The sequence below is a fragment of the Shinella sp. 838 genome (assembly GCF_029623935.1).
Lineage (GTDB): Bacteria > Pseudomonadota > Alphaproteobacteria > Rhizobiales > Rhizobiaceae > Shinella.
Genome location: NZ_JARSBQ010000003.1, coordinates 1 through 54,812 on the forward strand (window position 1 = coordinate 1; position 54,812 = coordinate 54,812).

General features: G+C 63.6%; 57 protein-coding genes, 1 tRNA gene and 1 pseudogene (1 of these 59 running past the window's edge). 35 read left to right on the forward strand and 24 right to left on the reverse strand.

Annotated features, from left to right (window positions below; all coding sequences use genetic code 11):
- Window positions 1–139: 139 nt before the first annotated feature.
- Both P9A16_RS11460 and P9A16_RS11465 read right to left on the reverse strand, forming a co-directional pair.
- Window positions 140–436: pseudogene (locus P9A16_RS11460) on the reverse strand (transposase); the annotation flags it as partial.
- 222 nt (window positions 437–658) lie between these two features.
- Complete coding sequence (locus P9A16_RS11465; protein WP_278025699.1) at window positions 659–1,525, reverse strand: DUF3800 domain-containing protein; 867 nt, start codon at window positions 1,523–1,525, stop codon at window positions 659–661.
- A gap of 336 nt (window positions 1,526–1,861) precedes the next feature.
- On the opposite strand from P9A16_RS11465, the gene P9A16_RS11470 reads away from it, so the two are divergent.
- On the forward strand, window positions 1,862–2,395 hold the full coding sequence (locus P9A16_RS11470; RefSeq protein WP_336620605.1) for a thermonuclease family protein: 534 nt from the start codon (window positions 1,862–1,864) through the stop codon (window positions 2,393–2,395).
- 16 nt (window positions 2,396–2,411) lie between these two features.
- Here P9A16_RS11470 and P9A16_RS11475 read toward each other — a convergent pair whose 3' ends face one another.
- Window positions 2,412–2,546: a hypothetical protein gene (locus P9A16_RS11475; protein ID WP_278025701.1), complete on the reverse strand. Its 135-nt coding sequence runs from the start codon at window positions 2,544–2,546 to the stop codon at window positions 2,412–2,414.
- A gap of 374 nt (window positions 2,547–2,920) precedes the next feature.
- Between P9A16_RS11475 and P9A16_RS11480 the strand changes: the two genes are divergently transcribed.
- Together P9A16_RS11480 and P9A16_RS11485 are read left to right on the forward strand one after the other, a co-directional pair.
- Complete coding sequence (locus P9A16_RS11480) at window positions 2,921–3,151, forward strand: hypothetical protein (RefSeq protein ID WP_278025702.1); 231 nt, start codon at window positions 2,921–2,923, stop codon at window positions 3,149–3,151.
- Between the two features lie 313 nt (window positions 3,152–3,464).
- Window positions 3,465–3,839 (forward strand): hypothetical protein, encoded by a 375-nt coding sequence (locus P9A16_RS11485; protein ID WP_278025703.1) that lies wholly within the window; start codon window positions 3,465–3,467, stop codon window positions 3,837–3,839.
- An 87-nt stretch (window positions 3,840–3,926) separates the two neighbouring features.
- Here the strand turns inward: P9A16_RS11485 and P9A16_RS11490 are convergent.
- A tRNA-Ser gene (locus tag P9A16_RS11490) sits at window positions 3,927–4,016 on the reverse strand.
- Window positions 4,017–4,250: 234 nt separating this feature from the next.
- Here P9A16_RS11490 and P9A16_RS11495 point away from each other — a divergent pair.
- The 3 genes from P9A16_RS11495 to P9A16_RS11505 all read left to right on the forward strand — a co-directional run bounded on the left by P9A16_RS11495 (window position 4,251) and on the right by P9A16_RS11505 (window position 6,515).
- Window positions 4,251–4,571: a hypothetical protein gene (locus P9A16_RS11495; protein ID WP_023516384.1), complete on the forward strand. Its 321-nt coding sequence runs from the start codon at window positions 4,251–4,253 to the stop codon at window positions 4,569–4,571.
- Window positions 4,572–4,653: 82 nt separating this feature from the next.
- Entirely contained in the window at window positions 4,654–5,304 is a 651-nt protein-coding gene (msrA, locus tag P9A16_RS11500; protein ID WP_023516383.1) for a peptide-methionine (S)-S-oxide reductase MsrA, read from the forward strand.
- A 218-nt stretch (window positions 5,305–5,522) separates the two neighbouring features.
- Window positions 5,523–6,515 carry a BMP family lipoprotein gene (locus P9A16_RS11505; protein ID WP_023516382.1) on the forward strand — a complete coding sequence of 331 codons (993 nt, stop codon included), beginning with the start codon at window positions 5,523–5,525 and terminating at the stop codon, window positions 6,513–6,515.
- A gap of 63 nt (window positions 6,516–6,578) precedes the next feature.
- Here P9A16_RS11505 and P9A16_RS11510 read toward each other — a convergent pair whose 3' ends face one another.
- Window positions 6,579–6,812 carry a SlyX family protein gene (locus P9A16_RS11510; RefSeq protein ID WP_023516381.1) on the reverse strand — a complete coding sequence of 78 codons (234 nt, stop codon included), beginning with the start codon at window positions 6,810–6,812 and terminating at the stop codon, window positions 6,579–6,581.
- 155 nt (window positions 6,813–6,967) lie between these two features.
- Here P9A16_RS11510 and P9A16_RS11515 point away from each other — a divergent pair, with 155 nt between their 5' ends.
- From P9A16_RS11515 to deoA, 7 genes are read left to right on the forward strand one after another with little or no spacing between them, the layout of a single operon-like run.
- Window positions 6,968–8,503: an ABC transporter ATP-binding protein gene (locus tag P9A16_RS11515; RefSeq protein ID WP_024270976.1), complete on the forward strand. Its 1,536-nt coding sequence runs from the start codon at window positions 6,968–6,970 to the stop codon at window positions 8,501–8,503.
- Entirely contained in the window at window positions 8,500–9,633 is a 1,134-nt protein-coding gene (locus tag P9A16_RS11520) for an ABC transporter permease (RefSeq protein WP_023515045.1), read from the forward strand. Before P9A16_RS11515 ends, P9A16_RS11520 begins: the two co-directional genes overlap by 4 nt.
- A 3-nt stretch (window positions 9,634–9,636) precedes the next feature.
- The gene (locus tag P9A16_RS11525; protein WP_023515046.1) at window positions 9,637–10,608 is read left to right on the forward strand and encodes an ABC transporter permease; all 972 of its coding nucleotides are present in this window, start codon (window positions 9,637–9,639) and stop codon (window positions 10,606–10,608) included.
- Between the two features lie 3 nt (window positions 10,609–10,611).
- Window positions 10,612–11,004, forward strand: coding sequence for a cytidine deaminase (locus tag P9A16_RS11530; RefSeq protein WP_023515047.1), 393 nt, complete (start codon window positions 10,612–10,614; stop codon window positions 11,002–11,004).
- Window positions 11,001–11,813 (forward strand): purine-nucleoside phosphorylase, encoded by an 813-nt coding sequence (locus tag P9A16_RS11535; RefSeq protein ID WP_023515048.1) that lies wholly within the window; start codon window positions 11,001–11,003, stop codon window positions 11,811–11,813. The genes P9A16_RS11530 and P9A16_RS11535 overlap by 4 nt, the downstream gene beginning before the upstream one ends.
- On the forward strand, window positions 11,806–12,582 hold the full coding sequence (deoC, locus tag P9A16_RS11540; protein ID WP_023515049.1) for a deoxyribose-phosphate aldolase: 777 nt from the start codon (window positions 11,806–11,808) through the stop codon (window positions 12,580–12,582). Before P9A16_RS11535 ends, deoC begins: the two co-directional genes overlap by 8 nt.
- 1 nt (window position 12,583) lies before the next feature.
- The gene (deoA, locus tag P9A16_RS11545; RefSeq protein WP_023515050.1) at window positions 12,584–13,897 is read left to right on the forward strand and encodes a thymidine phosphorylase; all 1,314 of its coding nucleotides are present in this window, start codon (window positions 12,584–12,586) and stop codon (window positions 13,895–13,897) included.
- Here deoA and P9A16_RS11550 read toward each other — a convergent pair.
- The 7 genes from P9A16_RS11550 to P9A16_RS11580 form a co-directional block, all read right to left on the reverse strand.
- Window positions 13,887–14,423, reverse strand: a complete 537-nt coding sequence (locus P9A16_RS11550; protein WP_023515051.1) for a retropepsin-like aspartic protease family protein — start codon at window positions 14,421–14,423, stop codon at window positions 13,887–13,889. The two genes, deoA and P9A16_RS11550, sit on opposite strands and share 11 nt — an antisense overlap.
- 125 nt (window positions 14,424–14,548) lie before the next feature.
- On the reverse strand, window positions 14,549–15,178 hold the full coding sequence (upp, locus tag P9A16_RS11555; RefSeq protein WP_023515052.1) for a uracil phosphoribosyltransferase: 630 nt from the start codon (window positions 15,176–15,178) through the stop codon (window positions 14,549–14,551).
- Window positions 15,179–15,283: 105 nt separating this feature from the next.
- Window positions 15,284–16,240 (reverse strand): adenosine deaminase, encoded by a 957-nt coding sequence (locus P9A16_RS11560; protein ID WP_439604452.1) that lies wholly within the window; start codon window positions 16,238–16,240, stop codon window positions 15,284–15,286.
- 8 nt (window positions 16,241–16,248) lie between these two features.
- Window positions 16,249–17,478 carry a phosphopentomutase gene (locus P9A16_RS11565; protein WP_023515054.1) on the reverse strand — a complete coding sequence of 410 codons (1,230 nt, stop codon included), beginning with the start codon at window positions 17,476–17,478 and terminating at the stop codon, window positions 16,249–16,251.
- Between the two features lie 119 nt (window positions 17,479–17,597).
- Window positions 17,598–18,209, reverse strand: coding sequence for a TadE/TadG family type IV pilus assembly protein (locus tag P9A16_RS11570; protein ID WP_023515055.1), 612 nt, complete (start codon window positions 18,207–18,209; stop codon window positions 17,598–17,600).
- Window positions 18,209–18,799, reverse strand: coding sequence for a TadE/TadG family type IV pilus assembly protein (locus tag P9A16_RS11575; protein ID WP_037408207.1), 591 nt, complete (start codon window positions 18,797–18,799; stop codon window positions 18,209–18,211). The genes P9A16_RS11570 and P9A16_RS11575 overlap by 1 nt, the downstream gene beginning before the upstream one ends.
- Window positions 18,800–18,923: 124 nt before the next feature.
- Window positions 18,924–19,337, reverse strand: coding sequence for a pilus assembly protein N-terminal domain-containing protein (locus tag P9A16_RS11580; protein WP_156032038.1), 414 nt, complete (start codon window positions 19,335–19,337; stop codon window positions 18,924–18,926).
- A 322-nt stretch (window positions 19,338–19,659) separates the two neighbouring features.
- Here P9A16_RS11580 and P9A16_RS11585 point away from each other — a divergent pair, with 322 nt between their 5' ends.
- The 9 genes from P9A16_RS11585 to P9A16_RS11625 all read left to right on the forward strand — a co-directional run bounded on the left by P9A16_RS11585 (window position 19,660) and on the right by P9A16_RS11625 (window position 28,631).
- A complete protein-coding gene (locus tag P9A16_RS11585) occupies window positions 19,660–19,848 on the forward strand; it encodes a Flp family type IVb pilin (RefSeq protein ID WP_023517587.1) in 189 nt (62 codons plus the stop codon).
- 122 nt (window positions 19,849–19,970) lie between these two features.
- Complete coding sequence (locus P9A16_RS11590; RefSeq protein ID WP_024270978.1) at window positions 19,971–20,474, forward strand: A24 family peptidase; 504 nt, start codon at window positions 19,971–19,973, stop codon at window positions 20,472–20,474.
- 190 nt (window positions 20,475–20,664) lie between these two features.
- The gene (gene cpaB / locus P9A16_RS11595) at window positions 20,665–21,471 is read left to right on the forward strand and encodes a Flp pilus assembly protein CpaB (protein ID WP_024270979.1); all 807 of its coding nucleotides are present in this window, start codon (window positions 20,665–20,667) and stop codon (window positions 21,469–21,471) included.
- A 59-nt stretch (window positions 21,472–21,530) separates the two neighbouring features.
- A complete protein-coding gene (locus tag P9A16_RS11600; protein ID WP_081870667.1) occupies window positions 21,531–23,033 on the forward strand; it encodes a type II and III secretion system protein family protein in 1,503 nt (500 codons plus the stop codon).
- 11 nt (window positions 23,034–23,044) lie between these two features.
- On the forward strand, window positions 23,045–23,761 hold the full coding sequence (locus P9A16_RS11605; protein WP_023514252.1) for a CpaD family pilus assembly protein: 717 nt from the start codon (window positions 23,045–23,047) through the stop codon (window positions 23,759–23,761).
- A gap of 62 nt (window positions 23,762–23,823) precedes the next feature.
- Window positions 23,824–25,107: an AAA family ATPase gene (locus P9A16_RS11610; protein ID WP_037408222.1), complete on the forward strand. Its 1,284-nt coding sequence runs from the start codon at window positions 23,824–23,826 to the stop codon at window positions 25,105–25,107.
- Window positions 25,108–25,143: 36 nt separating this feature from the next.
- Entirely contained in the window at window positions 25,144–26,616 is a 1,473-nt protein-coding gene (locus tag P9A16_RS11615; RefSeq protein WP_023514250.1) for a CpaF family protein, read from the forward strand.
- A 9-nt stretch (window positions 26,617–26,625) separates the two neighbouring features.
- Window positions 26,626–27,636: a type II secretion system F family protein gene (locus P9A16_RS11620; RefSeq protein WP_024270980.1), complete on the forward strand. Its 1,011-nt coding sequence runs from the start codon at window positions 26,626–26,628 to the stop codon at window positions 27,634–27,636.
- Between the two features lie 11 nt (window positions 27,637–27,647).
- Window positions 27,648–28,631 (forward strand): type II secretion system F family protein, encoded by a 984-nt coding sequence (locus P9A16_RS11625; protein ID WP_023515694.1) that lies wholly within the window; start codon window positions 27,648–27,650, stop codon window positions 28,629–28,631.
- 143 nt (window positions 28,632–28,774) lie between these two features.
- On the opposite strand, the gene P9A16_RS11630 is transcribed toward P9A16_RS11625, so the two are convergent.
- Window positions 28,775–29,590: a tetratricopeptide repeat protein gene (locus P9A16_RS11630; RefSeq protein ID WP_023515695.1), complete on the reverse strand. Its 816-nt coding sequence runs from the start codon at window positions 29,588–29,590 to the stop codon at window positions 28,775–28,777.
- Window positions 29,591–29,725: 135 nt separating this feature from the next.
- On the opposite strand from P9A16_RS11630, the gene P9A16_RS11635 reads away from it, so the two are divergent.
- The 3 genes from P9A16_RS11635 to P9A16_RS11645 all read left to right on the forward strand — a co-directional run bounded on the left by P9A16_RS11635 (window position 29,726) and on the right by P9A16_RS11645 (window position 32,413).
- Window positions 29,726–31,117, forward strand: a complete 1,392-nt coding sequence (locus P9A16_RS11635; protein ID WP_278025704.1) for a leucyl aminopeptidase family protein — start codon at window positions 29,726–29,728, stop codon at window positions 31,115–31,117.
- A gap of 67 nt (window positions 31,118–31,184) precedes the next feature.
- Window positions 31,185–31,535, forward strand: coding sequence for a MarR family transcriptional regulator (locus P9A16_RS11640; protein ID WP_023515697.1), 351 nt, complete (start codon window positions 31,185–31,187; stop codon window positions 31,533–31,535).
- A 23-nt stretch (window positions 31,536–31,558) separates the two neighbouring features.
- Window positions 31,559–32,413 (forward strand): C40 family peptidase, encoded by an 855-nt coding sequence (locus tag P9A16_RS11645; RefSeq protein ID WP_023515698.1) that lies wholly within the window; start codon window positions 31,559–31,561, stop codon window positions 32,411–32,413.
- A gap of 27 nt (window positions 32,414–32,440) precedes the next feature.
- Here the strand turns inward: P9A16_RS11645 and P9A16_RS11650 are convergent, their stop codons facing one another.
- The 5 genes from P9A16_RS11650 to P9A16_RS11670 form a co-directional block, all read right to left on the reverse strand.
- Window positions 32,441–33,400, reverse strand: a complete 960-nt coding sequence (locus tag P9A16_RS11650; protein ID WP_023515699.1) for a 2-hydroxyacid dehydrogenase — start codon at window positions 33,398–33,400, stop codon at window positions 32,441–32,443.
- A gap of 73 nt (window positions 33,401–33,473) precedes the next feature.
- The gene (locus P9A16_RS11655) at window positions 33,474–35,108 is read right to left on the reverse strand and encodes an ABC transporter ATP-binding protein (RefSeq protein ID WP_278025705.1); all 1,635 of its coding nucleotides are present in this window, start codon (window positions 35,106–35,108) and stop codon (window positions 33,474–33,476) included.
- Window positions 35,105–36,244, reverse strand: a complete 1,140-nt coding sequence (locus P9A16_RS11660) for an ABC transporter permease (protein WP_023515701.1) — start codon at window positions 36,242–36,244, stop codon at window positions 35,105–35,107. Before P9A16_RS11660 ends, P9A16_RS11655 begins: the two co-directional genes overlap by 4 nt.
- Window positions 36,244–37,320 (reverse strand): microcin C ABC transporter permease YejB, encoded by a 1,077-nt coding sequence (locus P9A16_RS11665; protein WP_024270981.1) that lies wholly within the window; start codon window positions 37,318–37,320, stop codon window positions 36,244–36,246. Before P9A16_RS11665 ends, P9A16_RS11660 begins: the two co-directional genes overlap by 1 nt.
- Before the next feature lie 153 nt (window positions 37,321–37,473).
- Complete coding sequence (locus tag P9A16_RS11670) at window positions 37,474–39,324, reverse strand: extracellular solute-binding protein (RefSeq protein WP_024270982.1); 1,851 nt, start codon at window positions 39,322–39,324, stop codon at window positions 37,474–37,476.
- Between the two features lie 197 nt (window positions 39,325–39,521).
- Between P9A16_RS11670 and mepA the strand changes: the two genes are divergently transcribed.
- From mepA to P9A16_RS11700, 6 genes are all read left to right on the forward strand, one after another.
- Entirely contained in the window at window positions 39,522–40,577 is a 1,056-nt protein-coding gene (gene mepA, locus P9A16_RS11675) for a penicillin-insensitive murein endopeptidase (RefSeq protein ID WP_023514160.1), read from the forward strand.
- A gap of 103 nt (window positions 40,578–40,680) precedes the next feature.
- Entirely contained in the window at window positions 40,681–41,061 is a 381-nt protein-coding gene (locus tag P9A16_RS11680; RefSeq protein ID WP_023514161.1) for a methylglyoxal synthase, read from the forward strand.
- A 50-nt stretch (window positions 41,062–41,111) separates the two neighbouring features.
- On the forward strand, window positions 41,112–42,137 hold the full coding sequence (locus P9A16_RS11685; RefSeq protein ID WP_023514162.1) for a glucokinase: 1,026 nt from the start codon (window positions 41,112–41,114) through the stop codon (window positions 42,135–42,137).
- 120 nt (window positions 42,138–42,257) lie between these two features.
- Entirely contained in the window at window positions 42,258–44,054 is a 1,797-nt protein-coding gene (locus tag P9A16_RS11690; protein ID WP_023514163.1) for an ABC transporter ATP-binding protein, read from the forward strand.
- Between the two features lie 80 nt (window positions 44,055–44,134).
- On the forward strand, window positions 44,135–44,953 hold the full coding sequence (gene dapB, locus P9A16_RS11695) for a 4-hydroxy-tetrahydrodipicolinate reductase (RefSeq protein ID WP_023514164.1): 819 nt from the start codon (window positions 44,135–44,137) through the stop codon (window positions 44,951–44,953).
- Window positions 44,954–45,032: 79 nt separating this feature from the next.
- Window positions 45,033–45,668: a 2,3-bisphosphoglycerate-dependent phosphoglycerate mutase gene (locus P9A16_RS11700; RefSeq protein WP_023514165.1), complete on the forward strand. Its 636-nt coding sequence runs from the start codon at window positions 45,033–45,035 to the stop codon at window positions 45,666–45,668.
- Window positions 45,669–45,853: 185 nt separating this feature from the next.
- Here P9A16_RS11700 and P9A16_RS11705 read toward each other — a convergent pair whose 3' ends face one another.
- Both P9A16_RS11705 and P9A16_RS11710 read right to left on the reverse strand, forming a co-directional pair.
- Complete coding sequence (locus P9A16_RS11705; protein WP_050742758.1) at window positions 45,854–46,726, reverse strand: methylated-DNA--[protein]-cysteine S-methyltransferase; 873 nt, start codon at window positions 46,724–46,726, stop codon at window positions 45,854–45,856.
- Between the two features lie 125 nt (window positions 46,727–46,851).
- Window positions 46,852–47,352, reverse strand: coding sequence for a DUF2244 domain-containing protein (locus P9A16_RS11710; protein ID WP_023514167.1), 501 nt, complete (start codon window positions 47,350–47,352; stop codon window positions 46,852–46,854).
- A 75-nt stretch (window positions 47,353–47,427) separates the two neighbouring features.
- On the opposite strand from P9A16_RS11710, the gene nth reads away from it, so the two are divergent.
- A complete protein-coding gene (gene nth, locus P9A16_RS11715; RefSeq protein ID WP_023514168.1) occupies window positions 47,428–48,183 on the forward strand; it encodes an endonuclease III in 756 nt (251 codons plus the stop codon).
- Here the strand turns inward: nth and P9A16_RS11720 are convergent.
- Entirely contained in the window at window positions 48,173–48,745 is a 573-nt protein-coding gene (locus P9A16_RS11720) for a TetR/AcrR family transcriptional regulator (protein ID WP_023514169.1), read from the reverse strand. The two genes, nth and P9A16_RS11720, sit on opposite strands and share 11 nt — an antisense overlap.
- A 141-nt stretch (window positions 48,746–48,886) precedes the next feature.
- Between P9A16_RS11720 and P9A16_RS11725 the strand changes: the two genes are divergently transcribed.
- Entirely contained in the window at window positions 48,887–49,312 is a 426-nt protein-coding gene (locus tag P9A16_RS11725) for a VOC family protein (protein WP_023513070.1), read from the forward strand.
- Here the strand turns inward: P9A16_RS11725 and P9A16_RS11730 are convergent.
- Window positions 49,295–50,020, reverse strand: coding sequence for a sulfate transporter family protein (locus tag P9A16_RS11730; protein WP_023513071.1), 726 nt, complete (start codon window positions 50,018–50,020; stop codon window positions 49,295–49,297). The genes P9A16_RS11725 and P9A16_RS11730 overlap by 18 nt on opposite strands.
- A 154-nt stretch (window positions 50,021–50,174) precedes the next feature.
- On the opposite strand from P9A16_RS11730, the gene P9A16_RS11735 reads away from it, so the two are divergent.
- On the forward strand, window positions 50,175–52,226 hold the full coding sequence (locus P9A16_RS11735) for a HAMP domain-containing methyl-accepting chemotaxis protein (protein WP_023513072.1): 2,052 nt from the start codon (window positions 50,175–50,177) through the stop codon (window positions 52,224–52,226).
- 120 nt (window positions 52,227–52,346) lie between these two features.
- Here P9A16_RS11735 and P9A16_RS11740 read toward each other — a convergent pair whose 3' ends face one another.
- Window positions 52,347–53,048: a GntR family transcriptional regulator gene (locus tag P9A16_RS11740; RefSeq protein WP_023513073.1), complete on the reverse strand. Its 702-nt coding sequence runs from the start codon at window positions 53,046–53,048 to the stop codon at window positions 52,347–52,349.
- Between the two features lie 154 nt (window positions 53,049–53,202).
- Between P9A16_RS11740 and P9A16_RS11745 the strand changes: the two genes are divergently transcribed.
- Window positions 53,203–54,234 (forward strand): trans-3-hydroxy-L-proline dehydratase, encoded by a 1,032-nt coding sequence (locus P9A16_RS11745; RefSeq protein WP_023513074.1) that lies wholly within the window; start codon window positions 53,203–53,205, stop codon window positions 54,232–54,234.
- Window positions 54,235–54,239: 5 nt separating this feature from the next.
- Here the strand turns inward: P9A16_RS11745 and P9A16_RS11750 are convergent, their stop codons facing one another.
- Window positions 54,240–54,812 carry the 3' portion of a cupin domain-containing protein gene (locus tag P9A16_RS11750; RefSeq protein WP_023513075.1) on the reverse strand. Its footprint extends 48 nt past the window's final position, so 573 of the gene's 621 nt are visible here — the last part of the coding sequence; its start codon lies beyond the right edge, outside the window — the gene reads right to left on this strand; the stop codon is at window positions 54,240–54,242.

Consider the following 54,812-nt stretch of genomic DNA (forward strand, 5'->3'; position numbering starts at 1 on the left):
GCAGATAGGATGAAGCGAGCTGCAATCCCGAGGGAATTCGCGTCGAGCAGGCAGCGCACGCCCTCTCGCTCCTCAGTCCATAATTTGAGCTGCCACGTTGAGAGCGTTCAGCCGGTGATGCACCCTTTTCCTAGGCGCTCTAGGCGGCGTGGACAAATTTGAGCCAGTATCTGGCGGTGGCAAGATGGACCATGCCGAGGAAGCTGTTGGCGAGCTGGTCGTAGCGGGTGGCGATGGCGCGGTTGATCTTGAGATGGCCGAACATGCGCTCGATGCGATTGCGTTGCTTGTAGAGCGCCCGATCATGCTCGATTTTCACACGACGGTTTGACCGACCGGGAATGACGGCCTCGATTTTTCGTTCTGCGAGGTCTGCACGGATTACGTCTGCATCGTAGCCCTTGTCGGCGAGCAAAGCGTCAGGCGCGCGCTCGGGCTGGTGTTTGTGGACGGACACGATGTCGGCGAGTTGCTTGTCACGATGGGGCATGCGCGGCGCTGGACAGGGAAGCGCCGGCCGTGGTGCAAATCATGATTTGCGTGGAAAACGACTCGTACGGTCTCGTGAGTCATTAATGCCACTTGTTGTCAAGACTCCGGTGCCTTATATTGATTCTAGGCCCTGCCTCCGATGAAGCCTCTAGTTCCACTAAAGGTATTAGTAGTCGCTGGCGGGGCCGTTCCTTTTCTTCACCACATCCTCATCGACAAGGTGCACCCTTGGTTTAAATTTCCAGTGCCGATAAGGGTGCTCCCACCGGTCGATCGGACCGTTGTGCGTGCCAGTTGACTCTCCCACATTGAAGTTCGGGTAGAGTTCTCTAATTCGCTTGTTGACGTGCTTGTACAGCTTTTCCTTTGCAACGGTGCGCTTGCCCCGTCGGCGCTGCCCTTCCGGCTTTGCCAAATGAAGGTCGTTGAGACGAAAGTACATACTACCGAGAACTATATCGAGTCCTTGCAACACGCAGTGTGCTTTAGAATCAACATCAGCTATTTGATCTCGTACCACGGAAACTCGTGCGTCACGAAACAACTTCCGGGTTGACAGAGACGCTAGCTCGTCACGGAATTTTTCAACCTTTTCTCGCGAATGCGGTATCTGGTCCAGCAGCATCGTTACGAAGACCCTATCGATCTTATAGGGATTACAGTGCCCAAGTCCAAATGCGTGCTTCAACATTTGGTAGTATAAAAGGAAGTATTGGTTGTCTTTTTGCTCAGCAGTAAGGTCCTTCGCGATAAACCGATTATGGGTGAACATAATTCGTATCTTGATACGTTCAGCGGCTACGAGATCGAAGAATGTGTCAATAAATTCCTGATATTTTTGTCGGTAGTTTTCTGTGACCTTGGTCCATTTCAGTTCATCATATAAATTTAGGCCGATCTTCCTTTCTCGAAGGATGCGCTCTATAGCTTCTTGATCCTCAGCCTTTAAAATTGCACCTCCATAGAAATTTGAGTAGTACGTTCCTTTTTTTGCTGATTCATCGCAGTACAAAATGTAAGTGCGTTTTGCCATCGGTCGCTCAATTCGAATCGCTCATCCAGTACAGCTAACCTTCCGGGAAATTGGTTGCAAATGCGCTATTTCTGAGCGAAGCGGTCGGGCTTTTTCGTTATATGCACGGAAGCAGTCGTTCTGGAATGGATACGTATGGCTGGCGCAGGTTGCGTTAACCTCACAAGCTGAGGGCGAAGCATGATCGAATTCTTCAAATGGCAACCGGAGAGCGGCCTAGCGCCGTGGTTTGAAACGGACCCTTATCATCCTCGGCGCCTGGTGCCAGTCACCTCCGAGGGCCGCCGCGCACTCTGGATCCTCGTTGCCGGGATGGCGTCGGCTATTCCCCTTGCGATGCTGCTTGCCCTGTTTGATCCCCACCACCTGCTTGTCCTGGCCGTCATCCTGCTCGCCTGCCTCCTCTTGCCAGCATCGGCCCTTGCTGATCCTGCCGTCGTCGGCCGGGCCTCGGTGATCGATGGCGATACGATCGATATCGGCGGCGAGCGGGTGCGGCTCAACGGAGTGGATGCCCCGGAAAGCTGGCAGCGCTGTGAGAAAGAGGGCGGTCAGGAATACCGCTGTGGCAAGGAATCAGCCGCGGCGCTGGATGCTCTCCTCGCAGCTTCACGCCCGACCCGATGCGAGTTCATCGAGAGAGACCGGAATAAGCGGTTCGTCGGGATCTGCTTCCGGGCCGACGGGGTGAACGTGAACGCCTGGATGGTCGAACAAGGCCATGCAATGGATTGGCCCCGGTACAGTAACTATGCCTATGCCAGCCTGCAGAAGGCCGCTCACGACGCCAAGCGGGGCATATGGAGGGGATGGTATGTCCTGCCTTGTGACGCGCGGGCGGCACGCGGAAAGTACCAGCGACGGTGCTGATCCGATCCCCGGCTGATTAGAGATCGAGATAGACAGCGGCCGTCGTGGCGACAGCGAAGGCAACAATCGCCGCGGCACCAACCAGCGCGCCGAACTGGCGAACGGTCAACCGGTCCAGCCACACCTTCCGCTGGATGTCTTCCGCGAGCACCTTCAGCTTCTCGCGAGGGTTCCCCCACTTCACGCGTCGGAATTTATAGACGTTGTTGACCATGGCGATGCGACGAGGGCTCAGGTTAGAGGCAGGTGTCGCAGAGCGGGTTCTCCGGGTCCGAGGCTTGCCAGTGGAACATTGGGCGTTGGCAATGTAGGCACGTCGTGTCGCCCCTTTGGGTCTCCGCCCGCGTGGGTTCCTCGCGCTTGTTGCGCTCAATCCACGCCGCGCGCTCTTCCTCGGTAAAGCCGCTCATCCTATTATCCTCTGATTATCCTGCCCGAGGATGTATCGCGGACCTTACCGTGTCGAGAGACAGGCCGTGATTGTGGTTAAGCAGAAGGAACCGGTGAAGAGGGAGAAACTGCGGCATGGGTGGCACTGAAAAATCCGCGCATGAGGCCTGCAAGGAAGCCGTGATGCGGGAGCTGACCGCCGCCGGCTGCACGCCAGACAATCCGATCGACCTCTATCTTATTGGACCTACCCTTGTGGCGGCCGGCTTCACCGAGCAGCAGATTGTCAGCGCGCTCGATAGCCTCGCCTGTGACAAGCGGATGGAATATGCCGGCGGCAATCGTGTCAGGCTCACTGGACGCTGAGCAAGAGTTTTGCGACCAGTACGCGCGAGCACGCGAGGCCTAATCGCACGAAATGTATCACGGTGTTAATTTTGCTGCCCGGCCAGTAGACGCGCGTGCGCGAAGCTCAACCACCAGTGATCGAATTCCATTGCCGTATTCTCGGATGGCACGCGCACGTCGTGGGGTTTTACCAGCCACGCGCATCAGCAAGAATTCCACCGACAATTTCAAGCCGTAGAGGGTGAAATCGGCTATAGTCAGCGCGATACATAATCGGAACTAGTCCATACGCATTCAGAACAATGCGCTATCAATGGGATAGGTGAATTTAATGGCAAATCCTGCAATCGCCGCCGCAGTTCATGCCTTCCTCGGCCAAATCGCCTTGGGGCATGACAAGTACAATCGAGATCCCGGATACCGCGCCGATGTCGATGCTCGCATGGAAGAGGCCGTGAAGGCTCTGAAAACCTCTTGGCCGTTCATCGAGCCTCAAGCGGACACGAGGGCGATGGCACACCGATACTGGACCGCCATCCCAGGCAAGAGCGCATGGGGCGCTGACGATCCTTATCAGCATGAGGCCGTCGCAGGCATATCCGCGGCCATCAATGCGCTGAAGCGATTCACGCGCGCGTCGTTCGCGGAAGTGTTCGAAGGGGTTGTCCATCGACCAATCGGCCCGACCATCAAAATCGGGCGGTAACGGAAACGTGAAGTGGGGATAGGACTGGGGAAGAATTAAGCGTAACTAGAAATTCAAATGCATATTCAATGCATTATCGGAAATGACTGGCGGACAGAGAGGGATTCGAACCCTCGATAGAGTTTCCCCTATACACGCGTTCCAGGCGTGCGCCTTCAACCACTCGGCCACCTGTCCGTCCGCTCGCAGCCGATGGTCAATCCGGCGCGGACCGCTTTCCTGTTTCCATTTCGGCGGGACGGCGCGATATATACCGAGGTTTGCGGCGGGATCAACCGCTTTCTGACAGATTTTTGAAGGATGTTCGGCTTCGGGCGAAGGATTGCGAAATGCCGGCCGTCTTCCTATCTATAGGCACGAAGGAAGCGGAGCGGATTTAGGCTTGCGCAGGCGGTACATGGAGGGTGTGCGATGATACGGTTCATCCTGAAGGCCATCAGCCTTCTCGCGCTGGTCGTCGCCGTCATGGCGGGCACGATCGATGCGATCCAGTCGGTTTCGGCCTCCGAGCCGGTGTTGACGCCACTCGCCGTGGCCTGGAGCACGGCAAGCCCGGACACGATTGCACTCGTTGCCGACGGCATCATGCGCAACCTCCATCCTTATGTCTGGGATCCGGCGGCCATGTGGGTGCTCTCGCAGCCGGCCTTTGCCGTCCTGCTCGCCGTCTCGCTGTTCTTCTGGCTGATCGCCTACCGGCGTCCGCCCGTCGCGGGTCGCTTTACCGCCTGAAAGATGCCTTTTCACGCAACTCTCGCCAGGCAGGCCGCCGGGCACCGTTGCTGGAATCGCCCAACCGGCCAGGAGGCCAAAAATGTTCCTGATCGACATGTTCAACAAGAAGACCGTCATGCCCGCCCCCGGCGCAGCTCTGCCCGGGCGCGCCGAGCCCATTCCCACATCCGAGACCCACTTCGTGAGCGGGCGTCCGCTGAAGGGGCCTTATCCCGATGGTTTCAAGACCGTGCTGCTTGGCATGGGGTGCTTCTGGGGTGCCGAGCGGCTGCTGTGGAAGATCCCGGGCGTCCATGTGACGGCGGCAGGCTATTCCGGCGGTCTCACGCCCAACCCGACCTATCACGAGACGACGACGGGCCTGACCGGCCATACCGAGGTCGTGCGGGTGGTCTATGATCCGGCCGTGGTGAGCCTCGAGACGCTGCTGAAGGCGTTCTTCGAAGCCCATGACCCGACGCAGGGCATGCGGCAGGGCAACGATATCGGCACGACCTATCGCTCGGCGATCTATCTCGACGACCCGGCGGACCTTGCGATCGCGCGCCGTGCACGCGACGTCTACCAGGCGGCGCTGATCGCGGCCGGGCGCACGGACAAGATCACCACGGAGATCGCCGAGGCAGGGCCGTTCTACTTCGCCGAGGATGTGCACCAGCAATATCTTGCCAAGAACCCGGGCGGCTATTGCGGCCTGCGGGGCACGGGCGTCTCCTGCGCCATCGGCTGATTTCGTAAAACTTTCAGAAACATGCGAGCCGCTGCGAAAAGACTTTCGTGGCGGCTTCTATTTTTTACCAGTTGAAAAATTTCTGGTGAATTTTTCCTTGAGCCATGCAAGGATGCCGCCAGCCTGACCCAAGGGAACGGGTCGGTGGCTCCGTTGCGCGCCTTTCGGGCGCCCACGCGGAAGGTCCCTATAAGATCAATAGCGAACAGGGCTGCACAATGAAAAAAACCCTTCTCACTCTTCTTGCCACGGCCGCCATGTCGGCAAGCGCGCTTGCCGCGGACATCAAGCCGGCGATCATCTACGACCTCGGCGGCAAGTTCGACAAGTCGTTCAACGAGGCAGCCTATAACGGCGCGGAAAAGTTCAAGGCCGAGACCGGCATCGAATATCGCGACTTCGAAATCGCCAATGACGCGCAGCGTGAGCAGGCGCTCCGCCGCTTCGCCAGCGACGGCAACAACCCGATCGTCATGGCAGGCTTCTCCTGGGCGGCCCAGCTCGAGAAGGTCGCGGCCGAATATCCGGACACCAAGTTCGCCATCATCGACATGGTCGTGGACAAGCCAAACGTCCGCTCGGTCGTCTTCAAGGAAGAGGAAGGCGGCTGGCTCGCCGGCATCCTCGCCGGCATGGCGTCCAAGACGAAGACCGTCTCGTTCGTCGGCGGCATGGATATCCCGCTCATCCACAAGTTTGCTTGCGGTTACATCGGCGGCGCCAAGTCGCTCGGCCCGGACATGAAGGTGCTTGAAGCCTATACGGGCACGACGCCGGATGCCTGGAACGACCCGGTCAAGGGCGGTGAAATCGCCAAGTCCCAGTTCGACCAGGGCTCCGACGTGGTCTACCATGCGGCCGGCGGCACGGGCGTGGGCGTTCTCCAGGCGGCAGTCGATGCCGGCAAGCTCGGCATCGGCGTCGATTCCAACCAGAACGGCCTGCATCCGGGCAAGGTTCTGACCTCGATGGTCAAGCGTGTGGACGTGGCCGTCTATGACGCCTTCATCACCGCCAAGAACGACACGTTCAAGCCTGGCGTCAACGTGCTCGGCCTCAAGGAAAATGGCGTCGACGTCGCCATGGACGAGAACAATGCGCCGCTCATCACCCCGGAAATGAAGGCCGCCGTCGACAAGGCGCGCGCCGATATCATCGCCGGTACGGTGAAGCCGCACGACTACATGTCGGACGAGACCTGCCCCTACTAAGCGGCAGTGACGGCCCGTTTGCCGGAAGGCGGACGGGCCGATTCCGTCTCCCCGTCCTGGATCTCAATAATGCGGCGGGCGGGTGATGGCCGGGGCATCGAGAGAGCCCTCTTCCAGCACGAGGAACCGCTCCGTCAGCCGGTCGAGCTTCGACCGCAGCTGTTCGATCACGCGCCATTGTTCGGCGAGCTGGTCGGAAAGCTCCTCGATCGTTTTCGCCTGGTGGGCGATATGCTCTTCCAGGCGGGCGATGCGGTCATCTTCGGGAAGGTCGGGCGTGATCTCAGGCGGTGTCATGGGGCGGTCCTCGTCGCTCGCTGCCGGCGGCACGAGCTATAGCGAGGGCCGCATCAACCCGCAATCAGGCTGGACAAGCACGGCGGAAGCAACAAGACTAAGACCGATCGGCCGAAAGGCCCGTTGGCCTCAAATCCCCGTAAGAGTGGATCGTCATGAGCGAATTGGCAATCGAACTGCAGGGCATCGACAAGAGCTTCGGCCTCGTCCACGCCAACCGGAACATCAACCTGAAGGTCCGCAAGGGTACCATTCACGGCATTATCGGTGAAAACGGTGCCGGAAAATCCACCCTCATGTCGATCCTCTACGGCTTCTACCAGGCCGACCATGGCGACATCCTGGTCGGTGGCCGCAAGGTCAGTATCCGTGACCCGAATGCGGCGATCGCCGCCGGCATCGGCATGGTGCACCAGCATTTCATGCTGGTCGAGAATTTCACCGTGCTGGAAAACATCATGCTCGGCGCGGAAGAGAGCCAGATCCTCAATGCCGGCATCACCAAGGCCCGTGCCGAGCTGAAGCGGCTGGAAAAGGAATATGCGCTGGAGGTCGATCCGGATGCCGTCATCGAGGAGTTGCCCGTCGGTATCCAGCAGCGCGTGGAAATCCTCAAAGCGCTCTACCGCAGGGCCGACATCCTCATCCTCGACGAGCCGACGGGCGTTCTGACACCGGCGGAAGCCGATCACCTCTTCCGCATCCTCGAGCAGCTGAAGGCCGAGGGCAAGACGGTGCTGCTCATCACGCACAAGCTGCGCGAGATCATGGCGATCACCGACGAGGTCTCCGTCATGCGCCGCGGCGAGATGGTGGCGACACGCATGACGAAGGATACCTCGGTGGAGGAGCTGGCCGAGCTGATGGTCGGCCGCCGCGTGCTGCTGCGCGTCGAAAAGGGCGAGGCGAAGCCTGCCGACGTCAAGCTTTCGGTGAAGAACCTCACCGTGCGCGACAGCCGGGGCGTGACGATGGTCGATGACGTCTCCTTCGACATCCGCGCCGGCGAGATCGTCGGTATCGCCGGTGTTGCCGGCAACGGCCAGTCGGAACTGCTGGAGGCGATCTCCGGCATCCGCCGCGCCAAATCTGGCACCGTGCTGCTCAAGGGCAGCCCCATCGACGTCACCGGCCATGCCGACCCGGCAGACTTGCGCAAGCGCGGTCTCGCCCATGTGCCCGAGGACCGGCACCATGTCGGCCTGGTCCTGAAGTTCGAGGAAAGCGAAAACGCCATCCTCGGCTATCACGACGATCCGAAATACCGGAAGGGCATGCTGCTCGACATCGACGCCATCCGCGCCGATGCGGAGGAGAAGATTGCCGCCTACGACATCCGCCCGCCGAACCCGCGGCTGAAGACTGCCAATTTCTCCGGTGGTAACCAGCAGAAGATCGTGCTGGCGCGCGAGATGGAGCGCGGACCGGACGTGCTGGTCATCGGCCAGCCGACGCGCGGCGTCGATGTCGGGGCCATCGAGTTCATTCACAAGCGTATCATCGAGATGCGCGACCAAGGCAAGGCGGTGCTGCTCGTCTCGGTCGAGCTCGACGAGATCCGTGCCTTGTCCGACCGTATCCTGGTCATGTTCGCCGGTCGTGTCGTCGGCGAGCGTACGCCGGATGCCACCGAAGGAGAGCTTGGCCTGCTGATGGCCGGGGTGGAAGGCCGGAAGGAGGCCGCGGAATGAGTGTTCCCCATGCGAAACTGCCGGCCTGGGCCGAATATGGCCTGATCCCGCTCGTCAACCTCGCCGTCGCCTTCCTGATTTCCGGCCTCGTCGTTCTCATCGTCGGCGAAAGCCCGCTGGAAGCCGCCTACCACATGATCAATGGCGCCTTTGGCCGCGGCGAATACATCGGCTTCACACTCTATTATACCACGACCTTCATCTTCACCGGCCTTGCCGTGGCCGTCGCCTTCCATTGCGGCCTGTTCAACATCGGCGGCGAAGGGCAGGCCTATATCGGCGGCATCGGTGTGGCGCTCGCCTGCCTGTCCTTCGACCAGACGCTGCCCTGGTATCTCGTCTTCCCGATCGCCATCCTCGGCGCCGCCTTCTTCGGCGCGCTCTGGGCGCTGATCCCCGGCTGGCTGCTGGCCAAGCGCGGCAGCCATATCGTCATCACGACGATCATGTTCAATTTCATCGCCGCCAGCCTGATGAACTACCTGCTCAACAAGGTGTTCAAGCCGCTCGGCTCGATGTCGCTGGAAACCCGCACCTTCGATGCCGGCGGCCAGCTGCCCAAGCTCGACTGGCTGATGTCGATCTTCGGCCTTTCCGTCGGCACGGCGCCGTTCAACATTTCCTTCCTGCTGGCGCTTCTTGCGGCCTTCGGCGTCTGGGTGCTGATCTGGCGCACGAAGCTCGGCTACGAGATGCGCACGATGGGCCACAGCCCCGCCGCCGCGCGCTATGCCGGCATCAAGGAGGCGAAGATCATCGTCATCACCATGATGATCTCGGGCGGGCTTGCCGGCATGATGGCACTGAACCCGATCATGGGCGAGCAGTTCCGCATGCAGCTCGACTTCGTGCAGGGCGCGGGCTTCGTCGGCATCGCGGTGGCGCTGATGGGCCGGTCCCATCCGGCTGGCATCATTCCTGCCGCGCTGCTCTTCGGCATGCTCTACCAGGGCGGGGCGGAAATCTCCTTCGAGATGCCCTCCATCTCGCGCGACATGATCGTCATCATCCAAGGTCTCGTCATCCTCTTCGCCGGCGCGCTCGAGCACATGTTCCGCCCCGCCATCACGCGCATCGTCCTCGGGCTCTCGCCGAAGACCCGCAACGTCGCCGCCACCAAGGGAGCCTGAGCCATGGATTTCTTTCAGGTCTTCATCGAGCTGGCCCAGTCGACCGTCCGCGTCTCCACGCCACTGATCCTTGCCGCGCTTGCCGGTCTTTTCACCGAACGGGCGGGCATCTTCGACATCGGCCTCGAAGGCAAGATGCTGGGCGCCGCCTTCGCGGCGGGCTCCGTTGCCTACATCACGCAGTCCGTGACGATGGGGCTTCTTGCCGCCGTGCTCGTCTCCGTGCTGCTCTCGCTGGTCCATGGCTATGCCTCGATCACCCAGCGCGGCAGCCAGATCGTCTCGGGTGTCGCGATCAATTTCGTCGTCGCCGGCTCCACAGTCATCCTCGGCGAAGCCTGGTTCCGCCAGGGCGGGCGTACGCCGGCTTTGACGGAGGACGGGCGCTTCGGGCGGATCACGCTGCCCTTCGCGGATGCGGTGCGCGACGTGCCGGTCCTCGGGCAGATCTATTCGGGCCTGCTTTCCGGCCATTCGCCGCTGACCTATTTCGCCTTCCTGATGGTGCCGGCCAGCTGGTGGATCCTTTACCGCACGCGCTTCGGCCTTCGCCTTCGCGCTGTCGGCGAAAACCCGGGTGCGGTCGATACGGCCGGCATCTCGGTGATCTGGCTGCGCTACCGTGCCGTCATCTGCTGCGGCATCCTGTGCGGCATCGCCGGGGCCTATCTCTCGCTTTCCGCCAATGCCGGCTTCACCAAGGGCATGACGGCGGGCAAGGGCTATATCGCGCTTGCCGCCCTCATCTTCGCCAAGTGGCGGCCGAAGAGCATCCTCTTCGCCTGCTTGCTCTTCGGTTTTCTGGATGCCTTCGCCATCCGCTACCAGGGCTATGCCTTCCCGCTGATCGGCAAGGTGCCGGTACAGTTCATGCAGGCGCTGCCCTATATCCTGACCGTGATCCTGCTCGCAGGCTTCATCGGCAAGGCCATTCCGCCGAAGGCCGGCGGGGTGCCCTACGTCAAGGAGCGATAAAAAATGTCCCACGACCTCTTCGAGGCGGCGCGCGCCGCGATGGCCTTCGCCCATGCGCCCTATTCGAAATTCCCCGTCGGCGCGGCGATCCGCGCCGAGGACGGAAAGATCTACGCCGGCGCCAATATCGAGAACCTTTCCTTCCCCCAGGGGTGGTGCGCCGAGCCGACCGCGATCAGCCACATGATCATGGCCGGCAACAAGAAGATCGTCGAAATGGCCGTCATCGCCGAAAAGCTGCCGCTCTGCCCGCCCTGTGGCGGCTGCCGGCAGAAGATCGCGGAGTTCGCCACCGCCAGGACACCGATCTATCTCTGTGACGAGGCGGGTGTGAAGAAGACCATGACCATGGACGAGCTTCTGCCGCACAGCTTTGCGACGGATGTAATCGGATGAGCGCCGAAACCACGGAACTGCTGCGCGCCCGCCTCGGCGGCGTGCTGCCGCGTTACGGCATCGTGCTCGGCTCCGGCCTCGGATCGCTCGTCGAAGCAGTCGAGAACCCCCTACGCATCGCGTACTCGGACCTGCCGAGCTTTCCCGTCAGTTCCGTTTCCGGCCATGCCGGCGAAATGGTCATCGGCACGCTCGGCGCGGTGCCGGTCATCATGCTCTCCGGCCGCGTGCACTATTACGAGCGTGGCGATGCCAACGCCATGCGCCCGCCCATCGAGGTGCTGAAGGGGCTCGGCGTCACGTCGCTGATTCTCACCAATTCGGCAGGCTCGCTGCGTGAGGACATGCCGCCCGGCTCGGTGATGCGGATTTCCGACCACATCAATTTTTCCGGCGCCAATCCGCTGATCGGCATCGACAGCGACGATCGCTTCGTCGGCATGACCAATGCCTATGACACGGCGCTTGCCGCGCGCATGGAGAGGGCGGCCGGGAAACTGGGGATCCCGCTGTCGTCAGGCGTCTATATGTGGTTCTCCGGCCCGAATTTCGAAACGCCGGCGGAGATCCGCATGGCGCGCGTCCTCGGTGCCGATGCCGTCGGCATGTCGACGGTGCCGGAAGTATTGATCGCCCGCCATCTTGGCCTTGACGTCGCCGCCGCCTCGGTCATCACCAATTTCGGTGCCGGCATGACGGGCGGCGAGCTCAGCCACCACGAAACCAAGGACATGGCCCCGGTCGGCGGAAAGCGGCTTGCCGCGATCCTTGCCGAAATGATCGCGGGTGGAGACGAAGACCATGCATGAAGACAGCATCAAGGCCAGTGCGCAAAAGGCGCTCTCGCTGCTCGACTTGACGGACCTCAGCGACACCTGCGATGCCGCCGCCATCGACAAGCTCTGCGCCCAGGCGCAGACGCGCTTTGGAAACACGGCCGCAATCTGCATCTGGCCACGGTTCGTGGCGCAGGCACGTGGCATCCTCGGCGCGGGCCATGCGGTGAAGATCGCGACCGTCGTCAACTTCCCCTCCGGCGACCTTGCTGTTGCCGACGTGCTGGCGGAGACGAAACAGGCGATCGCTGATGGCGCCGACGAGATCGACCTTGTCATCCCCTACCGCGCCTTCCTTTCAGGCAACGAGGCGGCGGTGAGCGAGATGGTGACGGCGATCAAGGCCGTCTGCACGCCGCCGGTGCGCCTCAAGACGATCCTGGAAACCGGTGAGATCAAGGATGCGGCGCTCATCCGCAAGGCGTCGGACCTTGCCATTGCCGCCGGCAGCGATTTCATCAAGACATCGACCGGCAAGGTCTCCGTCAACGCGACACTGCCGGCCGCCGAAATCATGCTGACGGCGATAAAGGACAGCGGCAAGCCGGCCGGCTTCAAGCCGGCGGGCGGCGTGCGCACCGTTGCGGACGCCGAGGCATATCTAGCGCTCGCCGCCTCGATCCTCGGCGCGGACTGGGCGACACCGCAAACCTTCCGCTTCGGCGCCTCCGGCCTTCTCGGCGACATCCTCACCGTGCTCGGCGGGCAGTCCGCACCGCCCCCGCCGCCCGCGAGCTACTAGCATGCTCCCGCAGGAGACGATCCGCCGCAAGCGGAACGGCGAGGCTCTCACCGCGGAGGAGCTCGCCCGCTTCATCGCCGGCCTCACGGATTGCAGCGTTTCGGAAGGGCAGGTGGCGGCCTTCGCCATGGCGGTCTGGTTCAACGGCATGGCGCGTGAGGAGACCGTGGCGCTGACGCTCGCCATGCGCGATTCGGGCGATGTGCTCGACTGGTCGGATATCGACCGGCCGGTCGCCGACAAACATTCGACCGGCGGGGTGGGCGACAATGTCTCCCTCATGCTGGCGCCGATCGCTGCCGCGTGCGGGCTTGCCGTGCCGATGATTTCCGGCCGCGGGCTCGGCCATACCGGCGGCACGCTCGACAAGCTGGAAGCGATCCCCGGCTATACGATCATGCCCTCCGCCGACCGCTTCCGCCGCACGGTCCGGGAGGTCGGCTGCGCCATCATCGGCCAGACAGCCGATCTCGCGCCGGCCGACAAGCGCCTCTATGCCATCCGCGACGTCACCGCGACGGTCGATTCGGTACCGCTGATCACGGCCTCCATCCTGTCGAAGAAACTCGCCGCCGGCCTCCAGTCGCTGGTGCTCGACGTGAAGGTCGGCAACGGCGCCTTCATGGCGGATACGGGCGAGGCGGAGACGCTGGCGCGCTCGCTGGTCGCGGTCGCGAACGGGGCCGGAGTCACGACCGCCGCCCTCATTACGGACATGAACCAGCCGCTCGCGGATGCCGCCGGCAATGCCATCGAGATCGCCAACTGCATCGCCTTCCTGAAGGGTGGGAAGGCCGGGACGCGGCTCGAACGCATCGTGCTCGCCTTCGCGGCGGAAATGCTGGTTCTGTCGGGGCTGGAACAGGATATCGCCGCGGCCGAAGGCCGGGCTGCCGCGGCTCTAGCCGGCGGCGCGGCGGCCGAGGTGTTCGGGCGCATGGTGCAGGCGCTCGGCGGCCCGGCCGACCTCATGGAGCGGCCGGAGGCCTATCTTGTGCCGGCCCCGGTCACACGGCCGGTCCTCGCCCGGCAATCCGGTTATCTTGCGGCCTGCGACACACGCGGCGTCGGCCTTGCCGTCATCGAGCTCGGCGGCGGGCGCAGCCGCCCGGACGAGAGGATCGACCATCGCGTCGGTTTCGACCGGCTGCTGCCGCTCGGCACGAAGGTGGAGAAGGGCGAGGAGATCGGCCGCGTGCATGCGTCGGATGCGGAGAGCGCTGCGCATGGCGTGGCGCGCCTTGCCGGGCTCTACCGGATCGCACCGGATGCACCCCTGCCGTCGCCGGATATCCTGACCCGCATCAGCGGGTGAGGTGCATCCGGCCGTCCTCGACACGGTAGGACGACAGCCCCTTCAGAAAGCTCATGCCGATCAGCGTGCCCGACAACGCTTTGTCGTCGAGCACCATGGCGCCGACATTCTCCATGCGCACCGGGCCGATCTCGACGCGGTCGAGGCGGACATAGGCGGCGCGCGCCTTGCCGTTCGCCGTATCGACGGCATAGCGGAAATCAAGATCCGCCTTGGCGATGCCGAGGCGTTGCGCCGTCGAGATGTTGATGGCGACCATGCTGGCGCCGGTATCGACCATGCCCTCTTCCTTGCGACCGTTGATGGCGAAGAGGCCGGTGAAATGACCGCTCGGATCGGCGCTGATGACGGCACTGCGGTTGCCGGTGTAGCGCGCCGCATTCTTTCCGGTCTCCAGGGCCGCCTGTTCCACCTTCGCTTCGGGCGCCTTGGCGGTCGCGTCGAGATAACGGGTCGCGACGCCGGGCACGAAGGCCGCGGCTGCGACGACGGAACCGACGAGAAAGACAAGGCTGCGAACGAACATGGGACAGTCTCCGGGAGGATCTGTCCCGAAATAGCACGTATCCGGCTAACGGACGGCAAAAGGGGCACCCGTCGGCGCCCCTCTCCACGAACTTCGATGGACTTGGTAAAGGATGGGTTAACCGCTCACTTCGTGCCGTACATGCGATCGCCGGCATCGCCGAGGCCGGGCACGATGTAGCCCTTCTCGTTGAGCTGGCGGTCGATGGAGGCGGTGTAGACCGGTACATCCGGATGGTGCGCGCGGAAGCTCTTGATGCCCTCGGGTGCGGCGAGCAGGCAGAGGAAGCGGATGTTCGTCGCGCCACGGCTCTTCAGCGTGTCGATGGCGGCAATTGCCGAATTTCCCGTCGCCAGCATTGGGTCGACGACGATCACGAGGCGCTCGTCGATGCTGTCGGGCGCCTTGAAGAAATACTCGACCGCTTCAAGCGTTTCGTGGTCGCGGTAAACGCCGATATGGGAGACGCGGGCGGACGGCACCAGCTCCAGCATGCCTTCGAGCAGTCCGTTGCCGGCGCGAAGGATCGAGGCGAAGACCAGCTTCTTGCCTTCGAGCACCGGTGCGTCGATCTCTTCGAGCGGCGTCTCGATGCGCTGCGTGGTCAGCTCCAGGTCGCGCGTGACCTCGTAGCAGAGCAGGGTGGAGATTTCGCGCAGCAAGCGGCGGAAGCTCCCGGTCGAGGTCTCCTTCTTGCGCATGATGGTCAGCTTGTGCTGCACGAGCGGGTGATCGATGACTGTGACGCCGTCCATGGCCAACCTTCCGAGAATGAGTAAACGCTTCTTTTTCCACGGAACGGCGCAAGGCCGCAAGAGTGGAGAGCACCCGGCCGGAAACATCCCCAGCCGGCTTACCCCTCAAAGCCGGGAAAGCAGCAGCTGGCGCGTCTGTTCGTCGACGAAGGCAGCCTCGATCGCGGTTCGCGTCATGCCGAGAAGTTCGCCATCACTGAAACCCATGACGGAGGACGCGATCTCGTATTCCCGGGCAAGCGAGGTGTGGAAGAAAGGCGGGTCGTCGGAATTGAGCGTGACGCGCACGCCAGCCTCGTGGAGGGCGCGCAGCGGGTGGCGCTCAAAGTCCGGGAAGACTTTCAGCGCCACGTTCGAGCCGGGGCAGACTTCCAGCACCACGCCCTCGTCCGCCAGCCGCTTTACAAGGTCGCCGTCCTCGATGGCGCGCACGCCGTGGCTGATGCGGGTGGGGCGAACATGGTCGAGCGCATCGCGCACGCTGAAGGCACCCGAAAGCTCGCCGGCATGGATGGTGATGCCGAGGTCGGCATCGCGGGCGATGTCGAAGGCGCGGGTGAAATCGGCGACGCGATGCATGCGCTCCTCGCCGGCAAGGTTGAAGCCGGAAATCAGCGGGTGCGGCCGGCGGGCGGCATATTCCGCCGCCTTCACCACCCGTTCCGGGCCGAAATGGCGGATGCCGACGATGAGGAGGCGCGTTTCGATGCCGGTCTTCGCCCTGGCCCGCTCGGCCCCTTCGGCCAGGCCGCGTATATAGGCATCAGCGCCGATACCGATGGTGTCACCCTGGTCGGGTGAGACGATCAGCTCGCTGTAGATGGCGCCGGCTTCGGCGATCTCGATGAGATAGGTCTCGGCGAGCAGCGCGTAATCCTCCTCCGTGCGGAAGAGGTTTGCCGTCGCATCGTAGCTTGCAACGAAGCTGGTGAAATCCTGCCAGGCATATTCGCCGTCGCGGATGAACGCCGAGGTGTCGATGCCGTAGCGTTTCGCCTGGGAAAGGGCGAGGGCCGGCGGGGTTGCGCCCTCGATATGGCAGTGCAGTTCCGCCTTGGGCATGCGTCTGGTCACAGAAAGCTCCTTCCATGCGGGCCCGGCGGAATGCCGAGATGGCGGGCGATGCTTTCGCCGATATCGGCGAAGGTGGTGCGGGTTTCAAGCAGGCGCGAGCGCAGGCCCGGGCCGAAGCTCATGATCGGCACGCGTTCGCGCGTGTGGTCCGTGCCGCGCCATGTCGGGTCGCAGCCATGATCGGCAGTGAGGATGACGATATCACCGGGCTTCAGCTTGCGGTCCACCTCCGGCAGGCGCCGGTCGAAGGCTTCGAGTGCGGCGGCGTATCCCGCCACGTCGCGGCGATGGCCGTAAAGCATGTCGAAATCGACGAAATTGGTGAAAACGAGATCGCCGTCCGCGGCCTCGTCCATGACATGGAGCGTCGCGTCGAACAGCGCCATGTTGCCGTTTGCCTTGGTCAGCCTGCCGATGCCCTGATGGGCGAAGATGTCGCCGATCTTGCCGACGGCATGTACGGTGCGGCCGGCCTCGGTCAGCCGGTCGAGCAGGGTCGGTTCGGGCGGCAGCACGGAATAGTCGCGGCGGTTGCCGGTGCGCTCGAAGGTTTCCGGCGTTTCGCCGACGAAAGGCCGTGCAATGACCCGGCCGATGCGCCCGCCCGGCCGCTCATCGAGAATCTGCCGCACCGTTTCGCAGAAGGCGAGCAGCCGGTCGACGCCGAAGATGCGCTCGTGTGCGGCGATCTGGAAGACGGAGTCTGAGGAGGTGTAGCAGATCGGCTTGCCGCTGCGGATATGTTCCAGCCCGTGGCGGGCGATGATGTCGGTGCCCGAGGCGTGGCAATTGCCGAGAATGCCGGAGACGTTGCCGGCACTGCAGATGGCCTCGACGAGTTCCGGCTCGAAGGCGTCCCCTTCGGTCGGAAAATACCCCCAGTCGAAGGCGACGGGCGTGCCGGCGATCTCCCAGTGGCCGGAAGGTGTGTCCTTGCCGTTGGAAACCTCGCTGGCGGCGCCGTGGTAGCCGAAGACGCGTTGCGGCACGTCCATGCCCTGCGGGAAACGGCCGGTCGCGGCACGGGCGGCGTGCAGGAGACCGAGTGCCGACATGTTCGGAAGTTTCAGTGGTCCCTGGCGGAGACCCGGCCGGTCGGCGACGCCAGCCGCGCAGAATTCCGCGATATGGCCGAGCGTATCGGCACCGAGATCCCCGAAGGCGGCCGCATCCGGGCCGCCGCCGATGCCGAAGGAATCGAGAACGAAGAGAAAGGCTCGCGCCATGGATCACCTGCCGTCTGCCCGTATCCGGCCTGCCGGTCGGATGGGTGGATGAACCGCCAGACATGGCATGGCGCTTGTACGCGGTTCAAGCGAAATCGCCGGATGAACGAGACGTTGGCTCAGCAGTCGGAGCAATCGATCTTCTTGCCGACACGCAGGCGGAAGTAGCTTGTCCGGCCGAGATTGATCTTGTTGAGATTCGAATCGAGATTCGGCGCGAGCAGCAGGATCGAATAGGGCACGGACAGTTCCGTGCGCACGATGAAGGTCTCCATGGCGCCGATGTCGCTTGGCAGCGGAACCGCACTACCCTTGGCATAGGGGACGTTTCCGGCCTGGTCGCGGGACCAGGCCACGGTTGCCTTGCCGTCAGCTGCAACCGCGACACCGGTGATCTTCAGCGTATAGGCGCTGTTGACGGGGAACGGCGCCACGATCTTGGCGACAAGATCCTTCATCGTGTCGAGCGTCGCCTTGTTGGTCGTATTGCTCTGCGTCAGGAGGTCGGAAACGGTTGCCGACGCGCGGCTCACCTTGCGCGAGGCCGTGATGGCGACGGTCACCTCGAAGGCGCTTACATAGGCCATTATCAGCAGCGGTGCGACAATCGCGAACTCGATGGCGCCGACGCCGCGGCGATCCTGGATAAAATGGCGCAGGCGCAGCAGTACGCCGTGTCCGGTGGCCTGCAAGGTTTTCACGGCATCCGAAGGGGAAAGAACCATTCGCATCACGGATAGTCCTCATTCTGGACCACGGTCGTCGCCATCATCAGATAGTTCTGCCGGGAACCGTCGGCTGCGCGGATGTTGGAGATGTAGGGGCGGACGAGGTCCGTCACGATGTCCCAACGATAGTACGCGCGTACGATATTGATGGTTCGCTTGCCGCCCGGGGCGATCGTGAAGGACGCGGTATCGAGATCTGTGCCGACGAGCGGAATGGTTTTGGGGATATCCGAGAACTTTGCGAAGCTTCGAACGTCGAGAAACAGTTTGTTGGCCTTTTTGATTTCTTCGGGGGAGCATGGCATCAGAATGGCAATCTCGTCGCAGAAGGCCTTCCGGAAATCCTCTTCCTTGATGTTGGAACGGATTTCCCCTGTCCTGATCTTGCGTGCGATGGTTTCCGTGGCGTTGGCGAGAAGCTGCTCTGCGGAAAAGGCGACGAAGGTCTCGATCGAAGCGAAGACGATCAGGAAGAAGGGCAGGCTGAGAAGCGCAACCTCAATAGCCGTCGCGCCGTCGCGCCGGGCAAGAAGGCGACCGAAAAGACCCTTCATTGGCCTCCGGCGTACAGGTGCATCATGATCGAGCGACATCGCGATCCGTTCCCAAATGCTGGACACGGGCGACAATAGGCCGGGGAACGTTTATATTTCGTATGCGTGATGCGAAAGAGTTGAAGGGTTTCCCGCATTCGGACGCCCGAAGCGAGACGTGGCGTCAGCCTCCGCTCTTGTTTCGGGCGACGTGCTCTTCGCAATTGGGCGTGCAGGAGAGGACAGAGCGGTCCGTCTGCCGGAAGACGCGCACCGTGTTGCCTTCGTCGATCGAGACCAGAATGCGCTCATCGACAATGGCGTTGCCGTCCGCATCGAGCAGGACTAGGTTGGTAGTTCCGAAATTACGACCAGTCAGCACGATCGTCTGGGCATCGGCCACGGTCGCATCGGCAACGTCGGCATTGCCGATGATCACCTTGCTGACGGGGCGGTCGAGTTTAAGCACGCGGGCGTGGTCCATGTAGACGCGCATCAACGGCTCCTCGGCAAGAGCGGGGAAAACCGCCGCCACCATGACAAAAGCGGCTGTTGCAAGCCTTGCGGCCAACGCCGTGAAAATCCAGTCGCGTCCCATAAACAGTCATCCCGGCGATAAAACACCGACAGCATCGCCGTGAATGGTGAATGAAGCCTTAAGCCACTCGCTAACCTTGCAGAATTATCTGTCGCACATTCTGCCCGCTTTGCACCGCAAGCGGGTTCAACAATAGAGGAGATTCGCGCGCGTAGGGAGTTTTACCCATTGCTTACCATAAATTCGGCAATCGATTGGCAGGGTCTTGTTAACCGGTTTCCTTAAGTCGATGGAAATGGCTTGCCTGTAGGTTGCAGTCATCCGAACAACGGAAACAGTTGGCGGACGTGCTGAACCAACATCGTGGAGCTAGGAGAATACCATGACCAAGATTTTCGCTCGCCTTATGAAGGACGAATCGGGCGCCACCGCCATCGAATACGGCCTGATCGCTGCCCTGATTTCCGTTGCCCTCATCACCGGCGCAACCGCCCTCGGCAACTCGTTGGACACGACGTTCAGTAGCCTCGGCACCAAGCTGACGACTGCTGTGAACAAGAGCGCGCCGTAAGCAGAACGCACTGCCGGAATAAACATCTCTACCGGAAAGCCGCCTTCGAGGCGGCTTTCTGTTTTGCGCCGTTATCCTTTCCGAAACGGATCAAGCGCATCATGCGCTGAAAGGAGAGCAATATGACCCTGGCCATCATCTTCGTGGTTTTCCCGCTATGCCTCGCGGTCGCGGCTTGCTCCGATTTCCTGACGATGCTCATTCCCAATCGGGTCTCGGCGATACTCCTTGGCGCCTTCATCGTTGTGGCACCGTTGGCGGGCCTTGGTCTGACGGAGGTCGCCATGCATCTCGCGGCCGGCCTTCTCGTCTTCTCCATCTGCTTCGCGCTCTTCGCCCTCAATGTCATGGGTGGTGGCGATGCCAAACTCCTGACCGCCAGCGCGGTTTGGTTCGGGATGAGTTTCTCCCTCATCGAATATCTGGTTTATGTATCCTTCTTCGGCGGATTGCTGACCTTCGCGATTCTCTCTCTGCGCGCCAACACGAACCTGATCCTCGCGTCAGGCCTGCCGGTCCCCGATCACCTCCTCAAGGCCAAGAAGGTGCCCTATGGTATCGCGATCGGGATTGGCGCCTTCCTTGCCTATCCGTCCTCGCCACTGATGCTCGCGGCGCTCGGTTAAGGCGACTACCCCGCGCTCGTTTTCATGGTCGTTCTGCTGGCTCCGGTTGAAATGCCGGAGCTTATGCGCGTTCGGTCCTCTGTGTTGTTAGCGCTGCATTAACCATACCCGTAAGTCAGCCATTAACCATAATTACACCATTGCCGGTCAATGTGGGCGGATAGAAAAGTCCGCAGCCCAGGGAAACCACATGAGACCGGCGCGAATCATCATTCTGGCAGTGGCCGTCGTTTCGGCCGGCGTCGCAGGGCTTCTGGCCCTGAAGGTCGCCGGTGGGGGCACGCCAGTCCAGCCGGAGGCTGTCGTCGAACGGGAGCCGACGGTCAACGTGCTGGTTGCAAGGGAAAGCCTGCCGGTCGGTGCGCGGCTCAATCCGGAAACGATCGCCTGGACGGCCTGGCCGGAAGGCTCGGTCGCCGAGGGTTTCATCACCGACCAGAACCAGCCGGACGCGATGGAAAACCTCAACGGTGCCATTGCCCGCATGCCGATCTTCAACGGCGAGCCGATCCGCCAGGAGAAGATCGCCGATTCGAGCAACCGCATCATGTCGTCGTTGCTGCCGTCGGGCAAACGGGCGGTCGCGACCGAAATCTCGGTCGCGACGGGCGCCGGTGGTTTCATCCTTCCGAACGACCGCGTTGACGTCATCATGGTGCGCAAGAGCCCGGAAGGCTCCTACATAACCGAGACTGTCCTGTCGAATGTGCGCGTGCTCGCCATCGACCAGCAGATCCAGGAAAACGAGGACGGTTCGAAATCCGCCGTCGGCACCACTGCGACATTGGAGCTTACACCCGACCAGACCAAGGTGATCGCCGTCGCCCAGCAGATGGCCGAGCGTCTGTCGCTGGCGCTGCGCAGCATCGCCGATGCCCAGGAATCCGATACCGGCGCGGCCGACTACCTTCTCAGCGGTGGCGATGGCATGCCGATCATACAGGTGATCAAGACCGGTGAAATCGTAAACGGCGGCGAGCCCGCAGCCCAGAAGTGACCAGGAGCTGACCCGTGTTTGGAATCACAAGGACTTTTAGGGCTTCTGTCGCCGGTGGAATGAGCCTCTGCCTGGCGCTTTCCGGCCTGCCGGAGATCGTGTTGACCGGCACGCCGGCACGTGTCGCCGAAGCGGCGACGGCCTCCGTCATCCGCATCAACGATGCCGGGCCCGGTGCCCGCAAGGCTGTCAAGCTGGGCCTCAACAAGGCGATCGTGGTCGACCTTCCGACAGACGCGCACGACATCCTCGTCGCCGACCCCGGCAAGGCGGATGCCGTCACGCGTACGTCACGCCGCATCTATCTGTTCGGCAAGGAAGTGGGCCAGACCAACATCTTCATCTTCGGACCGGGCGGCGAGGAGATTGTCAGCATCGATCTTACCGTCGAGCGTGACATCGATGGCCTGCAGGCGAACCTGCGCCGCTTCATCCCGGACTCCGACATCCAGGTCGAGATCATCTCGGACAACATCGTGCTCAACGGCACGGTGCGGACCCCGCAGGACGCCGCCCAGGCGACGCGTCTTGCCGAGATCTTCCTGAGGGGCGGTGAAGCAACGACCCGCAACATCACGGCTCAGGGCAACAACGGCGATGCAGCGATCTTCGGCGAAGTGCGCCAGCGTTCGCAGGTCGTCAACATGCTCAAGATCGACGGCGAGGACCAGGTGACGCTGAAGATCACCGTGGCGGAAGTCAGCCGCCAGGTGCTCAAGCAGCTTGGTTTCAACGGTTCTGTCAAGGGATCGAACGGCGGCATCTCCTTCCGCAACCCGACCAATCTCGGTGGCGCGGCGGACTGGGTTTCCAACGGCGCAGCCTCCGGCACGATCGGCGGCCTTGCTCTTGCCAGCAGCATGAGCGCCATGGAACAGGCCGGCGTGATGAGAACCCTTGCCGAACCGAGCCTGACGGCGATCTCCGGCGAAGAGGCTCGCTTCTATGTCGGCGGTGATTTCCGTCTCCCGACGGAACAGACGATCGACGGTGGCGACGAAAGCAAACCCCCTACGGTCACCCGCAGCCTCACCGAGGTCGAATACGGCATCCGCTTGAACTTCCGCCCGGTCGTGCTCTCGCCCGGCCGTATCAGCCTGCGTGTCGAGACGGAGGTATCCGAACCGACCTTCGAGGGCTCGGCAACCTATGGCGGCGTCCACAGCATTCCCGGCATGACGGTGCTCGGCATCCGGCGCCGTGAGGCCACGACGAGCGTCGAACTGCCGTCTGGCGGCTCGATCGTCATTGCCGGCCTCGTCAAGGACGATATCCGCCAGGCGGTTTCCGGCCTGCCGGGTCTTTCGAAGATTCCGATTTTCGGCACGCTGTTCCGCTCCAAGGACTTCGTGCGCAACGAGACGGAAATGGTCATCATCGCCACGCCTTATCTCGTGCGGCCTGTCGCGCGCAGCGCGCTCCAGCGTCCTGATGACAATTTCAACGCGACCAACGATGCGGCGAGCTTCTTCCTCGGCAAGGTGAACAAGGTCTATGGCCGCAAGGAAGACGCCATGCCGGCGGGCAACTACCACGGCTCCATCGGCTTCATCTATAAGTGACGGGACGGGACATGCGCGACACGACCAGCAAGACTTGGCTTTCCGCGAGGAACCGCACCATGCACCAGCCCCTGCCGATGCGCGCCGTGTTCGCGGCGACCCTCATCCTGTCCGCCACCGTGCTCGCCAGCTGCGGTGCGCGACCGGATCGCTCCACGACGGCGTCGATCCCGGACGACTATCGCACGCGCCACCCGATCGTGCTGGCTGAATCCGCGCAGACGATGGACATCCCGATCGCCACCGGCGACCGTTCGCTGACGATGGCCATGCGCGACAACATCCGCGGTTTTGCCGCCGACCATGCCGCGAAGTCACGCAGTGCCGTGCAGATCATGCTGCCGCGCGGCTCGGCCAATGCGGCAACGGCCAACTATCTGCGCAAGGATATCCGCACCACGCTGACGGGAGCGGGCCTGAAGCGCGACCAGCTGATCGAGACGAGCTACGATGCGAGCGGCTACGGCGCCAATGCGCCGATCCGGCTTGCCTTCTTCGCCATCACCGCGCAGACGGGCCCCTGCGGTCAATGGCCGGAAGACCTTGTCGTCAACACGATGGAAAACAAGAACTACCAGAACTTCGGCTGTGCATCGCAGGCCAATCTGGCCGCCCAGATCGCCAATCCGATGGATCTCGTGCAGCCGCGTGGCATGACCCCGATCGACGCCGAGCAGCGCAACGTGGTGATTCAGGACTATCGCGAGTTCGGCCAGCCGCTGCTGTAATCGCCGGCTAGGGCCAGGCACATATCCATCCGGTCCGCCGGACACCAGGAACGGGCATGACGATGAGCACAGTAGACTACACCATCGAGCGCGCGGACGCATTTGAGGCGGAAGAGACGGTCCGCTCCACCGAACTGGAGGGCGTTCGCCCGCTGCCGCGCATCTCGGTTCATGCCTTCTGCGAAAGCGAGGCCATGCTGCGCACCATGGAGCGGTGCGGCCAGGACCGGCGTATGGCCAAGGTGAGCCTCAAGGTTTCCAGCGCCAGCATTGCGGCGGCGGCCAATATGTTCGGCTCGGCCCCGACGCCGAACCTGCTTATCCTCGAGACCTCGACGGAACCGCGCGGCATCATGGACGAGCTCGCCCCGCTTGCCGAGGTCTGCGATCCCAGCACCAAGGTCATCATCGTCGGCAGCTACAACGATATTCCGCTTTATCGCGACCTCATCCGCAACGGTATTTCCGAGTATATGGTCGGCCCGGTCGGCATGGCCGACATCCTCAACGCCATGTCGGCAATCTTCGTCGATCCGGACGCCGAGCCGCTCGGTCGCACCATCGCCTTCATCGGCGCCAAGGGCGGGGTGGGGGCGTCGACGATCGCGCACAATTGCGCCTTCGACATTTCGAGCCTCTTCCAGACGGAAGTGATCCTCGCCGATCTCGACCTGCCCTATGGGACGGCCAATATCGATTTCGATCAGGATCCGCCGCAGGGCATTTCCGAAGCGATCTACGCACCGGACCGGCTGGATGAAGTGTTCCTCGATCGCCTGTTGACGAAATGCTCGGAGCGCCTGTCGCTGCTCGCCGCTCCCTCCATGCTCGACCGTGCCTATGACCTGGAGCGCGGCTCTTTCCAGCCGATCATCGAGGTGTTGCAGCGCAGTGCCCCGGTAACCGTGCTCGATGTGCCGCATGCCTGGTCGGAATGGACACGCACGCTGCTCTCGGAGGTCGACGAGCTGGTGATCACGGCGGTGCCGGATCTCGCCAACCTGCGCAACACCAAGAACATGCTCGATGCCTTGAAGAAGCTTCGGCCGAACGACAAGCCGCCGCACCTGATCCTCAACCAGGTCGGTCTGCCGAAGCGGCCGGAGATCGCCACGGCCGATTTCTGCGAGCCGCTCGGCATCCAGCCGGTCGCGGTCATCCCCTTCGATGCGCAGCTCTTCGGCACCGCCGCCAACAGCGGCCGCATGATCGCGGAGATGGACCGCAAGTCACCGACGGCGGAGACATTCTCGCAGATCGCCCATCTCGTGACGGGCCGAGCGACGATCAAGAAACCCAAGAAGGCAGGCCTTGGCAATCTGCTCGGCCTGCTCGGCAAGAAATAGGCCCGACGCGCGGCGCAACAGACTGGATGAAGTGGCATGTTCGGCAAACGCGGCAATGAAGGTTTCGGCAAGAGCGGGGCGGCGGGCCAGGCGGTCCAGGCCACGCCGGCTGCCGTCACGACGGTGACGGCAGAGCGCCCGGCCATGGCCGCGCCGCCGCAACCCGTCTTCGAGCCGGCCCCCGCCCCGGTGCCTGCACCGGCTGCTGCCGCCCGCCGCCGCGCGCCGCGCACGGAAGATTACTACGACACGAAGAGCCAGGTTTTCTCCGCGCTCATCGACACGATCGACCTGTCGCAGCTCGCCAAGCTCGATACCGAGAGCGCGCGCGAGGAAATTCGCGACATCGTCAACGACATCATCACCATCAAGAATTTCGCGATGTCGATCTCCGAGCAGGAGGAACTGCTCGACGACATCTGCAACGATGTTCTGGGCTATGGTCCGCTGGAGCCGCTGCTCGCGCGTGACGACATTGCCGACATCATGGTGAACGGCGCGGGCAAGACCTATATCGAAGTCGCCGGCAAGGTGCAGGAATCGGAGATCCGCTTCCGCGACAATGCCCAGCTCCTGTCGATCTGCCAGCGCATCGTCAGCCAGGTCGGCCGTCGTGTCGACGAATCGAGCCCGATTTGCGACGCGCGCCTGCCGGACGGTTCGCGCGTCAACGTCATCGCCCCGCCCCTTGCCATCGACGGCACCGCGCTCACCATCCGTAAGTTCAAGAAGGACAAGCTGACGCTCGACCAGCTCGTCAAGTTCGGCTCGATCACGCTCGAAGGCGCGACGTTGCTGCAGATCATCGGTCGCGTGCGCTGCAACCTCGTCATCTCCGGTGGTACCGGCTCGGGCAAGACGACGCTGCTCAACTGCCTGACGAACTACATCGACCGCGACGAACGCGTCATCACCTGCGAGGACTCGGCCGAACTCCAGCTCCAGCAGCCGCATGTGGTGCGTCTCGAAACCCGCCCGCCGAACATCGAGGGCGAGGGCGAGATCACCATGCGCGACCTCATCAAGAACTGCCTGCGCATGCGGCCTGAACGCATCATCGTCGGCGAAGTGCGTGGCCCGGAGGTCTTCGATCTCCTCCAGGCCATGAACACCGGCCACGATGGTTCGATGGGCACGATCCACGCCAACACGCCGCGCGAATGCCTCTCCCGTATGGAATCGATGATCGCCATGGGCGGTTACACGCTGCCAGCCAAGACCGTGCGCGAGATCATCGCCGGTTCGATCGATATCATCATCCAGGCCTCGCGCCTGCGCGACGGTTCGCGCCGCATCACCCACATCACCGAGGTGGTGGGCATGGAAGGCGACGTCATCGTCACGCAGGACCTGATGCGCTTCGATATCCAGGGCGAGGATGCCAATGGCCGCCTGATCGGCAAGCACACCGGCACCGGCATCGGCAAGCCGCATTTCTGGGATCGCGCCCGCTATTTCAACGAGGACAAGCGCCTGGCGGCAACGCTCGACGCGATGGAAAAGCCGTAAGGGGCAGGGATGTTCGGATTGGATATCACCATCGTCGCGATCTTCGCCCTTGCGGCCCTTTCCACCGCGGGGCTTGCCTATGGCCTGCTCTTCTCGCGCATCGAGGCGGCGAAGAAGACGGAAAGCCGCGTGCGCCGCGTCCAGGCTGCCGAAACCGACCAGGGCAAGGCCAAGGCGGCGCGCGACCGCATGCAGGAACTGTCCAAGCGCCGCAAGTCGGTGCAGGATTCGCTGAAGGACCTGGAAAAGAAGCAGCAGGAGCAGACCAAGCGCATTGCCACCACCCTCAAGGCCAAGCTGGTCCAGGCTGGGCTTTCGATCAGCATGACGCAGTTCTACCTTCTCAGCGTCGCCGCCGGCATCTTCATCTTCCTGCTCGCCTTCATTGCGGGCTCCGGCCTGCTCCTCAGCCTGGGTGCGGCCTTCATCGCCGGTGCCGGCCTGCCGCGCTGGGTCGTCGGCTATCTCGTCAAGCGGCGCCTCAACAAATTCCTTGAGGAGTTTCCCAATTCGCTCGACGTGATGACGCGTTCGATCAAGTCCGGCCTGCCGCTGACCGACGCGCTGCGCCTGATCGCGGCCGAAGGCCAGGAGCCGGTGCGCACCGAATTCCGCCGGCTGGTCGAAGCGCAGCAGGTGGGCCTCAGCGTGTCGGAAGCCTGCGCGCGCATGTTCACCAATATTCCACTGCAGGAAGTCAACTTCTTCGCCATCGTCATCGCGATCCAGAGCCAGGCCGGCGGCAACCTGTCCGAAGCGCTCGGCAACCTCTCCCGCGTCCTGCGCGAACGGCGCAAGATGAAAGCCAAGGTGAGCGCGCTGTCGATGGAGGCGAAGGCCTCGGCCGCCATCATCGGCGCCCTGCCGTTCATCGTCGCCTTCCTCGTCTACCTGACCTCACCCGACTACATCATGATCCTGTTCCAGGATTCGCGCGGCCATCTCATTCTCGGCATTTCGGCCGTCTGGATGTCCATCGGCATTTTCGTGATGCGCAACATGATCAACTTCGATATCTGAGGGGCAGGGGCATGTCGGGATTAGTCACCACCCTTACCGATCCGGCCGTGCTGCTGCCGGCCTTCGTGATGATTGCGGTGCTCGCGACCGTCTACACGCTTGCCGCGCCCTATCTCGACCGCGGCGACCTCGACAAGCGCATGAAGTCCGTGGCACTGGAGCGCGAGCAGATGCGCGCGCGCGAACGTGCCCGCATGAGCGCTGAAGCAAGCCAGAGCAAGGCCTCGCTGCGCGCCCAGCACAACGCTCCCGTCCGCCAGGTCGTCGAGCGGCTCAACCTGCGTGAGGCGCTGGTCGACGCCAACACGATGAACCGCCTGCGTCAGGCCGGCTACCGCTCGCAGAATGCGCTCAATGTCTTCCTCTTTGCGCGCTTCGTGCTGCCCTTCGTCGTCGCCGCTGTCGCCATCTTCTACATTTTCTTTCTCGGCTTCCTTGGCGAAAAGCCGTTGCCGATGCGTATCCTGGCGACAGTCGTCGCGGCCTATATCGGCTTCTACCTGCCCAATCTCTACATCTCCAACCGCGTGTCGAAGCGCCAGCTGTCCATCAAGCGGGCCTGGCCGGATGCGCTCGACCTCATGCTGATCTGCGTCGAGTCCGGTATTTCCATCGAGGTCGCCTTCAGGCGCGTGGCCGATGAAATCGCCATGGCCTCGCCGGAACTGGCCGAGGAACTGGTACTGACCACGGCCGAGCTCTCTTTCCTCCAGGAACGCCGCGCGGCTTATGAAAACCTCGGCGTACGCACTGGCCTCGATACGGTGAAATCCGTGACGCAGGCCCTCATCCAGGCCGAGCGCTACGGCACGCCGCTTGCCCAGGCGTTGCGTGTCCTCGCCCAGGAATGCCGCGACCAGCGTATGAACGAGGCGGAAAAGAAGGCCGCTGCCCTGCCGCCGAAGCTCACCGTGCCGATGATCCTGTTCTTCCTGCCCGTGCTCGTCGCCGTCATCCTCGGCCCCGCCGGCATCCAGGTCGCCGATCGCTTCTAGAAAGACGGACGGAGCCCAGATCAAAAAAAGCCCCGGTCGAGATGTCGGCCGGGGCGAGGTCGTGCTTGGGAGCAAGTATCAAGGCTATTGCAACAAAACTGTGCGGCGGTTTTGCGTCCGTGGGCGCATCCCGGTCGAGGAGATCAGTTGGTGTTGCCGCTGTCGTCGGCAGCGAGCTTCTTCCAGGCGTTCTGCTGGGTCATCATCGAGCGCAGATAGGCGACATTCGCCTCGGCTTGTTCGGTGGTCAGCTCGCGGCGGGCGATGGTCTCTGCCTCCTGGAAGCGGCCCTGGAGGCCGACGGCCAGCGCCAGGTTCTGGCGCACGCCGCTGTCGGCACCGGGCTGCGAGGCGGCGGAGCGCAGGTAGGTTTCCGCGGTCTTCAGGTCTTTTGCCAGGAGGTAGGACATGCCGAGATTGGACAGGACCGAAGGTTCGTTCGGATTGATGTCGAGCGCCTCGCGATAACGCCCGCGTGCCTCGCCGGCACGGCCGAGCTGGTCGAGGATCGCGCCCTCGGCCGATTTCAGCCGCCAGTCCGGCCGGTCCGGTGTCTGCGCGCGCAGGATCGTGTTCAGCGCCTGTTCGAGTTGGCCGGCGGCGGCCTGTGCCTTGCCGTAGGCGGCGAGCACGTCGCGGTCGCTCGGATTGTTGATGGCGACTTGCTGCATGACGGCGAGCGCCTGATCGTTGCGCCCGTTCATGCGCAGTACATTGGCATAGTTTATGCCGACCGTGCGGTCCTTCGGGTTTTTCTCGTAGGCCCGGCCGATCGTCTCGGCGGCCCCCCGCAGTTCCGTCGCATTCATCTCGGAAACCGGCTTCGACATTTTCGGAATGGAGCCGGTCGTGAGGTTGCTCTTGCCCGCACAACCCGCCATTGCAGTGGCGATGACGACGAGGGCTGCGCCTCTCAGAAGCCCGGAACGGAATGACAAACGTGTGAGCGAAGCGGCCATGACAAGTCCCCGAAGCGATTTCCGCAGGTCGCGGCGGTCAAGGAATCACGCCGCAATCTCCGCTCCAGCAATAATCTGTTAACCCTAACAGAGTGTTAATCGCCTGATTCTCAAGCCCTGCCCAAAGGTTCCGCCATGGCCCCCTTCCAGTACATCGACCGGCCCTCTCCCTTCAACACCAAGAACGGCAAGACGCTGCCGATCTTCGCGATCACCCCGGCCCATATCGAGACGGGGACGATCGATCCCATCGCGCTGGACTGGGCGAAGAAGGCCGGTTTCAAGGCGGAGTCCGGGGCGTTGCTGATGGTGCCGACGGCGGACGGCCATCTCGGCGGCGCCCTGTTCGGCCTCGGCAAGAATCCGTCCGACGCACCCTTCCTGACGGGCAAGCTCGCCCGTGCGCTGCCGGCCGGCGACTGGCATATCGAGACCGCTCCGCTGACGGCCAATCGCCTGGCGCTCGGCTACGGCCTCGGCAGTTACCGTTTCGAGCGCTACAAGGCCTCCGCCTCGGAAGCCCCGACCTTGCTCATCCCGAGCGATGCCGACGCGACAGACATCAAGCGTCAGCTCGCCGGCGTCTTCCTTGCCCGCGACCTCATCAACACGCCGACCAACGACATGGGCCCGGAAGCGCTGGAAGACGTTTTTCGCGCGCTCGGCGAGCATTACAAGGCCAAGGTCTCTGTCATCACGGGGGATGATCTCCTCAAGGAGAATTTCCCGCTCATCCACACGGTCGGCCGCGCCTCCGCACAGGCCCCGCGTCTGCTCGAGCTCACTTGGGGCAAGAAGGGTCACAAGCGCGTGACGCTGGTCGGCAAGGGCGTGTGCTTCGATACCGGCGGCCTCGACATCAAGCCGGCCGCGTCCATGCTGCTGATGAAGAAGGACATGGGCGGCGCGGCCAATGTCATGGGCCTTGCCCTGATGATCATCGACGCCAAGCTGAAGGTGGACCTGCGCGTGCTCCTGCCGGTCGTCGAGAATTCGATCTCGGCCAACGCCTTCCGCCCTGGCGATATCTACAAGAGCCGCAAGGGCCTCACCGTGCAGATCGACAACACCGACGCCGAGGGCCGGCTGATCCTTGCCGACGCGCTTGCCTATGCCGACGAGGCCGAGGCCGACCTCATCGTCGACATGGCGACGCTGACGGGCGCCGCCCGTGTCGCGCTCGGCCCGGACCTGCCGCCCTTCTTCACCGACGACGAGGACCTTGCCCACGACCTCACCGAGGCGAGCCTGACGGTGGATGATCCGATGTGGCGCATGCCGCTCTATATGGGCTACGACAAGGACGTCTCCGCCCGCATCGCCGATCTCACCAACGCTCCCGCCGGCGGGATGGCGGGGTCGATCACCGCGGCGCTGTTCCTCAAGCGCTTCGTCACCCGCAACAAGCATTGGGCGCATTTCGACATCTATGGCTGGGCACAGGCCGAGCGGCCGCATTCGCCTGTCGGCGGCGAGGCGCAGGCCATCCGCGCGCTCTATCATCACCTGCGCAAGGCGACGGCCTGAGCCACGGCTTTTCTTCCGGGAAACGATACGGTATCGTAACGAAAATGCCGTCGTGCCCGGAGACGCCGTGCCGCTAGATCTGACCCCATCGCAGGCGCTCGGCCTCTGGCACGAGGTGACGCTGCAACAGGTCCATGAGGACGGGCGCGACCTGACATTGCGCCAGCTGGCGATCCTGCTGGAAATCTATCTGGTGCCCCCGCCGCATACGGTGCGGGGGCTGGCGGCGAAGCTTGGCGTCACCAAGCCGGTGATCACCCGCGCGCTCGACACGATGGGCGAGCAGGGCCTCGTCACCCGCATGCGCGACGACCGCGATCGCCGCAATGTCATCATCAAGCGCACCGTGGATGGTGCGCTCTATCTCGAACGCCTCGGCGACCTCATCATCGCCCGGGGCCGAGCACAGACCCCCTGAACCGGCACCGCGAGATCAGATCCATGAACGCCCTTCCCGACCGCCGCCTCAACGCCTTCCGCCCGGATCTTGCCGAGGAAGCGCTGCGCGGCACCGTTCCGGCCGAACACTATGTCACGGGTACACCGGCCCTCGTGGTGCAGCCCGTCGTCGCGCTGCGTCCCCGGCCGGATGCCGCCGCCGGCATTGATACGGAACTCCTCTTCGGTGAAGGCGTGCGCGTGCTCGACCGGGCGGAAGGCTGGGCCTGGGTGAAATCCGATTTCGACGGATATGTCGGGTATCTACCGGAGATGGCGCTCGATGCGGACGCGCCTGCAGCGACCCATGTCGTCGCCGTGCCACGCACCTTTGCCTATTCCGGGCCGGACCTGCGCACACCCGCTGCCTTTGCCCTGTCGATCGGTAGCCGGATAACGGCTGTCGGGGAAAGCGAAACGCGCGGTACCCGCTATCTCACGCTCGCAAGCGGTCAGTCCGTCGTTGCCAGCCACTGCCTTGCCGTCGGGGAGAGGGCGGGGGACGACTATGTCGCCATCGCCGGACGTTTCCTTGAGACGCCCTATCTGTGGGGCGGCCGCTCGGGCTTCGGCCTCGACTGCTCCGCCCTGGTGCAGCTTTCGATGATGATGACGGGCCGCACCGCGCCGCGCGACAGCGACATGCAGGCCGCCGGCCTCGGTTCGCCGATCGAGCGTGCCGCGCTTCGTCGTGGCGACCTCGTCTTCTGGAAGGGCCATGTCGCGATCATGGAAGACGACGCGACCATCATCCACGCCAACGGCCATACGATGAGCGTGGCGCGTGAGGGGCTGGATGCAGCCATCGAGCGCATCGGCTGGCTCTACGAGCAGCCGACCGGCTACCGCCGGCCCTGACGCATATCGGGCCGGCTTCGGCGGGCCTCAATACCCTGCGCTGCGATCAACCAGATGCTCCAGCGGTTTCCCGCTTTCAAGCCGTTCGATCTGTGTTGCGACATGGCGGAAGAGTGCTGCGACATCCGATGCCGCCGAGGCGTGCGGCGTCATGAACACCTTGTCCATCGCCCAGAACGGGCTTTCGAGCGGCAGCGGCTCCTGCTGGAAGACATCCAGCGAGGCGCCGTGCAGCGTGCCGTCGTTGAGGGAAGCGACGATATCGGCCTCCACCTGGCTGCCGCCGCGGCCAGCATTGATGAAGACCGGCGCGCCGAACGGTCCCTTGCGGCTGAGGCGGGTGAAGAGCCCGGTATTGTAGATGCCCTTCGTCTCCGGTGTCAGCGGCAGCAGGCCGACGAGGATGTCGGTCCTGCCGAGGAAGGTGTCGAGCCCGGCCTCGTCGAAGATCTCGAAGCCGTCGATCTTGCGGCCGCTCTTCGACCAGCCGATGACGTTGAAGCCGAGCGTCTTCAGCTTGGCGGCGGAATCCTGCCCGAGAACGCCGAAGCCCATGATGCCGATCGTCATGTCCTTCGCTTCCGGCTGGGCGAGTTCGCGCCAGACGCGCTTTTCCCGCTGTGCCTCATAGGCCTGGTGCTGGCGCAGATGCAGGAGGCATTGCATGACCACCCACTCGCTCATGCGCGTCGTCAGCGTCTCGTCGACGAAGCGCACGAGCGGCACCGCGGGCAGGTCTGGCAGCGTCAGCACATGATCGACGCCTGCGCCGCCGGAAAACACCACCTTCAGGTCCTTCGCTCGCGAAAAGAGATCGGCGCCGGGCTTCCAGACCACGGCATAGTCGATGCCGGAGAGGTCGCGGTTGCGATTTGCCGGATGCTGGAGGTTGATCACCTCGCGGTCCGCAAAGGCGCCTTTCAGTGCAGTGGCGACCTGTTCCTGGTCGAATTTCAGATCGATGATGACGGGGCTTTTCGTCTGCATGCTGGTTCCTGCTGAAGCATTTCAGCCGAAGCAAAATCGCTTCGGCGTCGGACAATGCGTAAAAACAAAGGCTCTACTGACGGATGCTTTCGTTGCGGACCGCTTCGAGATTGAAGGCGGCGGCCATTAGCGCCCTGGTATAGGCCTCGCTTGGCCGTTCGATGATATCCTTCGCCGGTCCCTTTTCCACCACCTGCCCGCCGCGCATGACAATGATGTCGTTGGCGAGCGCGCGCACGACCTTGAGGTCATGGCTGATGAAGAGATAGGCGAGATTGTGTTTTGCCTGCAGGTCACGCAGGAGCTCCACCACCTGCGCCTGCACGCTCATGTCGAGCGCCGAGGTCGGCTCGTCGAGCATGACGAATTCCGGCTTCAGCACCATGGCGCGGGCGATCGCGATGCGCTGGCGCTGGCCGCCGGAGAATTCGTGCGGGTAACGCCAGCGGGTGGCCGGGTCGAGGCCGGTCTCCTCCAGCGCGAAGGCGACGCGGTGGTCGCGCTCGGCCTCGGAAAGCGAGGGTTCGTGAACCTTCAGGCCCTCCGCGACGATATCGGCGACCGACATGCGCGGCGAGAGCGAGCCGAAAGGATCCTGGAAGACGATCTGCATGCGGCGGCGCAGGGGGCGCATCTCGCTGAAGGAGTGTCCGGCAATATCCTGTCCGGCAAAGGCGATGCGACCCTTCGAGGCGATGAGCCGCGTCAGGGCGAGGCCAAGCGTCGTCTTGCCGGAACCGGACTCGCCCACCACGCCGAGCGTGTGGCCGGCACGCAGCGTGACGTCGATGCCGTCGACCGCCTTTACGTGATCGACGACCCGGCGCAGGAAGCCCGCCTTGATCGGGAACCAGACCTTGACGTCCTCCGCCTCGATGACGACGGGCTGGCTATCGTCGCCCGGGCGGGGCTCGCCCTTCGGCTCGGCGGCGAGCAGGTGGCGGGTATAGGCGTGCTGTGGGTTGGAGAAGATCTCCTCGACGGGGCCGGTCTCGACGATCCTGCCCTTGGTCATCACGCAGACCCGGTCGGCGAATTTTCGGACGATGCCGAGGTCGTGGGTGATGAAGAGCATGGACATGCCGTGCTCGACCTTCAGCGATTTCAGGAGCTCGAGGATCTGCGCCTGGACGGTGACGTCGAGCGCGGTGGTCGGCTCGTCGGCGATCAGCAGCTCCGGGCGGTTGGCGAGCGCCATGGCGATCATCACGCGCTGGCGCTGACCGCCTGAAAGCTCATGTGGATAGGCGGCGAGGCGCTTTTCCGGCTCGCGGATGCCGACCTGGTTGAGCAGCTCGAGCGTTTTTGCGCGGGCGGCCGGGCCTTCGATCTCCTGGTGCAGCTTCAGGATCTCGCCGATCTGCCGCTCGATGGAGTGCAGCGGATTGAGCGAGGTCATCGGCTCCTGGAAGATCATCGTGATGTCGTTGCCGCGCACCGCGCGCAGCGCGGCATCGTCGGCCTTCAGCAGGTTCTTGCCGTTGAAATGGATCTCGCCCGAGGGGTGGCTGGCGGCCGGGTAGGGCAGCAGCTTCAGGATCGAATTGGCGGTCACGGACTTGCCGGAGCCGGACTCGCCGACAAGCGCCACGACCTCGCCGCGACGGATGTCGAAGGAAACGCGGTCGACGGCAAGCGAAGTGTTGCCACCCTGGTGGAAGGCGACGGAGAGGTCGCGGACGGACAGGAGGGGTTCGGGAGCGCTCACCGGAAGGTCTTCCTCGGATCAAAGGCGTCACGCGTCGCTTCGCCGACGAAGATCAGCAGCGACAGCATGAGGGACATGACGACGAAGGCGGTCAGGCCGAGCCACGGCGCCTGGAGATTGTTTTTGCCCTGCGCGACCAGTTCACCGAGCGAGGGTGAACCCGGCGGCATGCCGAAGCCCAGGAAGTCGAGCGAGGTGAGCGTGGTGATCGACCCCGATAGAATGAAGGGCAGGAAGGTCAGCGTCGCCACCATCGCGTTCGGCAGGAGGTGCCGGTACATGATCGTCGCATTGCCGACGCCGAGCGCGCGGGCGGCCCGCACATATTCGAAGTTGCGGGCGCGCAGGAACTCCGCGCGCACCACGCCGACGAAGCCGACCCAGGAGAAGAGCAGCATGATGCCGAGCAGGATCCAGAAGCCGGGCGGCAGGATCGCGGCGATGATGAGCAGGATATAGAGCACCGGCATCGAGGACCAGATCTCGATGAAGCGCTGCATCAGAAGGTCCGTCCAACCGCCGAAATAGCCCTGCACCGCACCGGCCGTCACGCCGACGATGGCAGAGGCGATGGTGAGAGCCAGGCCGAACAGCACGGAGATGCGGAAACCGTAGATGACGCGGGCGAGCACGTCGCGCGCCTGATCGTCGGTGCCGAGCCAGTTGAGGTTGGCGAGCGTACAGTTCGGGTCGCCGGCGCCACCTGGATAACCGGCGCAGCGCTCCTCGCCGGACATCAGCCAGAAGGGTTTCGTCGGCGCGGAATGAGGGATGTTGGAGTTCGTCGTGTTGTAGGAGTAGCGGATCGGCGGCCAGATCATCCAGCCGTTGGCGTTGATCTCTTCCGTGATGAAATCCGAGCGATAGTCCGTCTCGGCGAGGAACCCGCCGAACTTCTCCTCCGGATAGTCGACAAGGACGGGAACGAGGATCTCGCCCTTATAGGATGCGAGGACCGGCCGGTCGTTGGCGATGAACTCGGCGAACAGGCTGAGCACGAAGATGACGAGGAAGATCCACAGCGACCAGTAGCCGCGGCGGTTCGCCTTGAAATTCTCCCAGCGACGCAGGTTCGTCGGGTTCAACAGGCCCTTCTTCGGCGGGGCGACCGGTGCTGTTTCCGTGACGGCGCTCATCACACGTCCCTCCGCTCGAAATCGATGCGCGGATCGACCCAGGTATAGATGAGGTCGGAGACGAGGCTGACGAGGAGACCCATCAGCGAGAAGATGAAGAGCGTCGCGAAGACGATCGGATAGTCGCGCCGGACGATGGAATCATAGCCGAGGCGACCGAGGCCATCGAGCGAGAAGATGTATTCGATGAGCAGCGAGCCGGTGAAGAAGGCCGAGATGAAGGCTCCCGGAAAGCCGGCGATGATGATCAGCATGGCATTGCGGAAGACGTGGCCGTAGAGCACTTGCCGCTCGGTCAGGCCCTTGGCGCGCGCGGTGGTGACGTATTGCTTCTTGATCTCGTCGATGAACGAATTCTTCGTCAGAAGCGTCGTCGTGGCGAAGGCGGAGAGCAACAGCGTGATCAGCGGCAGCGTCATGTGCCACATGTAATCGAGCGGCTTCTGCCACCAGGCGAGGCTGTCGAAATTGTCCGAGACGATGCCGCGCAACGGGAACCAGTCGAGGAACGAGCCGCCGGCAAAGACCACGATCAGGAGGATGCCAAAGAGGAAGCTCGGCACGGCGTAACCGACAATGATAATGCCCGAGGTCCAGACGTCGAAGGCCGAACCGTCCTTCACGGCCTTGTGGATGCCGAGCGGAATGGAGATGGCATAGGAGAAGACGAGGATCCACACGCCGAGCGAGATGGAGACCGGCATCTTCTGGGCGATCAGATCGATCACCGAGGTGTTGCGGAAGAAGCTCTCGCCGAAATCGAAACGCAGATAGTCCCACATCATGGTGAAGAAGCGTTCGAGCGGCGGCTTGTCGAAACCGAACTGCTTCTCCAGCTTGGCGATGAATTCCGGATCGAGGCCGCGTGCACCGCGATAGGCGCTGTCCTGGCCGATATTCTGCAGGTCGCCGCCGCTGCCGGAGAGGCGGTCGCCGGAACTCTGGCTGGTGAGGTCGGAAATCACCTGCTCGACAGGGCCGCCCGGGGCGAACTGCACGATCGCGAAGGAAATCGCCATGATGCCGAAGATCGTCGGGATCATCAGCAGGAGGCGGCGAAGGATATACGCGCCCATCAGCAGCTACCCATCGCAGCCTGTCGTCCGTCTTCTTGTTTTGGCGCAGTCCAGTCGGTCAAGCCCAACCCTTCCGTTCTGCCGCCGCTGTCCGCGGCGGTGATTCGTCATCGCTATATGGAGCCGAGGACGCCGCATGGCGCAAGCCCCGGCTCATTTCACGGCATTCTTCGACCACCAGACATCCGGGAAACCAAGGCTGTAATAGGGCAGCTCCGCCGGACGGGCGAGGTGGTTCCAATAGGCGACCTGTTGGGATTTCGAATAGAACATCGGCACCAGATAGTGATGGGCGAGCAGGACGCGGTCGAGCGCATGGGTCGTCGCCACGAGCTCCGCACGGTTCGGTGCGAAGATGATGCGGCGGATCAGTTCGTCGATCGCGGGATCGGCGATGCCGGCATAGTTTTTCGAGCCCTGCTGGTCGACGGAGGCAGAGCCCCAGTAGTCGCTCTGCTCGTTGCCCGGCACCAGCGTCTGCGCCCAGATGCCGTAGATCATGTCATAGTCGAACGCACGCACGCGGTTGGTATATTGCGAGGCGTCCACCGTGCGGATGCGGGCGTCGATGCCGATGTCGTTGAGGCTCTTGACGTAGGGCAGGACCGTGCGTTCCTGCGAGGGGTTGGAGAGCAGGATCTCGATGCCGAACGGCTCGCCCGTCTTGATGTTCGTCATCTTCCGGTTCTTGAGCTCGTAACCCGCCTCCTTGAAGAGCGTCATGGCCTTGCGCAGGTTCTCGCGCGTTTTCTTCGGGTCGCCGGCGACGGGATTGGTGTAGGGCGTGGTGAAGACGGAAGCGGGGACCTTGTCCTTCAGTTCTTCGAGGATCTCCTTTTCGCGCCCTTCCGGCAGGCCGGAGGAGGCAAGCTCGGTGCCCCAAAAGTAGCTGTCGATGCGGTTGAGCCTGCCGAAGGAGAGATTGCGGTTGAGCGTCTCGAAATCATAGGCGTAGTTCAGCGCCTCGCGCACACGCTGGTCCTTGAACCGTTCCCGGCGCAGGTTCGGCACGTAGGCCTGCATGATGCCGACGGCGCGCAGCGGATTTTCGATCTCCTCGCGCACGATGCGGCCATCCTTCACGGCTGGAAAATCATAGGCCGTCATCCAGTGGCTGGAGCTGTTGTCGCGATAGAAGTCGACATTGCCGGCGCGAAAGGCCTCGAACTCGACATTCCGGTCGCCGAAGAACGTATAGCTGATCACGCCGAAATTGTTCTGGCCGACATTCACGTTGAGGTCCTTGGCCCAATAGTCGTCGCGCAGTTCGAAGCGGATCGAGCCGCCTGCCTGGAAGGATGCGATCCTGTAGGGGCCCGAGCCCATGACCGGCTCCAGCGTCGTGCGGCTGATGTCGCGCTTGTTGCCCTTGGCGTCGGTTCCTTCCCACCAGTGCTTCGGCACGATCGGGAACTGGCCGAGAATGTTGGGAAGTTCCTTGTTGTTCTTCTCGTCGAAGCGGAAGGTGACATCGCGCTCGCCGGTCTTTTCCGCGGAAACCACATGGCGGTAGTAGTTGGAAAGAAGCGGATTGTGTTCTTTCGACTTGTCGAAGGAGAAGATCACGTCCTCGGGCGTTACCGGCTGGCCATCGGCCCACTTCGCCTCCGGGCGCAGGCGGAAGGTGGTGTAGGCGATGTCGTCAGGATAGGAGACCGCCTCGGCGAGCAGGCCGTAGGAGGCGGTGATCTCGTCGTCGGCGGATTTCAGCAACGTGTCGAAGACGAGGGAGGTGACGCCTGTCGCGGCCTCGCCCTTCGAGAGAACGGGATTGAAGGTGTCGAATGTGCCGGTTTCGGACATTTTCAGCTCGCCGCCCTTCGGCGCATCCGGATTGACATAGTCGAAGCGTTCAAAGCCGTTCGGACGCTTCAATTCGCCGATCGTCGAGATACCCGTGCGCCAGACGGGCTCCTTTGCCTCCTGGGCCCTTGCACCGGTCGCGGCCGCCAGCGACAGGGCGATGGCGATGGTGAACACGATTTTCCCGGAGGCTGCCTGCATGCCAAAATCCCTTTCGTTTCGTTTGCCGAAGCGTGAACCAGAGAATAGGCAAAATCCGGGCAAATGACAGGCCTGCCATGAAAGCGGCGGTTTTTGGCGTGCCTATTCCGGGCAACGATTCACTTCCGCGAAAGGATGATCCTTTAACCTTTCGTCAGCGATTGCGATTTTCAGACCGGACGACGCCTGTGCATTCCATGCTTTCCCGATTGACCACCTGCCTCCTCGCCGCCGGCCTTGCGCTGACCGCGCTTGCCGGGCCGCTTGCCGCCGAGGAGCGGCCGGCCAAGGAACTGTTCGGCGCAAAGCGCCTGCCGGCCAAGATGGCGGCGAGCCCCTATGGTTCCTATGCCAAGGGCTGCATCGCCGGTGCGGTGGCGATCCCGACGGACGGCCCGTCCTGGCAGGCCATGCGTCTGTCGCGCAACCGGCGCTGGGGTCATCCCGACATGATTGCGCTCATCGAGCAGTTTTCGCAGGATGCGCAGAAGCTCGGCTGGCCGGGACTGCTGCTTGGCGATATCTCCCAGCCGCGCGGCGGGCCGATGCTGTCGGGCCATGCCTCCCACCAGGTCGGGCTGGATGCCGACATCTGGTTCACGCCCATGCCGGACCAACGGCTTTCGGCCGAAGAGCGTGAAAAGCTGCCCTTCACCTCCATGCTCGACAAGAGCAAGTTCCTGACGGTCGATTCGCGTCGCTGGACCTCGACCCATGCCCGCCTCGTCATGAAGGCGGCAAGCTACCCGCAGGTCGATCGCGTCTTCGTCAACCCGGCCATCAAGAAGAAGCTGTGCGAGACCTGGCAGGGCGATCGTTCCCTGCTCGGCAAGGTGCGGCCGATCTACGGCCATGACGAGCACTTCCATATCCGTATCAAATGCCCGGAAGGCGCGGCCGGCTGCAAGCCGCAGGCGCGCGTTCCGGCCGGCGATGGCTGCGACCAGTCGCTCGCCTGGTGGTTCACCAAGGAGCCGTGGGCAAAGCCGACGCCGAAGAAGGACGCCAAGCCCGTCAAGCCACGCTACGTCAAGCTCTCCGACTTGCCGAATGCCTGCAGCACGGTGCTGGCCAGCGCTTCGCCGGCCTCCGAGCAGGAGGTGACCTATCGAGGCAATGGCGGCGTTTCCTCCACCGCACTCGCCTTCTCCGGCGGTGGCGAGAGTGCCGGCCGCACGATCGAATCGGTGATCGCCGCCGACACGATGCTTCCGGCCATCGTGCCGATCCCGATCCCGCGGCCGCTTCAGTAGGGTGCCGGCAGGCGGATGAGGGGCGTGTCGGGTCGGGGCTTTTCAACCCGCTGCCGCTTTTGTATAAGGCGTTCAAATCGATTTAAAATCGCAGGGAACGCCCATGTCGCGCCAGAAATGCATCGCGCTCATCGCGCATGACGAAAAGAAGGACGACATGGCAGCCTTTGCGCTGCAGAACGAGAGGGTGCTGGCGCAGGCGAAAATCGTCGCGACCGGTACGACGGGCGGCAGGGTGCTGGAGGCTTGCCCGGGTCTCGACGTCACCCGTCTCAAGAGCGGCCCGCTCGGCGGCGATCAGCAGATCGGTGCGCTGATCGCGACGAGCGAGGTCGATCTGCTCATCTTCTTCGTCGATCCATTGACCCCCATGCCGCACGACGTCGATGTCAAGGCGCTGATGCGGCTCGCCATCGTCTACGACATTCCGATGGCGCTGAACCGTGCGACGGCGGAACATCTGCTCGACTTTGCCGCCGTTTGACGGCACGTTCACCGGAAACGACCTCCACGCGAAATGAACGGGACAGCCTGATGGTGCGGCCGAACGATACCGAAACGAACTTCCCCTTTCCCATCCTGATCGGGGATATCGGCGGCACCAATGCGCGTTTTGCGTTGCTGGTCGATGCCTTCGCCGAGCCGAAGCAGTTTCCGATCGTCCAGACGGCCAATTTCAAGAATATCGATGACGCGCTCCAGCAATGCATCCTCGACACGAGTTCGGTGCAGCCGCGTTCGGCCATTCTGGCGCTTGCCGGCCCCATCGAGGGCGACGAAGTGCCGCTGACCAATTGCCCCTGGGTGGTGCGCCCGCGCGACATGATCGCCAATCTCGGCTTCGACGACGTGCTGCTCGTCAACGATTTCGAGGCGCAGGCGCTTGCCATCGCCTCGCTCGGTGAAGGGGACCGCGAGAAGATCGGCTCCGGCGTCGAGCGGCAGGCCGCCTCACGCGCCGTACTCGGTCCCGGCACGGGGCTCGGCGTTGCCGGGCTCGTCTATGCGCGCCACAGCTGGATCCCGGTGCCGGGAGAGGGTGGCCATGTCGATGTCGGCCCGCGCAGCGAGCGCGACCACCAGATCTGGCCCTTTCTCGAGCCCATCGAAGGCCGCATTTCCGCCGAGCAGCTCCTGTGCGGCCGCGGCATCATGAACATCTACCGCGCCGTCTCGGCGGCCGACGGCGTCGATGCTCCGCTCGAAACCCCGGCGGACGTCACGTCCAGGGCGCTGGCGCAGGAGGATCGCGCGGCGATCGAGACCGTCTCGCTGTTTTCCACCTATCTCGGCCGCGTCGCCGGTGACATGGCGATGATCTTCATGGCCAAGGGCGGCGTGTTCCTCGCCGGCGGCATCTCGCAGAAGATCCTGCCGGCGCTGCGTGGACCGGAGTTCCGCGCCGCTTTCGAGGACAAGGCGCCGCACAGCGCGCTTCTGAAGACGATCCCGACCTATGTGGTCACCCATCCGGTCGCAGCCCTTGCCGGTCTTGCCGCCTTTGCGCGCATGCCCGACCGCTTTGGTGTTGCAACCGAGGGACGCCACTGGAAAAGGTGAAGACTCCGCCGGCGCTTCGCAGCCCCGCGGACTCGCCAAAGAGGGACCGAGCCCCTATAGAGCGGGTCCAGCGCGGCACATCCTCCCGGTGCCGCAGGATCGTGCAGGAAAGTCAGTTTATTGGCCGATAAGAGTCGAACCGAGCGCCCACACGTCAGCTCCGACACCGTCGCCACCGTGCTCAAGCGCATCATCGCCGAAAACGGCCGCGAGCACGTCCGCGGCTATGTCCTGGCCATCCTCTGCCTCGCCATCGTCGCCGGTACGACGGGCTTTACCGCCTGGATCATGGAATCGGTGGTCAACGAGGCCTTCGCGAACAAGCGCGCCGACCTCGTCGCCCTCATTTGCGGCTCGATCTTCATCGCCTTCGTGCTGCGCGGCTTTGCCACCTACTACCAGGCCGTCATCCTGTCGAAGATCGGCAACAATATCGTCGCCCGCTACCAGCGGCGGCTCTACTCGCACCTGATGGCGCTGAGCGTCGGCTATTTCAACGAATCGCGCTCGGCCTATCTCGCCGCCCAGATCAGCCAGAACGTCACCGGCATCCGCGACGTCCTGAACATGACGGTGACCTCGGTCGCGCGTGATTTCCTGACGCTCGTCGCCCTCATCGGCGTGATGATCTCCAAGGACTGGCTGCTGACGCTGATCGTCTTCGTCGTCGCCCCGCCGCTCCTGATCGGCCTGCGCTACGTTTCCAGGCGCCTGCGCAGCGCCACGCGCGAATCTGTCGAGCTCAACAGCCATGTGCTCGGCGCCATGCAGGAGACCATCCAGGGCATCGCCATCGTCAAGGCCTTCACCATGGAGGCGCAGCTGAAGACCAAGGTCGAGGGCATCATCGAGAGGGCCGAAAGCCGCTCCAACCGCATCGCGCGGCTGACCGAGCGCACCGCGCCGATGACCGAAACCTTTGCGGGTGCAGCGATTGCCGGCGTGCTCGCCTATGCGGCCTACCGCTCGATCTACGGCGGCGTGCTGCCGGGCGCCTTCTTCTCCTTCGTCACGGCGCTGCTGATGGCCTACGACCCGGCAAAGCGCCTCGCCCGCCTGCAGGTCTCGCTGGAGCGCGCGGTCGTCAATGCGCGCATGATCTACGAGGTGCTCGACCTGAAGCCGCGGCAGGCCGACCGGCCGGATGCAAAGCCGCTCGCCGTTTCCAATGCCACGATCACCTTCCGGGGCGTGCGTTTCGGCTATTCGGAAAACGAGGCGATCCTCAAGGATGTCAGCTTCACCGCCGAGGGTGGCCGCACGACGGCGCTCGTTGGGCCGTCGGGCGCCGGCAAGTCGACGGTCATCAACCTCATTCCGCGCTTCTACGATCCGGAAGTGGGTGAGATCCTCATCGACGGGCAGGACATCGCCCATGTGACGAAACAGTCGCTGCGCAACGCCATCGCCTATGTCTCGCAGCAGCCCTATCTCTTCGAGGGCACGATCCGCGACAATATCCGCTATGGCCGCCCCGATGCGACGGATGCGGAGATCGAGGAGGCGGCGCGCCATGCCTATGCGCATGACTTCATCCTCGCCCAGCCGCTCGGCTATGACACGCCCGTCGGCGAGAACGGCGTGACGTTGTCCGGCGGTCAGCGCCAGCGGCTGTCGATCGCCCGCGCGCTGGTGCGGGGTGCGCCGATTCTCCTGCTCGACGAGGCGACCTCGGCGCTCGATACGGAATCCGAGCAGGCCGTGCAGAAGGCGCTCGACGAGGCGATGAGCGGGCGTACCGTCGTCGTCATCGCGCACCGGCTCTCCACCGTCGTGCGGGCGGACAAGATCATCGTGATGCAGGCCGGCACGGTTGCCGAAGAGGGCACGCATGAGGCGCTTGCGAGCCGGGAGAACGGTCTCTACGCTCGTCTCAACAGCCTCCAGGCGCCCGCCGCCGGCAGCACGGGCAAATAGGTGGCTCTACGGCGGGCGACCGTGCGGAAAGACAGGAAACCGGAGTGCGCCGGCACTCCGCAGAAGGGACGGAACGGGACATGAGCGGCAACGCAATGAAGCTGGTCGTCGTGGGGGCTGCGGGCCGCATGGGCCAGACGCTGATCCGCACGATCCATGCGATCGAGGGGGCCGAGGTCTTTGCGGCGGTCGAGCGCGAAGGCTCGCCCTTCGTCGGCCGTGATGCGGGGGAACTGGCCGGCCTGGGGCCGATCGGCGTTCCCGTCACCGACAAGCCGCTTGAAGCCTTCGTCGCGGCAGAGGGCGTTCTGGATTTCACGGCGCCCGCCGCAACGATCGAATTTGCCGGCCTCGCCGCTCAGGCGCGTATCGTGCATGTCGTCGGCACGACCGGTTGCTCGCCGGCCGACGACGAGAAGATCAAGGCCGCCGCTCGCCACGCCCGCATTGTCAAGTCGGGCAATATGAGCCTCGGCGTCAACCTGCTCGGCGTGCTCACCGAAACGGCTGCGCGGGCGCTCGGCCCTGCCGACTGGGACATCGAGGTGCTGGAAATGCACCACAAGCACAAGGTCGATGCGCCCTCGGGCACCGCGCTGCTGCTCGGCGATGCCGCCGCCAAGGGACGCGGTATTGCGCTTGCCGACCATTCGGTGCGCGTGCGCGATGGCCACACCGGCCCGCGCCCCGCCGGCTCGATCGGCTTTGCCACGCTCCGCGGCGGCTCGGTCATCGGCGAGCATTCGGTGATGCTGGCCGGCGAGGGCGAGATCGTGACCCTGTCGCACAGCGCGACGGACCGCTCGATCTTCGCACGCGGTGCCGTGCAGGCGGCGTTCTGGGCGCGTGACAGGAAGCCCGGCCTCTATTCCATGCTCGACGTGCTCGGGCTCAACTGATCCTTTCTTTCGTTTTCGCATCGTTCCGGACGCCGGTATCCACGTTTCGAAGCGTTGCTAACCCTCAGGAGACAGACATATGAGCGGAACCCTCGTCCTCGTTCGCCACGGCCAGAGCGAATGGAACCTGAAAAACCTCTTCACCGGCTGGCGCGATCCGGACCTGACGGCACTTGGCATCGAGGAAGCCAAGGCCGGCGGCAAGGCGATTGCCGAGACGGGCATCAAGTTCGATATCGCGTTCACGTCCGATCTTACCCGCGCCCAGAAGACGTTGTCGCTCATCCTCGACGAGATCGGCCAGCAGGGTCTGGAAACGATTCGCGACCAGGCGCTGAACGAGCGCGACTATGGCGACCTGTCCGGCCTCAACAAGGACGATGCGCGCGAAAAATGGGGTGAGGAGCAGGTGCATATCTGGCGCCGTTCCTATGACGTGCCGCCGCCGGGCGGCGAGAGCCTGCGCGACACCGGCGCCCGCGTCTGGCCTTACTACCTCACGGAAATCCTGCCCCGCGTGCTGCGCGGTGAAAAGGTGCTCGTCGCCGCGCACGGCAATTCGCTGCGTTCGCTGGTGATGGTGCTCGACAAGCTTTCCAAGGAAGAGATCCTGAAGCTGAACCTCGCCACCGGTGTGCCGATGGTCTACGTGCTGAACGCGGATTCGACGGTGAAGTCGAAGGACGTGCTCGGAGACATGTCCGGCGCGCATTGAGCGCTAACCTAAGCGGATGTGGCCCAAGCCCCTCATCCGCCTACCGGCACCTTCTCCCCGCAAGCGGGGAGAAGGGACACGTGGCCAAGCCTTGGAACATTAAAGAAGAGGGTGCGTCATACCCCTTCTCCCCGCTTGCGGGGAGAAGGTCGCGGCAGCGGGATGAGGGGCAGTCGCCCCGCCATTCAGGCCTTGCCCGATTCCCAGCCGAGCATTGCGCGCTTGCGCGTCAGGCCCCAGTGGTAGCCCGTCAGCGCCCCGCTCTTGCCAAGTGCCCGGTGGCAGGGCACGACGAAGGAGATGGGGTTGCGGCCAACGGCGGCGCCGACGGCGCGTGAGGCGGTCGGCTGGCCGAGCTTTTCGGCGATCGACGAATAGGTGACGGCGCAGCCCATCGGGATGCGCAGCAGGGCTTCCCAGACGCGCACCTGGAAATCCGAGCCGATCAGCACGACGCGGAGCGGCGCCTTCGGATCCCAGCGCTTCGGATCGAAGATGCGTTCCGCATAGGCGGCGGTCGCTTCGCAGTCTTCCACATAGTGCGCATTCGGCCAGCGCGAGGACATGTCCTCGAAAGCGTCCATGCCGTCGGCCTCGTCGGTGAAGGCAAGGCCGGCAAGACCGCGATCGGTGATCATGACGAGCGCTCCGCCGAAGGGCGAGGCGTGCAGGCCGTAGCGGATTGTCAGACCAGCGCCGCGCGCCTTCCATTCGCCCGGCGACATCGCCTCATGCGTGACGAAGAGGTCGTGCAGGCGGCCGGGGCCGGAAAGGCCGACCTCGAAACTCGTCTCCAGCAGCGGAAGTTCCTCCTGGCGGAGCAGTCGCTTGGCATGGTCGAGCGTCACCGCTTGCAGGAAGGCCTTTGGCGAAAGGCCGGCCCAGCGGGTAAAGGTCTTCTGCAGCTGCGTCGGCGACTGGTCGAGCCGGCCGGCGATCTCCTCGAGGCCCGGCTGTTCGCGGTAATCCTCGGTAATGAGCTCGATGACCCGGCGCACGGTCGAATAGTCGTCGCCCTCGGGCGTGATGTCGGTCTGCAGGCTTGCGGCAATGTTCATCGTTCTTCTCCTGTATCGCCAGAAAAGCACGCCCTTGGCGTGCCCGCCACCCGATTCCTGCGACCAGACGACTGGAGTGAAGACATGCGGGCGGTTTGCGCCTGCAACCGGTTGGAACGTTATGGTTAGTAGCCGCGCTTGACGCGGGCGAGCGCGCCGGAAAAGGCCGAGGCAAAACGCTCGCGGTCGTCGAGCGGCAGGAAGGTGCCGACGTCCGTCTCGCGGCCGTTGCCGCGCACATGCATCGCGGTGATGCCGATCTTCGCCTTGCGCGAGACGAGGAAGCGCGCCCAGAGCGGATTGAAGGCATGTTCGGTCTCGCGGCCTGACGGGCTTATCTTGCGGATCGAGATGTTGGTGCGCGAGAGCGAGACCACTTCGCGGGCCTTCGCCGCCCGGTTGTTCAGCCAGAAAGCGCCGAAGAGCACGAGAAAGTCGAGGCCGAAGAACAGGACAACCGGCCAGGCGCCGGAGATCATGAAAACGGCCATGTGGGCGATGCTGAGTGCGCCGGCGATGATGAAGAAGATGCGGTGGCCGTTGCGCCCGAGCGACCGGTAGGGGTGCAGTTCGGCGGAAAAGACCGGCAGGTCGTTCATCGTGAGGTCGGCGTTGCCTTGCGTCATGGGGCATGACTATAAGCAAGTCGCGCGGAACTGTGTAGCGGTTTTGCCGGACGGCATGCGTCCTGCGGGAGCACCATGGAAAACGGAACGATCAAGAAGAAAGCGGCGCCGCGGCGCAAGACGCCGGCCCGGCCGAAGAGCCTCTATTCGCAGGATGAGCTGAAGGAGATCTTTCGACGCTTCTCCATCCAGCGGCCGGAGCCGAAGGGTGAGCTGGAGCACGTCAATCCCTTCACGCTGGTCGTTGCCGTGGCGCTGTCCGCCCAGGCGACGGATGCAGGCGTGAACAAGGCGACGCGCGCGCTCTTCAAGGTCGCCGACACGCCGGAAAAGATGCTGGCGCTCGGCGAGGAAAAGGTCCGCGACTACATCAAGACGATCGGGCTCTATCGCAACAAGGCGAAGAACGTCATCGCCCTCAGCCAGATGCTTGTCGACCGGTTTGGCAGCGAGGTTCCGCGCACCCGCGAGGAGCTGATCATGTTGCCCGGCGTCGGGCGCAAGACGGCGAATGTGGTGCTGTCCATGGCGTTCGGCCAAGCGACGATGGCGGTCGATACGCATATCTTCCGCATCGCCAATCGCCTTCGGCTGGCACCGGGAAAAACACCCGACGAGGTGGAGGACAAGCTGATCCGCCTCATTCCGGACGAGTATCTCTACCACGCGCATCACTGGCTGATCCTGCACGGGCGATACTGTTGCAAGGCGCGCAAGCCGGAATGCGAGCACTGCGTGATTGCAGATCTCTGTCGCTCGCCGGAAAAGACCTGCGACGTGCCGGCGCCCCTCGTGGAGCTGCCGCCGCAGCTCTTCGGTCCTACGCCCTGAGCCCATCCAGCAGGCTGGCGATCGCCGCCTCATAGGTTCTTCGGTCGGCACCCGTCTCGATGGCGATCGCCGCCCGGTCGAAGGCGGCGGAGATGAGGTCGGTCAGGGCCTGAAGCCTTGCTGCATCCACATCCTTGCCGAGCAGGTCGGAAAGCCCGACCCTCAATGTGCTCTCCGCATTGTCCCTGTCGATCGCGCCGGTGCTTTCGAAGCCGAGTACGGCGGGCGCCTCGAGCAGCAGAAGGCGCGTGCGGCCGGGCTCCGCCATGGCGTCGAAATAGGCGGTCGCGCCTGATAGCAGCGCGTTGCGCGGCGAGCCGGAGGGTAGCGAGACCCTTTCGATATGAGCGGCAACTGCCTCCGCTTCCCGCTCCAGCGTCGCGCGGAGCAGGGCCTTCTTGTCCTCGAAATGGTGGTAGAGCGCGCCGCGCGTCACCCCGGCCTCCGCCACGATGTCGGGCGTTGCCGTCTCCGCATAACCCTTCTCCACGAAAAGCCGTCGGGCTGCTTCGATCAGCGCCAGGCGCGTCGCCTCGGTGCGCTCTTTGTTGCTACGCGCCATTTTTTCTCCTTTACATGCAAACAGAATGTATGTTAATTGAAAGAAACATACAGATTGTATGTTTAATTAGACGGCGAATCCAGCGAAATCCATAAGGCGGTTGGCCGTCGCGACACGAAAAACGGAACCAGGAGAAGCCCGATGAAAACGATCAGTTACTATCCGGTGATCATGACCGACGACGTCGCCGGCACGGCCGCCTTCTATGAAAAGCACTTCCGCTTCGAAGCCCTCTTCGACAGCGGTTGGTATGTCCATCTCCAGTCGCGCGAGGATGAGAAGGTTACGCTTGCGGTACTCGACGGTAGCCATGAGACGATCCCGGCCATCGGCCGCGGCAGGGTTTCCGGCATGCTGCTGAACTTCGAAGTGGAGGATGTCGATGCGGTCTATGCGGACCTGCGCGCCGCCGGGCTGCCCATCCTGCTCGATATTCGCGATGAGGATTTCGGCCAGCGCCACTTCATCACTGCCGATCCCAACGGCATGCTCATCGACGTGATCAAGCCGATCCCGCCGAAGGGCGATTATGTCGCGCTATACGAGACGTCAGCCCTGCCGCAGTGAGAAGCCCGGATCCTTGCCGCTCAGCGCCTTGTGGAGGTGCACCATGAGGCCGGCGGCAAAGAGAGGCGTCAGGAGATTGACGAACGGGATCGCCAGGAACGCGGCGATCAGGAGGCCGGCGATCAACACCGTCGAGGCGTGCTTGGCCCGGAACAGGCGCGCCTCTGCCGGTGTCCGGTGGCGCATGGCCGCGAATTCGAAGAACTCCCGGCCGAGCAGGTAGCCGTTGACCAGGAAGAAGGCGATGAGGTTGATGCCCGGGATGAACAGCAGGAAAAGCGCGAAAAGGTTGCCGAGGATGACGATGCCGAGGAACTTGATCGAGCCGGCAATCGCCTGGCCGAGCGGCAGTGCCTGCCCGGGCGGCTGTCCGGGATAGTCGCGTTTCTCGATCACCTCGGCGACGTCGTCGAGGAAGAAGCCGGCGATGATCGCCGTCACCGGCGCAAGCAGAAGAGCAAGGCCAAGCGCCAGGCCGATGCTGGCGAGGATGCCGAAGACGAAGGTGAGCCAGCCCGCCCATTCCGGCAGGTCGGGCATCATCATGCCCTGCAGAAAGGGCCAGGCAAAGGCGATGAAGGTTTCCCTGAGGCCGAACCACAGGACGATGAGCGCGAGCAGGGTGAGCCCGATGACTTTCCAGAAGACGCCCCGCGTCTCGGGAGCGGAGAGATTGGCAAGCGAAAGGCGGGCGGCGTCGAGGATCATCGAAAACTCCTGTTCGCCCCGCATGTAGGGTGTGGAAAAGCAGCCGGCAAGGCAGGAGGTCGGGTCCGTCCATTAAGCCTGCGTTAAACGACCGCTCCTAAACTTTTGCGCACCCGCACGAAGCCGTGCCGCCGAAGACTATCAGGGAACTGTCATGCGTAATGTCCGGATCAGCAGGCTCCTGCCCGCGCTCTTCGTCCTCATGGTCGTGCTGGGCGCCCTGCAAGGCGTCGTCGCTTTCCGCTCCCTTTCGGCGATGACCGGCCATATCGAGCGTATCGGCGCCGAGCGCATGCCCGAGATGAGCCGCATCCTCCAGCTCAGCCACGCCTTCTCCGAGCTCAACGCGACCTATTCCGAACACTTGCTCTCGATGGATCCCGACGAGATCGGCCGTATCGAGGCGCGCATCAAGGAGCGCGCCGATGCCTTTGCCGGCATGGTGGATAGTTATGGCGCGGCCAACAGCGGCGATGCGGCCGCCGTCGCGGAAATCGACGGCATCAAGGCGACCTTGAAAACCTATCTCGACGATGCGGCAAAGCTCATCCAGTTCTCGGCCATTGCCGCCAAGGGTCCGGCGCTGGAAGTCTACAAGGGGCCGATGCAGGCGAGCGCCGATGCGATCAGCGCTTCGTTGAACGGCCTCGTCGCCAGCACCCAGAAGGTGACGGACGAGACGATCCTTTCGGCGCGCGGCGAGGAAGGCTCGGCCTTTGCGCTCACCTGGGCTTCGCTTATCATCTCCATGGGTCTTGCGCTTGCCGCGATCGTCCTCGTCAACCGCCGCGTCGTCAGACCGCTCAACGGTCTTGCCGGCGCAATGAAGAAGCTGGCGGCCGGTGACGCCGCCGTCACCATCCCGCATGCCGACCGCAGGGACGAGATCGGCGAGATGGCCGGCACCGTCGCCGTCTTCCGCGACAATGCGGCCGAGCGCCAGCGCCTCGAACGTCAGGGCGACGACGATCGTCGCCGCGCCGAGGGCGAGCGCCAGGCGCGCGAAGCAGAGCGCACCCGCGACAGCGGCCGTGTGCAGGAGGCCGTCGCCAGCCTTGCCGAAGCGCTCGGCAGGCTTGCGGGCGGCGACATGACCTGCCGTATCGAAAAACCCTTCGACGGCGATCTCGACCGGCTGCGCGAGGATTTCAACGCCTCCGTCTCGCGCCTCAGCGATGCGCTGCGCGAGGTCGGCGAGAATGCCCGCGCGATCGACGCCGGCGCCAGCCAGATCCGCGTCGCCGCTGACGATCTGTCGCGCCGCACCGAGCAGCAGGCTGCCTCCGTCGAGGAAACCGCCGCCGCGCTCGAAGAGATCACCACCACCGTGAAGGATTCCACCCGGCGGGCGGAGGAGGCGGGCCAGCTCGTCGCACGCACCCGCACGGGCGCTGAAAAATCCGGCGACATTGTGCGCCGCGCCGTTTCGGCCATGCAGGAGATCGAAAAGTCCTCCAGCGAGATCACCAGCATCATCGGTGTCATCGACGAGATCGCCTTCCAGACCAATCTCCTTGCTCTCAATGCGGGTGTGGAAGCGGCCCGGGCAGGCGAGGCGGGCAAGGGCTTTGCCGTCGTCGCGCAGGAAGTGCGTGAACTCGCCCAGCGCTCGGCCAAGGCCGCCAAGGAGATCAAGGCACTGATCACGACTTCGGGCGAGCAGGTGCGCTCCGGCGTCTCCCTCGTCGGCGATACGGGCCGCGCACTGCAGGCGATCGTCACCGAGGTGCAGGAGATCAACGGCCACGTCCAGGCGATCGTCGAGGCGGCGCGTGAACAGTCGTCCGGCCTTCAGGAGATCAATACCGCCGTCAATGCAATGGACCAGGGCACGCAGAAGAACGCCGCCATGGTGGAGGAGACGACCGCCGCAAGCCATGGCCTCGCCTCCGAGGTGCAGGCGCTCAACGCGCTGATCGGTCGTTTCAATGTCGGCGGCAGCGCCGCCGCCGGCCGCACCGTGCATGCCCCGCATCTGCATGTCGTGCCGTCGTCCACGCCGGCATCGCCCCCGGTTTTGCCGACGATGGCGTCCACCACAGCCCCGAAACTCGCCCGCAAGTCGCCCGGCCAATGGAACGTCAAGCCCGCCAACAGCGTATCCCGCCCCGTCACCTCTCCGGCCCTCGCGCTCAGCGAAAAGCTGGCAGGCGCCCTTGGCGTGCGGCAGGACAAAGGGAATGACGGGGACTGGGAAGAGTTTTGACGAAAACCGGGTTGTTGGGTGGGGCGCTTCGACCCGGCAGGCTCTTTCGCGAGATAGATCATCCCTTCAGCAGAGCCGGCGCGGCGGCCGAACCTGTGTTCGGGCCTTGAGGCGCCATGCTCAGCCTCGCTGCTCCCGCAAGAACGTCATCAGAGATCGGCCGGCATCGAGGATGTGGGCGCGGGTTAGCCGCGAGGCGAGATCCGCATCACCCTGTTCGCAGGCGGCAAGGATCGCCTCGTGCTCGCGCCCGGCACGCGGCACCCCGTTGGTGAAGGTCAGCTGGGCACGCAGATACCGGTCGATGCGGTCGAGCGAGGAGCGCACGTTCTGCAGATAATACGGCCGGCGCGAAGCCTCATAGAGACTGTAGTGGAAGTTGCGGTTGACCTCGCCCCAGCGGTGCGGATCGGTCTCCCGATCGAATTCGTTGCAGTAACGCCGTGCCTTTTCCAGCGTCTCCCGGTCGAGGTTGGGCACGGCGAGGCGGATGACCTCCGCCTCGATCAGTGCGCGGAACTCGAAGATCTCCTCGATCTCCTCGACCGAAAGGCCGGCCACGACGGCGCCCTTGTAGCGCTGGGTCGTGATGAGGCCGTGCTGCTCCAGCCGTGACAGGGCCTCGCGCACCGGGATGCGGCTGATGTTGAACATCTGCGCGATCTGGTCCTGCCGAAGGTTCTCGCCCTCGGCAAGGTCGCCCTCGATGATCGCCTTGCGCAGGGCCTCGTAGACGATGTCCGCCGCCGAAGCGGCCTGCCTGACATCGACGGCAGCAAATTTCATCACGTCGAACCCCGGTGGAATGAAGCGATCGGTCATAGGTCGAAACCAGAGGCGGGGCAACAGAGCCCTGCTGGAGCAGCCCCATGAAAAACACGATTGTATATTGGATCCAATTTTTCTATGAAAGCGGAACCGCGTCGGCAAGGCAAGGCCGACCGCGCCGAAACAGCCTGAAATCGGAGAAAGAGCCATGCGCAGCAGCAAGGTCATCCACATCGTTTCCTGCCACGCCGAGGGCGAGGTGGGCGACGTCATCGTCGGGGGCGTCGCCCCGCCGCCTGGCAAGACGCTGTGGGAGCAGCGCAAGTTCATCGCCGAGGACAAGGCCCTGCGCAATTTCGTGCTGAACGAGCCGCGCGGCGGCGTGTTCCGCCACATCAACCTGCTCGTGCCACCGAAGGATCCGCGCGCCACGATGGGCTTCATCATCATGGAGCCGGAGGACACACCGCCGATGTCCGGCTCCAATTCGATCTGCGTCTCCACCGTGCTGCTCGACAGCGGCATCGTGCCGATGGTTGAACCTGAAACCCACATGGTGCTGGAAGCGCCGGGCGGGCTGGTGAATGTCGTCGCCGCGTGCCGCAACGGCAAGGCCGAGCGCATCACCGTCACCAACGTCCCCTCCTTCGCCGACAAGCTGGATGCGAAGCTGGAAGTGGAGGGCCTCGGCACGCTCACCGTCGATACTGCCTATGGCGGCGACAGCTTCGTCCTCACCGATGCGCGCGCGCTCGGTTTCGCCGTGACACCGGACGAGGCGCGCGAGCTGGCTGAGACCGGTATCCGCATCACCAAGGCGGCCAACGAGCAGCTCGGCTTCACCCATCCCGAAAACCCGGAATGGAGCCACATCTCCTTCTGCCAGCTGACGCTGCCGGTGGACGAGCGCGATGGGGCGCTGCATGGCCGCAACACGGTCGTCATCCAACCGGCCAAGCTCGACCGCTCGCCGACCGGCACCGGCTGCTCGGCCCGCATGGCCGTGCTGCATGCCCGCGGCCAGATCAAGGTCGGCCAGAGCTTTTCCGGCTATTCGATCCTCGATTCGCGCTTCGATTGCCGTATCGTCGGCGAAACCACGGTCGGTGGCCGTCCGGCCATCGTGCCGGAAATCTCCGGCCGCGCCTGGGTCACCGGCACCAGCCAGGTCATGCTCGATCCGGATGACCCGTGGCCAGCGGGTTACCGCCTTGCCGACACCTGGCCGCGCAAGCAGTAACGCGGTCAGTCTTCGGTGATGATCCGGGTCGTGCCGACCCAGAGCTCACGCGCCGGGCCCTTGCCGATGTTGCGGGCCCGGTGCGGCAGTTTCGAGGGGAAGTGCAGCGTGTCGCCGGCCTTCAGGTGATAGTCCTTGCCGTCCACCTCGTAGAGGATTTCACCCTCGATCAGGTAGATGAAGTCCTCGCCCTCATGGTTCGTCAGCTCGGAGACATAGCCTTCCGGAATCTGGGTGATGCAGCCGTTCAGCATGGCGCCGGGAAAGCCGCGTTCGAGCAGTTCATAGACCCGGTCCTTCGTCGCCACATTGTAGCCGGGCCGCTCGCCGGCATGGGAGACCATCGAGTGCTCATGCCGCGGCGGCTGCGACAGGAAGGTATCGACGCTGGTGCCGAGCGCGTTGGCAACGTTGTAGAGCGAGATCAGCGAGGGCGTGGAAAGCCCGCGTTCGATCTGGCTGATGAAGCCCTCCGTGAGGCCAGCCTCAAGCGCCACCTGCTTCATCGTCTTGCCGATCGCCTTGCGGCGCTGGCGCAGCATCCGGCCGAGGGCGGCGGGCGCGGGCATGTCGCTGCC

Excerpts from the sequence above, each read along its gene's own strand:
- P9A16_RS11465 (WP_278025699.1), bottom strand. The coding sequence starts at position 1,525 with ATGGCAAAACGCACTTACATTTTGTACTGCGATGAATCAGCAAAAAAA.
- P9A16_RS11470 (WP_336620605.1), top strand. The coding sequence starts at position 1,862 with ATGCTGCTTGCCCTGTTTGATCCCCACCACCTGCTTGTCCTGGCCGTC.
- P9A16_RS11480 (WP_278025702.1), top strand. The coding sequence starts at position 2,921 with ATGGGTGGCACTGAAAAATCCGCGCATGAGGCCTGCAAGGAAGCCGTG.
- P9A16_RS11485 (WP_278025703.1), top strand. The coding sequence starts at position 3,465 with ATGGCAAATCCTGCAATCGCCGCCGCAGTTCATGCCTTCCTCGGCCAA.
- P9A16_RS11495 (WP_023516384.1), top strand. The coding sequence starts at position 4,251 with ATGATACGGTTCATCCTGAAGGCCATCAGCCTTCTCGCGCTGGTCGTC.
- msrA (WP_023516383.1), top strand. The coding sequence starts at position 4,654 with ATGTTCCTGATCGACATGTTCAACAAGAAGACCGTCATGCCCGCCCCC.
- P9A16_RS11505 (WP_023516382.1), top strand. The coding sequence starts at position 5,523 with ATGAAAAAAACCCTTCTCACTCTTCTTGCCACGGCCGCCATGTCGGCA.
- P9A16_RS11510 (WP_023516381.1), bottom strand. The coding sequence starts at position 6,812 with ATGACACCGCCTGAGATCACGCCCGACCTTCCCGAAGATGACCGCATC.
- P9A16_RS11515 (WP_024270976.1), top strand. The coding sequence starts at position 6,968 with ATGAGCGAATTGGCAATCGAACTGCAGGGCATCGACAAGAGCTTCGGC.
- P9A16_RS11520 (WP_023515045.1), top strand. The coding sequence starts at position 8,500 with ATGAGTGTTCCCCATGCGAAACTGCCGGCCTGGGCCGAATATGGCCTG.
- P9A16_RS11525 (WP_023515046.1), top strand. The coding sequence starts at position 9,637 with ATGGATTTCTTTCAGGTCTTCATCGAGCTGGCCCAGTCGACCGTCCGC.
- P9A16_RS11530 (WP_023515047.1), top strand. The coding sequence starts at position 10,612 with ATGTCCCACGACCTCTTCGAGGCGGCGCGCGCCGCGATGGCCTTCGCC.
- P9A16_RS11535 (WP_023515048.1), top strand. The coding sequence starts at position 11,001 with ATGAGCGCCGAAACCACGGAACTGCTGCGCGCCCGCCTCGGCGGCGTG.
- deoC (WP_023515049.1), top strand. The coding sequence starts at position 11,806 with ATGCATGAAGACAGCATCAAGGCCAGTGCGCAAAAGGCGCTCTCGCTG.
- deoA (WP_023515050.1), top strand. The coding sequence starts at position 12,584 with ATGCTCCCGCAGGAGACGATCCGCCGCAAGCGGAACGGCGAGGCTCTC.
- P9A16_RS11550 (WP_023515051.1), bottom strand. The coding sequence starts at position 14,423 with ATGTTCGTTCGCAGCCTTGTCTTTCTCGTCGGTTCCGTCGTCGCAGCC.
- upp (WP_023515052.1), bottom strand. The coding sequence starts at position 15,178 with ATGGACGGCGTCACAGTCATCGATCACCCGCTCGTGCAGCACAAGCTG.
- P9A16_RS11560 (WP_439604452.1), bottom strand. The coding sequence starts at position 16,240 with ATGCCCAAGGCGGAACTGCACTGCCATATCGAGGGCGCAACCCCGCCG.
- P9A16_RS11565 (WP_023515054.1), bottom strand. The coding sequence starts at position 17,478 with ATGGCGCGAGCCTTTCTCTTCGTTCTCGATTCCTTCGGCATCGGCGGC.
- P9A16_RS11570 (WP_023515055.1), bottom strand. The coding sequence starts at position 18,209 with ATGCGAATGGTTCTTTCCCCTTCGGATGCCGTGAAAACCTTGCAGGCC.
- P9A16_RS11575 (WP_037408207.1), bottom strand. The coding sequence starts at position 18,799 with ATGTCGCTCGATCATGATGCACCTGTACGCCGGAGGCCAATGAAGGGT.
- P9A16_RS11580 (WP_156032038.1), bottom strand. The coding sequence starts at position 19,337 with ATGGGACGCGACTGGATTTTCACGGCGTTGGCCGCAAGGCTTGCAACA.
- P9A16_RS11585 (WP_023517587.1), top strand. The coding sequence starts at position 19,660 with ATGACCAAGATTTTCGCTCGCCTTATGAAGGACGAATCGGGCGCCACC.
- P9A16_RS11590 (WP_024270978.1), top strand. The coding sequence starts at position 19,971 with ATGACCCTGGCCATCATCTTCGTGGTTTTCCCGCTATGCCTCGCGGTC.
- cpaB (WP_024270979.1), top strand. The coding sequence starts at position 20,665 with ATGAGACCGGCGCGAATCATCATTCTGGCAGTGGCCGTCGTTTCGGCC.
- P9A16_RS11600 (WP_081870667.1), top strand. The coding sequence starts at position 21,531 with ATGAGCCTCTGCCTGGCGCTTTCCGGCCTGCCGGAGATCGTGTTGACC.
- P9A16_RS11605 (WP_023514252.1), top strand. The coding sequence starts at position 23,045 with ATGCGCGACACGACCAGCAAGACTTGGCTTTCCGCGAGGAACCGCACC.
- P9A16_RS11610 (WP_037408222.1), top strand. The coding sequence starts at position 23,824 with ATGAGCACAGTAGACTACACCATCGAGCGCGCGGACGCATTTGAGGCG.
- P9A16_RS11615 (WP_023514250.1), top strand. The coding sequence starts at position 25,144 with ATGTTCGGCAAACGCGGCAATGAAGGTTTCGGCAAGAGCGGGGCGGCG.
- P9A16_RS11620 (WP_024270980.1), top strand. The coding sequence starts at position 26,626 with ATGTTCGGATTGGATATCACCATCGTCGCGATCTTCGCCCTTGCGGCC.
- P9A16_RS11625 (WP_023515694.1), top strand. The coding sequence starts at position 27,648 with ATGTCGGGATTAGTCACCACCCTTACCGATCCGGCCGTGCTGCTGCCG.
- P9A16_RS11630 (WP_023515695.1), bottom strand. The coding sequence starts at position 29,590 with ATGGCCGCTTCGCTCACACGTTTGTCATTCCGTTCCGGGCTTCTGAGA.
- P9A16_RS11635 (WP_278025704.1), top strand. The coding sequence starts at position 29,726 with ATGGCCCCCTTCCAGTACATCGACCGGCCCTCTCCCTTCAACACCAAG.
- P9A16_RS11645 (WP_023515698.1), top strand. The coding sequence starts at position 31,559 with ATGAACGCCCTTCCCGACCGCCGCCTCAACGCCTTCCGCCCGGATCTT.
- P9A16_RS11650 (WP_023515699.1), bottom strand. The coding sequence starts at position 33,400 with ATGCAGACGAAAAGCCCCGTCATCATCGATCTGAAATTCGACCAGGAA.
- P9A16_RS11660 (WP_023515701.1), bottom strand. The coding sequence starts at position 36,244 with ATGAGCGCCGTCACGGAAACAGCACCGGTCGCCCCGCCGAAGAAGGGC.
- P9A16_RS11665 (WP_024270981.1), bottom strand. The coding sequence starts at position 37,320 with ATGGGCGCGTATATCCTTCGCCGCCTCCTGCTGATGATCCCGACGATC.
- P9A16_RS11670 (WP_024270982.1), bottom strand. The coding sequence starts at position 39,324 with ATGCAGGCAGCCTCCGGGAAAATCGTGTTCACCATCGCCATCGCCCTG.
- mepA (WP_023514160.1), top strand. The coding sequence starts at position 39,522 with ATGCTTTCCCGATTGACCACCTGCCTCCTCGCCGCCGGCCTTGCGCTG.
- P9A16_RS11680 (WP_023514161.1), top strand. The coding sequence starts at position 40,681 with ATGTCGCGCCAGAAATGCATCGCGCTCATCGCGCATGACGAAAAGAAG.
- P9A16_RS11685 (WP_023514162.1), top strand. The coding sequence starts at position 41,112 with ATGGTGCGGCCGAACGATACCGAAACGAACTTCCCCTTTCCCATCCTG.
- dapB (WP_023514164.1), top strand. The coding sequence starts at position 44,135 with ATGAGCGGCAACGCAATGAAGCTGGTCGTCGTGGGGGCTGCGGGCCGC.
- P9A16_RS11700 (WP_023514165.1), top strand. The coding sequence starts at position 45,033 with ATGAGCGGAACCCTCGTCCTCGTTCGCCACGGCCAGAGCGAATGGAAC.
- P9A16_RS11705 (WP_050742758.1), bottom strand. The coding sequence starts at position 46,726 with ATGAACATTGCCGCAAGCCTGCAGACCGACATCACGCCCGAGGGCGAC.
- P9A16_RS11710 (WP_023514167.1), bottom strand. The coding sequence starts at position 47,352 with ATGACGCAAGGCAACGCCGACCTCACGATGAACGACCTGCCGGTCTTT.
- nth (WP_023514168.1), top strand. The coding sequence starts at position 47,428 with ATGGAAAACGGAACGATCAAGAAGAAAGCGGCGCCGCGGCGCAAGACG.
- P9A16_RS11720 (WP_023514169.1), bottom strand. The coding sequence starts at position 48,745 with ATGGCGCGTAGCAACAAAGAGCGCACCGAGGCGACGCGCCTGGCGCTG.
- P9A16_RS11725 (WP_023513070.1), top strand. The coding sequence starts at position 48,887 with ATGAAAACGATCAGTTACTATCCGGTGATCATGACCGACGACGTCGCC.
- P9A16_RS11730 (WP_023513071.1), bottom strand. The coding sequence starts at position 50,020 with ATGATCCTCGACGCCGCCCGCCTTTCGCTTGCCAATCTCTCCGCTCCC.
- P9A16_RS11735 (WP_023513072.1), top strand. The coding sequence starts at position 50,175 with ATGCGTAATGTCCGGATCAGCAGGCTCCTGCCCGCGCTCTTCGTCCTC.
- P9A16_RS11740 (WP_023513073.1), bottom strand. The coding sequence starts at position 53,048 with ATGACCGATCGCTTCATTCCACCGGGGTTCGACGTGATGAAATTTGCT.
- P9A16_RS11745 (WP_023513074.1), top strand. The coding sequence starts at position 53,203 with ATGCGCAGCAGCAAGGTCATCCACATCGTTTCCTGCCACGCCGAGGGC.